The 57671-nt window shown below is 45.2% G+C and carries 43 protein-coding genes and 2 pseudogenes (1 of these 45 running past the window's edge); 26 read left to right on the plus strand and 19 right to left on the minus strand.

The genetic code is table 11. The features are described from left to right. Positions 1–283: 283 nt before the first annotated feature. Both AB4138_RS18505 and AB4138_RS18510 read right to left on the minus strand, forming a co-directional pair. Entirely contained in the window at positions 284–2113 is a 1830-nt protein-coding gene (locus tag AB4138_RS18505; protein WP_372307209.1) for an SUMF1/EgtB/PvdO family nonheme iron enzyme, read from the minus strand. Positions 2114–2357: 244 nt separating this feature from the next. Further along, a complete protein-coding gene (locus AB4138_RS18510) occupies positions 2358–3461 on the minus strand; it encodes a PEGA domain-containing protein (RefSeq protein ID WP_372307212.1) in 1104 nt (367 codons plus the stop codon). A 483-nt stretch (positions 3462–3944) separates the two neighbouring features. Between AB4138_RS18510 and AB4138_RS18515 the strand changes: the two genes are divergently transcribed. From AB4138_RS18515 to putP, 4 genes are all read left to right on the plus strand, one after another. Beyond that, the gene (locus tag AB4138_RS18515; RefSeq protein ID WP_017065150.1) at positions 3945–4769 is read left to right on the plus strand and encodes an AraC family transcriptional regulator; all 825 of its coding nucleotides are present in this window, start codon (positions 3945–3947) and stop codon (positions 4767–4769) included. A gap of 181 nt (positions 4770–4950) precedes the next feature. Then, entirely contained in the window at positions 4951–8088 is a 3138-nt protein-coding gene (gene putA / locus AB4138_RS18520) for a bifunctional proline dehydrogenase/L-glutamate gamma-semialdehyde dehydrogenase PutA (protein WP_372307214.1), read from the plus strand. 11 nt (positions 8089–8099) lie between these two features. After that, on the plus strand, positions 8100–8804 hold the full coding sequence (locus AB4138_RS18525; protein WP_372307217.1) for a 1-pyrroline-5-carboxylate dehydrogenase: 705 nt from the start codon (positions 8100–8102) through the stop codon (positions 8802–8804). A 149-nt stretch (positions 8805–8953) separates the two neighbouring features. Further along, the gene (gene putP, locus AB4138_RS18530) at positions 8954–10480 is read left to right on the plus strand and encodes a sodium/proline symporter PutP (RefSeq protein WP_372130904.1); all 1527 of its coding nucleotides are present in this window, start codon (positions 8954–8956) and stop codon (positions 10478–10480) included. 638 nt (positions 10481–11118) lie between these two features. Here the strand turns inward: putP and AB4138_RS18535 are convergent. Beyond that, positions 11119–11289, minus strand: a complete 171-nt coding sequence (locus AB4138_RS18535; protein ID WP_372058863.1) for a hypothetical protein — start codon at positions 11287–11289, stop codon at positions 11119–11121. 278 nt (positions 11290–11567) lie between these two features. Here AB4138_RS18535 and AB4138_RS18540 point away from each other — a divergent pair, with 278 nt between their 5' ends. Further along, the gene (locus tag AB4138_RS18540; protein WP_004732526.1) at positions 11568–12056 is read left to right on the plus strand and encodes an Lrp/AsnC family transcriptional regulator; all 489 of its coding nucleotides are present in this window, start codon (positions 11568–11570) and stop codon (positions 12054–12056) included. 108 nt (positions 12057–12164) lie between these two features. On the opposite strand, the gene AB4138_RS18545 is transcribed toward AB4138_RS18540, so the two are convergent. Then, positions 12165–12869 carry a hypothetical protein gene (locus AB4138_RS18545; RefSeq protein WP_017065155.1) on the minus strand — a complete coding sequence of 235 codons (705 nt, stop codon included), beginning with the start codon at positions 12867–12869 and terminating at the stop codon, positions 12165–12167. 286 nt (positions 12870–13155) lie between these two features. Beyond that, positions 13156–15006, minus strand: coding sequence for an ABC transporter ATP-binding protein (locus tag AB4138_RS18550; RefSeq protein WP_102393785.1), 1851 nt, complete (start codon positions 15004–15006; stop codon positions 13156–13158). A gap of 586 nt (positions 15007–15592) precedes the next feature. Here AB4138_RS18550 and AB4138_RS18555 point away from each other — a divergent pair. Further along, positions 15593–16567 (plus strand): arginine deiminase-related protein, encoded by a 975-nt coding sequence (locus AB4138_RS18555; protein ID WP_017061193.1) that lies wholly within the window; start codon positions 15593–15595, stop codon positions 16565–16567. A 133-nt stretch (positions 16568–16700) separates the two neighbouring features. On the opposite strand, the gene AB4138_RS18560 is transcribed toward AB4138_RS18555, so the two are convergent. The 7 genes from AB4138_RS18560 to AB4138_RS18590 form a co-directional block, all read right to left on the minus strand. Continuing rightward, positions 16701–17333, minus strand: a complete 633-nt coding sequence (locus AB4138_RS18560; protein ID WP_372307220.1) for an esterase/lipase family protein — start codon at positions 17331–17333, stop codon at positions 16701–16703. A 111-nt stretch (positions 17334–17444) separates the two neighbouring features. Beyond that, on the minus strand, positions 17445–18284 hold the full coding sequence (locus tag AB4138_RS18565) for an AraC family transcriptional regulator (RefSeq protein WP_017062012.1): 840 nt from the start codon (positions 18282–18284) through the stop codon (positions 17445–17447). Between the two features lie 152 nt (positions 18285–18436). After that, on the minus strand, positions 18437–19264 hold the full coding sequence (locus AB4138_RS18570; protein ID WP_065584472.1) for a GNAT family N-acetyltransferase: 828 nt from the start codon (positions 19262–19264) through the stop codon (positions 18437–18439). A 216-nt stretch (positions 19265–19480) separates the two neighbouring features. Then, positions 19481–20056 carry a mechanosensitive ion channel family protein gene (locus AB4138_RS18575; protein ID WP_372304495.1) on the minus strand — a complete coding sequence of 192 codons (576 nt, stop codon included), beginning with the start codon at positions 20054–20056 and terminating at the stop codon, positions 19481–19483. After that, positions 20056–20991: a CorA family divalent cation transporter gene (locus tag AB4138_RS18580; protein ID WP_108091433.1), complete on the minus strand. Its 936-nt coding sequence runs from the start codon at positions 20989–20991 to the stop codon at positions 20056–20058. The genes AB4138_RS18575 and AB4138_RS18580 overlap by 1 nt, the downstream gene beginning before the upstream one ends. 328 nt (positions 20992–21319) lie before the next feature. Then, a complete protein-coding gene (locus AB4138_RS18585; protein ID WP_372307223.1) occupies positions 21320–22942 on the minus strand; it encodes a phosphoethanolamine transferase in 1623 nt (540 codons plus the stop codon). A gap of 233 nt (positions 22943–23175) precedes the next feature. Beyond that, on the minus strand, positions 23176–23745 hold the full coding sequence (locus AB4138_RS18590; RefSeq protein WP_017070155.1) for a porin family protein: 570 nt from the start codon (positions 23743–23745) through the stop codon (positions 23176–23178). Positions 23746–23935: 190 nt separating this feature from the next. Between AB4138_RS18590 and AB4138_RS18595 the strand changes: the two are divergent. Next, positions 23936–24473, plus strand: a pseudogene (locus tag AB4138_RS18595) (hydrolase). A gap of 53 nt (positions 24474–24526) precedes the next feature. Beyond that, positions 24527–25060: an AAA family ATPase gene (locus AB4138_RS18600; RefSeq protein WP_016785429.1), complete on the plus strand. Its 534-nt coding sequence runs from the start codon at positions 24527–24529 to the stop codon at positions 25058–25060. 20 nt (positions 25061–25080) lie between these two features. Here the strand turns inward: AB4138_RS18600 and AB4138_RS18605 are convergent, their stop codons facing one another. Next, entirely contained in the window at positions 25081–25245 is a 165-nt protein-coding gene (locus AB4138_RS18605) for a hypothetical protein (protein ID WP_016785428.1), read from the minus strand. 112 nt (positions 25246–25357) lie between these two features. Continuing rightward, the gene (locus tag AB4138_RS18610) at positions 25358–27421 is read right to left on the minus strand and encodes an ATP-binding protein (RefSeq protein ID WP_136975820.1); all 2064 of its coding nucleotides are present in this window, start codon (positions 27419–27421) and stop codon (positions 25358–25360) included. A gap of 230 nt (positions 27422–27651) precedes the next feature. On the opposite strand from AB4138_RS18610, the gene AB4138_RS18615 reads away from it, so the two are divergent. From AB4138_RS18615 to lhgO, 4 genes are all read left to right on the plus strand, one after another. After that, on the plus strand, positions 27652–28992 hold the full coding sequence (locus AB4138_RS18615) for a sigma-54 dependent transcriptional regulator (protein WP_102321268.1): 1341 nt from the start codon (positions 27652–27654) through the stop codon (positions 28990–28992). A gap of 321 nt (positions 28993–29313) precedes the next feature. Continuing rightward, a complete protein-coding gene (locus tag AB4138_RS18620) occupies positions 29314–30327 on the plus strand; it encodes a TAXI family TRAP transporter solute-binding subunit (RefSeq protein WP_108117226.1) in 1014 nt (337 codons plus the stop codon). 184 nt (positions 30328–30511) lie between these two features. Further along, positions 30512–32689, plus strand: a complete 2178-nt coding sequence (locus AB4138_RS18625; RefSeq protein WP_372307226.1) for a TRAP transporter permease — start codon at positions 30512–30514, stop codon at positions 32687–32689. 26 nt (positions 32690–32715) lie between these two features. Further along, positions 32716–33930, plus strand: coding sequence for an L-2-hydroxyglutarate oxidase (lhgO, locus tag AB4138_RS18630; RefSeq protein ID WP_372129503.1), 1215 nt, complete (start codon positions 32716–32718; stop codon positions 33928–33930). A 143-nt stretch (positions 33931–34073) separates the two neighbouring features. Here the strand turns inward: lhgO and AB4138_RS18635 are convergent, their stop codons facing one another. The 5 genes from AB4138_RS18635 to AB4138_RS18655 all read right to left on the minus strand — a co-directional run bounded on the left by AB4138_RS18635 (position 34074) and on the right by AB4138_RS18655 (position 41161). Continuing rightward, positions 34074–35630 (minus strand): M28 family metallopeptidase, encoded by a 1557-nt coding sequence (locus tag AB4138_RS18635; RefSeq protein WP_372307230.1) that lies wholly within the window; start codon positions 35628–35630, stop codon positions 34074–34076. A 152-nt stretch (positions 35631–35782) separates the two neighbouring features. Further along, positions 35783–38152, minus strand: coding sequence for a M4 family metallopeptidase (locus AB4138_RS18640; RefSeq protein ID WP_372307233.1), 2370 nt, complete (start codon positions 38150–38152; stop codon positions 35783–35785). A 572-nt stretch (positions 38153–38724) separates the two neighbouring features. Further along, positions 38725–39000 (minus strand): hypothetical protein, encoded by a 276-nt coding sequence (locus tag AB4138_RS18645; RefSeq protein WP_017065177.1) that lies wholly within the window; start codon positions 38998–39000, stop codon positions 38725–38727. A 100-nt stretch (positions 39001–39100) separates the two neighbouring features. Beyond that, on the minus strand, positions 39101–40420 hold the full coding sequence (locus AB4138_RS18650; RefSeq protein ID WP_372307236.1) for a sensor histidine kinase: 1320 nt from the start codon (positions 40418–40420) through the stop codon (positions 39101–39103). Between the two features lie 36 nt (positions 40421–40456). After that, the gene (locus AB4138_RS18655; protein ID WP_372307239.1) at positions 40457–41161 is read right to left on the minus strand and encodes a response regulator; all 705 of its coding nucleotides are present in this window, start codon (positions 41159–41161) and stop codon (positions 40457–40459) included. Between the two features lie 288 nt (positions 41162–41449). Here AB4138_RS18655 and AB4138_RS18660 point away from each other — a divergent pair, with 288 nt between their 5' ends. From AB4138_RS18660 to AB4138_RS18725, 14 genes and pseudogenes are all read left to right on the plus strand, one after another. Further along, positions 41450–42547, plus strand: coding sequence for an alpha/beta hydrolase (locus AB4138_RS18660; RefSeq protein ID WP_372307242.1), 1098 nt, complete (start codon positions 41450–41452; stop codon positions 42545–42547). Between the two features lie 430 nt (positions 42548–42977). Continuing rightward, positions 42978–43580 (plus strand): transcriptional regulator BetI, encoded by a 603-nt coding sequence (gene betI, locus AB4138_RS18665; protein WP_048610022.1) that lies wholly within the window; start codon positions 42978–42980, stop codon positions 43578–43580. Positions 43581–43685: 105 nt separating this feature from the next. Next, positions 43686–45146, plus strand: a complete 1461-nt coding sequence (gene betB, locus AB4138_RS18670) for a betaine-aldehyde dehydrogenase (protein ID WP_372307245.1) — start codon at positions 43686–43688, stop codon at positions 45144–45146. A 72-nt stretch (positions 45147–45218) separates the two neighbouring features. Beyond that, positions 45219–46931 carry a choline dehydrogenase gene (gene betA / locus AB4138_RS18675; RefSeq protein ID WP_371725499.1) on the plus strand — a complete coding sequence of 571 codons (1713 nt, stop codon included), beginning with the start codon at positions 45219–45221 and terminating at the stop codon, positions 46929–46931. A 119-nt stretch (positions 46932–47050) separates the two neighbouring features. Further along, the gene (locus tag AB4138_RS18680) at positions 47051–48022 is read left to right on the plus strand and encodes a choline ABC transporter substrate-binding protein (RefSeq protein ID WP_171733156.1); all 972 of its coding nucleotides are present in this window, start codon (positions 47051–47053) and stop codon (positions 48020–48022) included. A gap of 95 nt (positions 48023–48117) precedes the next feature. Next, positions 48118–48960 carry a choline ABC transporter permease subunit gene (choW, locus tag AB4138_RS18685; protein ID WP_009845976.1) on the plus strand — a complete coding sequence of 281 codons (843 nt, stop codon included), beginning with the start codon at positions 48118–48120 and terminating at the stop codon, positions 48958–48960. Between the two features lie 2 nt (positions 48961–48962). Next, entirely contained in the window at positions 48963–50177 is a 1215-nt protein-coding gene (choV, locus tag AB4138_RS18690) for a choline ABC transporter ATP-binding protein (RefSeq protein ID WP_372307249.1), read from the plus strand. A gap of 362 nt (positions 50178–50539) precedes the next feature. Further along, entirely contained in the window at positions 50540–51022 is a 483-nt protein-coding gene (locus AB4138_RS18695) for a MarR family winged helix-turn-helix transcriptional regulator (protein WP_004732429.1), read from the plus strand. Between the two features lie 276 nt (positions 51023–51298). Then, positions 51299–52719, plus strand: a pseudogene (locus AB4138_RS18700) (coniferyl aldehyde dehydrogenase). A gap of 85 nt (positions 52720–52804) precedes the next feature. Next, the gene (locus tag AB4138_RS18705; RefSeq protein ID WP_136978631.1) at positions 52805–53248 is read left to right on the plus strand and encodes a hypothetical protein; all 444 of its coding nucleotides are present in this window, start codon (positions 52805–52807) and stop codon (positions 53246–53248) included. Between the two features lie 216 nt (positions 53249–53464). Next, positions 53465–54670, plus strand: a complete 1206-nt coding sequence (locus AB4138_RS18710; RefSeq protein ID WP_102496315.1) for an iron-containing alcohol dehydrogenase — start codon at positions 53465–53467, stop codon at positions 54668–54670. Between the two features lie 206 nt (positions 54671–54876). Further along, positions 54877–55308 carry a tetratricopeptide repeat protein gene (locus AB4138_RS18715; protein WP_372307252.1) on the plus strand — a complete coding sequence of 144 codons (432 nt, stop codon included), beginning with the start codon at positions 54877–54879 and terminating at the stop codon, positions 55306–55308. 108 nt (positions 55309–55416) lie between these two features. Next, entirely contained in the window at positions 55417–57162 is a 1746-nt protein-coding gene (locus AB4138_RS18720) for an arylsulfatase (protein WP_372307255.1), read from the plus strand. 117 nt (positions 57163–57279) lie between these two features. Then, a protein-coding gene (locus AB4138_RS18725; RefSeq protein ID WP_372307258.1) for an anaerobic sulfatase maturase crosses the window boundary here: on the plus strand, positions 57280–57671 show its beginning. Its footprint extends 856 nt past the window's final position; only the first 392 of its 1248 coding nucleotides appear in the window; its start codon is at positions 57280–57282; its stop codon lies off the right edge, out of view.

The following is a 57671-nucleotide window of genomic DNA, read 5'->3' on the forward strand; positions in this document are numbered from 1 at the left end:
CGCTAATCCGCGATGAACCAAAAAAAAGCCAGCCTGAAGAGGGGCTGGCTAAAGACAAGATATGCCTTGTCGACATGTAGAAGATTTTCAGTCTAATTTACGAGGGTCAGGTAAATTAAACTGAGGCATCAATTTGATACCCAGAGTGACTTACTACTCTATCGACGAATCTACTCCTAGGAGTGCTTATGCATAAGGGGGGAATTCCCCTATAAATGCTGCTCGATGTGATAATTGAGAACCTAGAGTAAATATTTGGGATTCTGAGCCTGTGATTGGGAGCCTACAGCTCTCGTACTACTCGGAATCCTAGATAGTTCGCTGCCGTTGAAGGCGGTACGTACAGTTCGTTAAACACTTTTGCTTCTTCAGGAGAGAAGCTCCACGCGCCACCTTTTGCTAGGCCTTTCTGAACGGTTGTCCATTCCCATACATTACCCACCATGTCGTAGAAGCCTGTTGGTGTTGGTTGGAATGACTTAACCGGAGATGTACTAACGTTTGACCATGGTGTACCCGCCCAGCCAGTGTTGGCTTTGCCTGAACGGAATTCATTGCCCCACCAGAAGTTGGTGTCTTGGCCAGCTCTTGCTGCAGCTTCCCACTCTTGTGGTGTTGGCAAGCGGTAAGTGAAGCCGGTGTTTTTAGATAACCAACGTGTATAAGCTTTGGCATCGTTTTGGCTAACACAAACTACCGGTGAGTTATTAGCTTGCTTAAAGCCTGGGTTCTGCCAGTCTTTATCTGAAACGGTTGTGATCTCTGCATTGACGAATGTATCGCAGGTGTTCATCAGCTCAGCGTCTGTCTGGTAGCCTGTGTTTTTTACGAATGCTTTGAAGTCTTGAACACGGGTTGGTGTTGCGGCTAATGCAAACGGCTGTTTGATCGTCACTTGTTGTGCGTTATTTTCACCCAGTAGGTAGCGACCCGAGCCGACAACAATCATTTCAGGGCTCTGAATGTCGTTACCCATCGGATCGGCAAACTTGGTGCCGACATTTAATGAATTCTGTTTCGCTTGCAATACGGCTCGTAGGTTGTGATCGCGGGCTATCTTCAGCTCTTGATGGAAAGAAAGGTAGCCTTCTTTTTCGATCGTGACCATGTGTTGGCCCGTCGGTAACATCACTTCAACCGGTGTACTGCCATAGTTCACGCCGTTGATAGAAACATTGTCGTTGTATTGATTTGAACGCACCACCAAGTTAACCCAAGCAACTTCTTTTTGCTGGTCGTTGGCTTGTTGCTCGCTTTGTGTGAAACAGTTTGATGACTGAATACTAAGCAGGCGACAAGGTGTGTTCTTATCTGGACGAGTTTCTAGGTTCGCCGCAATCACCGCTCGGTAACGGTTATCTTCAGAGAAGCCAGAGGATTTCACTTTGTGTTGCAGAACGTGAATGTTCAGCGAAGCAGACGCAAGGTGCTCTTTCACTGTTTTCGATTCAGTCGCGTTATCGATTAGGCTGTGTTGGAATTGTTTTACCGCTTTTTGAAGTGCCAAAGTCACCGTTTGGTCTGAACACTGCGCCAGTGTCATATCGCTGCTGCAACGGTTGGTAAAGCTAACAGTTTGCTCTTCCGTCTGAGTGATCTCGTATCTTAGTCGCTCTGCTCTTGCTCTTAGCTTGTCTTGGTTTAGGTTTGCGATTGAAGCTTCTGCCGCGGCTTTCTCGGCTTGGATAGCCTCAAGCTCCATCACCAAGCCTTGCTGCTTTTGCTCTGAGTCTGAAATCGCAAGTTTGCCTTCTTTTACGGTTTTCCAAGCGTCTTGGAAGCGTTTTTGAGCAAGCGAGATATCGAAATCGGGATCATCAATCATGCGCGTGTAATCTTGCTCTAGGCTGGCTTTTGCCTTTGCGAGTGTTTGCTCTGCTTGAGCTGATAACTCAGCTAGACGTGCCGTTTGCTGCGCCTGATTGTCGACTTCGTTTTGTTTGTCGGCTAATTTCTTTTCAACAGCCGTTAAGTCGGCATGCTTTTCAAAAAGTGAGCTTTCAATGTCGGTGACAGATGACGCGATCGCTGGTGGTGTTGCCTCAGCAAAAACAGCTGGCGTCATTAAGCATGGAGCAAGTGCAAATAATAGAGTAGGAAGACCTTGGCGCATGATGGGCTACTTCAATCGTAATTTAGGTTAATCGAATATTCTAAACGAGAACGCCATTTCGTCTGCAGCTACTGTTTATAACGATAAAACAAGGTTATAACGACCATACAAATTTGTAACGATCATACAGTTTATAACTATCAACAAAATGGCGAGTGTTCATTCAGCTTTGTGAAATAGGCACGGCTATCTGATATCGAGCTAAGCGTTTTGAATTGGCTCAGGCTCTATATACAAAGGGTGTTTAGCTTTCTTTGCTAGGAAGAAGCTTAACCCAAATCGTGTCGCTGCCGTTGATGGTAACTGTGCGGTTGTAAGACTCGTAACCTTGTTTTGAAATGGTTACTTGGTGACGACCACTTGGTAGCGCAACCTCAAGAGGGGTGCTGCCATACTTAATGCCGTTGATGGTTACTGAGTCGTTGTACTGATCAGAACGTACCGTCACGTTAGCCCACTGTTTGTCACTCTTCTTAACGACTGCTGCGTCACTGCCTGTTAAACAGTAGCGAGTCGAAACATTCAATAGGTTACATGCTGCAACTGCTTCAGGTTTTGCTTGAAGTTGAGCTTGCATCTGCATGAAGTAAGAGTTGTTACCAGAGAAGCCGCTCTTGATCGCTTGGCTGTCTTGAACATGGATATTCAGCTGAACACCTTGTAAGTTTTGCTTCGCAAGTGTGCTTTCTGTGAGCTGCTCAAGTAATTGGCTCTTGAACGTTTGCACGGCTTTTTGATTGGTCAGGTGTTTACCCTGTGCAGTACACTCACCAAGTGTCATTGTTGATGAACATGTGGTGGTATAGCTGGTTTCAAGCACCGCACTTTCACGCAGTTCTGTTGCGATACGTTTTACGCGAGCTTCAACTTTTGACTCTCTCAAGTTTGCCAGCTCATTATTCAGGCGAGCTTGCTTTTGCTTGATTTGAGAAAGGTGAATTTCGCTCTCGTTGATCGCTTGTTCGTTATCTAGCTGAGACGATTGATTCTCTTTAACCGCAGCCCAAGCGTCTTGGTAACTTTTCTGGAAAGAGACTAAATCTGTTTCTGGATCTTCAAGCAAGCGACTGTACTGTTTGTCGAGTACAGACTTGGCTCTGTTACGTTTTGTCTTAAGTTCTTCACCTTCGCGCAACAACTTGCTGTTCTTGTTTTGAAGTTGTTTTAGGTTTTCAGTCGCCGATACTTTGGTTGCTGAAATACGCTCAATATCTGAGTTTTTCTCTGTTAGCTTTGCATCGATAGCTGAAACGGGATCGACTTGATTCAGTTCTTCAGCGGATACCGATGCAGATACCCAAAGTGGGGATAGCGCAAGTAAAAGCGCTGAAATTCGAAAGTTAGTCATAGGTCCCTGCAACTTGTAGATTGAAAATTGGCTCGTTAATAAAGTGTCTACTTCCTAGTTGTGAGTCACTAGTTATTAGCAATTAACACAGTACCCGTCTTTATACCGTTTTATTGCTATCCAATCTACTCAAAAGCCAAGTTTCGGTACTTCGGATACACTTTTTACAGGCTTATAGCCAATTATTTGAGCTATATAAGAAAATTTATTCATTATGTTGGCGTGAAAAAGCATTTATTGACCACATGGTTTTTCGTGCTTGTGTGATTGCTTGTGAAGTCCCTAAACTCGCCGGAACGATTGGTTTTACAATGCCCGTAGTTTGTACACTCTTGATCATCCTTCCGGAGGCATGATCAAGATGATCGCGATAATGATCTTTTCATTCTCGCGAGCAAATAACTCTCATGAGCATTTACAAATTCATCTTATGCGCATTTAAGAGTATTATTCTTACTATGTTGACCCGAGTATTTTTCTGTCATGTCTAAACCTTTACCCTTTCCTAACCTAGACCTTTCTCCGCTAGGCCTTACTGGCCCTCGTCCTGCTGAGATCATCACTTTGCCATCGCATATGGATTGCCACGATCACCATTATTCTCAGGTGGTGATTGGTTTAAAAGGTCAGGCGGAATTTGAAGTGAGTGGTAAGGGGAATCTTGTTGGCCCAGGACAAGGTTGTGTGGTGACAGCGAGCTCTGATCATGCTTTCGGCGGAGTGGTTGGTCAGTCGGATATTCTCGTGCTCAACATGCCTATGCCAACCGATGATGACCCTCTGATGCTAGAGAAGATTAACCAGTTAGAATCATCGAACGTCTACTTCCAATTAGATGCGCAAATTCAAAAGCTTATCCATATGTTGGTGCAAGAGATGCAGGCCAGTCCTGATGATCTGTTATTAAGCCGTGCGTGCAATGATACGGTGATTGCATTGATGCAAAGGCACATCTCGGCATTTGAAACCTCAATCAAAGATTCACGCTTTGATCTTGAAGCGTTGGATCGCTACATAGAACAGCATTTAGCAAACAAGATCTCCGTCGCGCAGCTTGCGGGTAGTGTGTTCTTGGGTGAAAGCCAGTTCCATATGTTATTCAAAGAGCAAATGGGCATTACCCCTCACCAGTACGTTCTTGGCAAGCGCATCGACCGTTCTCGTCGTTTAATTGAACAAGGTAATCTAAGCCTTGGTCAGGTCGCTGAACTGGCTGGTTTCTCCGGTCAATCTTCCTTTACTCACACCTTTTCACGCCTTCAAGGCATGTCACCATCCCAATACAAAAAGAAAATTTCTGTTAAATAGTGAAACAAAACGGCATATTATTTTAAAGTTTCATATGTGACCTTGTGTTTGTTTTGTTAATAAAGCGAGTTTTTAGCAAAAAACTCGGAGTTTTTGACAAGTAATCCTTATATACTCTAAATACACTGCAGCCATTGTAGAGATCCCGAACTCTTTTCGGGTGTGAGATTAAGGAAAACGCATGTTTACAGCTACTGATGTGTTAAAGCCAGAATTCAATGAGCAGTCGCTTGCTGATCTTTGGACGCTTATCTCACCATTATATATGGTGGATGAAACCCAATGGCTAGAGCAACTTCTGCCGCTAGCTACCCCTTCTGAGTCTGAAAAGCAGCAAATTACAGACAAAACGACGTCGTTGATTGAGTCTATCCGTGCGGATAAAACATCTATTCAGATGATCGACGCCTTGTTGCTTGAATACAGCTTAGATACTCAAGAGGGCATCTTGCTAATGTGTCTGGCGGAAGCCTTGATGCGTATTCCTGATTCGGCAACCGCTGATGCGTTGATTCGCGACAAACTTAGCGTTGCGGATTGGAAATCTCACCTGAAGAATTCTGACTCGGTTTTTGTTAACGCATCAACTTGGGGCCTAATGCTAACAGGCAAGGTGGTTGGACTTTCATCTAAAGAGCAGAGTGCAGGTCAAGCGGTTAACCGTTTAGTGAACAAGCTTTCTGAGCCGGTGATTCGTAAAGCGATGCACCAAGCGATGAAGGTGATGGGTCACCAATTCGTTCTTGGTCGCAGCATTGCTGAAGCGCAGAAGAACGGTAAGTCTATGCGTGACAAAGGTTTTACCTACTCATACGACATGCTAGGTGAAGCGGCACTGACCACTGCTGACGCAAACAAATACTTCAAAGATTACCTAATGGCGATTGAAGCCGTAGGTCGAGACACATACGTCTCTTCAAAATCTAGCCCAGCACCGTCTGTTTCTATCAAGCTTTCTGCGCTTCACCCACGTTATGAAGTGGCGAATGAAGACCGCGTACTGACTGAGCTATGCGACACGCTAGAGCAGTTACTGCGCCGTGCGATTGAGCTTGATGTTGCGATCACGATTGATGCAGAAGAAGCGGATCGCCTAGAGCTTTCGCTTAAGTTATTCGAAAAACTGTATCGCAGCGAGCTAGTGAAAGGCTGGGGCAAGTTTGGTCTGGTTATTCAAGCGTATTCAAAGCGTGCGTTACCGGTTCTAGTTTGGCTAAACCGCCTAGCAAAAGAGCAGGGTGACTTAATCCCACTTCGCCTAGTTAAAGGTGCTTACTGGGATAGTGAGATCAAATGGTCACAACAAGCTGGTTTCGATAACTACCCTGTTTACACTCGCAAAGAAGCGACTGATGTAGCCTACCTAGCGTGTGCGCGTTATCTATTGAGCCCAAGCGTTCGTGGTAATATCTTCCCGCAGTTTGCGAGCCACAATGCTCATACGGTTTCTGCTATTGCCGTCATGACCGACCATAAAGACTTTGAATTCCAACGCTTACACGGCATGGGTGATTCTCTGTACAACCATGCGATGGAAGCTTACCAACAGTCGGTACGTATCTACGCACCGGTTGGCAGCCATAAAGATCTACTGCCATACCTAGTACGTCGCTTGCTAGAAAACGGCGCAAACAGCTCGTTTGTCCACCGTCTAGTTGATGCGCGTTGCCCTGTGGCAGAGCTGACTCAACACCCTGTCGATATGCTTCTGGCATTCGATACATTGCACAACACTAAGATTCCTCTGCCTCCAGCGGTATTCCCTGAGCGTAAGAACTCTTACGGTGTGAACATTGATATTGAAAGTGAAGCGCATCAGTTTGAAGAGCAGGTTAAGTCTTTCCTTAACAATCAATGGACTGCTGGCCCAGTGATCAACGGTGAATCTCTTGCCGAAAGCATGATCAAGGCTGATCAGAACGTTGAGCAAGTCACGGCACCTTACGATCGTCGTATTAACGTGGGTCAGGTGGCTTTCGCTAACCTTGATCATGTTTCCGCAGCGATCTCTGGCGCAGACGCGGCATTCGCTGATTGGAACGCAACTTCGGTTGAAACCAAAGCGGCTGCACTTGAGAAGCTGGCTGATCTGATGGAAGACAACCTTGCTGAATTGGTGGCGATTTGTCATCAAGAAGCGGGTAAGACGATTCACGATAGCGTTGATGAAGTGCGTGAAGCAGTCGACTTCTGTCGTTACTACGCCAAACAAGCGGACAACCTGCAAGGTTTCGAACTAAAAGGTTTTGACGGCCAAACTCGAATCGCTTCACGACAAGGTCGTGGTGTGTTCGTTTGTATCAGCCCTTGGAACTTCCCTCTCGCTATCTTCCTTGGCCAAATTACAGCGGCACTAGTCGCGGGTAACACGGTTGTGGCGAAACCTGCTGAGCAAACAAGCTTGATTGCAGCTCGCGCGGTGGAACTGATGAACCAAGTGGGTTTCCCTGCTGGCACTATTCAGTTGCTTCCAGGTCGTGGTGCTGAGATCGGCAGTGCGCTAACCAGCCACGATGCAATTGCGGGCGTTGCCTTTACGGGTTCAACACCAACTGCACAACGCATCAACGTGTCACTAGCAAGCCGTAACGCTAAGCCAGTTCCCTTTATCGCGGAAACCGGTGGCCAAAATGCAATGATCGTCGACAGTACGGCACTGCCTGAGCAGGTGGTTCGTGACGTGATTCGTTCTGCATTCGCTTCTGCAGGTCAACGTTGTTCTGCATTGCGTGTGCTTTATATCCAAGAAGACATTGCAGACCGCGTAATTGCACTGATTCACGGTGCAATGGACGAGCTAAGTGTTGGTATTCCACATCTACACAAAACGGATGTTGGTCCTGTTATCGATGAAAATGCGAAACAGAAGCTAATGGCGCACCTAAAAAACATGACCAATACCCAGAAGAAGGTGGCTCAACTTTCTCTAGGTACGGATTGTGAACATGGTGATTTTGTTCCACCAAGTGCTTTTGAAATTGATGACATCAGCTGTTTGAAAGAAGAACAGTTTGGCCCTGTGCTACACATTGTTCGCTTCAAGGCGAGTGAGTTAGCGCAAGTGGTAGACCAAATTAACCAAACCGGTTTTGGCTTGACCATGGGTATCCACAGCCGTAACGAAACAACTTACCGTTGGATCGAAAAACACGTTCGAGTGGGTAACTGCTACATCAACCGTGACCAAGTGGGTGCTGTTGTTGGGGTTCAACCATTCGGCGGTCAAGGCTTGTCGGGTACTGGCCCTAAAGCGGGTGGTCCTCACTACCTATATCGCTTTACTGATGTTCATTTTTCTCAATCACAAGACAAGGCATAAGGAGCAGTATCATGGTTCATCAAGTGACAGGTTTTTCTGATGCTTTGTTAGCGTGGGAACAATGGAATCTTACCGACTTTGATCATAAGAGTGCTCAGGTACTTTCATTCAAATCAGAGATCGAAAGTCAGTCTGCACCTTTGGCAGCAGTCGCGACTTATCATTTAGAGCAAGCATCTGCACTGCTTTCTGAACATCACCTTATGGCAGGCCCTACGGGCGAAACTAACGAGCTGTATGCTGCTGGTCGTGGTGTGGCATTAGTGATTGTTGATGATCGCGAAGAGAAAGTGCCCGCACTGCAAACCGCAACGGCAATGATTACTGCTGCCCTATTGGCAGGTAACAGCGTTCAATTGTGCAGTGATGACGTGCAGTTCAACACCTTAATTGCTGACGCCGCGAAACAAGCGAATCTGCCAACTAACTTGGTACAAGTTGCCTCGTATGATGCTGCTCAACAGCTGCTGTCTTGCGATGTACGAAGTGCGGGTTACGTGGGTAATTCACAAACGGCTCAAGCTATCAATTTACAACTTGCTAAGCGTGACGGTGCAATCGTCGGTTTAGTAGCTGAAACGGATCTAACGGCAATGAATGTTGCTAATGATCCACACCTATCGCTGCGCTTCATTACCGAGCGTACGCGAACTATAAATATAACAGCCGTGGGCGGTAACGCGACCTTGCTCGAACTTGGAAGCGAAGCTCACTAACCTTCAGTAATACTGGCTCTAAACACTTTTGGGTTTGTCCATTTTGGTTTTCTCCATCTTTGGATTGAGTTCATAGTGCTTTGGAGCCTGAATACCTAACTCAATGCACTTGCTTGCCTTTACGGTGAGTGCTTTGCATTGAATTAGGCATGGAAGGCTTTCTACAAAATGAGGACTATCAAATGATAGAAAACAGTTTTGCAATAACGACGACGTTCATTGCGTATCTAATTATGATGCTGGCAATCGGTGTTATTGCTTACAAACGTACATCTAACTCAACTGACTACTTCCTAGGTGGTCGTTCGTTAGGTCCATGGCCTGCTGCACTTTCTGCTGGTGCATCAGACATGAGTGGTTGGTTGCTACTTGGCCTACCAGGTTACGCTTACGCTGCTGGCTTTGAAGCATTCTGGCTTGCTGGTGGCCTGCTTGTGGGTACTTGGGCGAACTGGTTAATCAGTGCTAAGCGTCTGCGTACTTACAGTATTACAACTGAATCACTGACGTTGCCTGAGTTCCTATCTCGTCGCTTCAATGATAACTCTAAGCTGATCCAAACAATTTCTGCTTTCTTTATCCTTTTATTCTTCCTTTTCTACACAAGTTCAGGCTTGGTAGCGGGTGGTAAATTGTTTGAAACGGTATTTGGCCTAGATTACACAACAGCGGTAATTATCGGCACAGTATGTGTGGTTTCGTACACCCTGTTTGGTGGTTTCCTTGCGGTATCTTGGACTGACTTGGTTCAAGGTCTATTGATGTCTGCTGCGCTATTGATTGTACCAATCGCAGCAATGAACGGTGGCCTTGGCCAACTGTCTACTGACCTACACAACATCAACCCAGAGCTTCTAACGCTATGGAATGATGCGAAAGGCGAGCCACTTTCTGCTATCGCGATCATCTCGCTAGCGGCATGGGGTCTAGGTTACTTCGGTCAGCCACACATCCTTGCACGTTTCAAAGCAACACGTAGCAACAAAGACCTAACAACAGCGCGTCGTATCGCGGTGGTATGGTCTGCACTGTCTATGGTTGGTGCAATGCTAGTGGGTCTTGTTGGTCTAATCTACGTGACTAACTCTGGCGCTCCTAAGCTAGACGATGGCGAGAAGATCTTCATGCTTCTTGTGAACGCGATGTTCCACCCAGTAATCGCAGGTATCCTACTTGCTGCAATCCTAGCGGCAATCATGAGTACTGCGGATTCACAGCTATTGGTATCTTCATCTGCACTAGCAGAAGATCTTTACAAGCAAGTACTTAAGAAAGATGCGACGTCTGAAGAGATAGTTCGTGTAGGTCGTTTCGCGGTAATCCTAATCTCTCTTATTGCTCTTGTGCTAGCGATGACGCCAGACAGTTCAGTACTTGGCCTTGTGTCTTACGCATGGGCAGGTTTCGGTGCGGCATTTGGTCCAGCTATCGTATTGAGCCTGTACTGGTCTCGTATGAACCGTAACGGCGCTCTAGCGGGTATCGTTGTTGGTGGTGTTACGATTGTTCTTTGGAAGCAGTTCACGGGCGGTTGGTTCGATGTGTACGAAATCGTACCGGGAATCATCCTATCGACTCTTTCTATCGTTATCGTGAGTCTAATTACGGGCGAGCCTGAAGACGAAGTTAAGAAGCAACACGCTGAGTTCGAGAAGAACCTCGTTGAGCTAGACTAATTTACATTGTAAAAATACCAATGAATTAGCAAAAGACATGAACAATAGAGTCACTTCGGTGGCTCTATTTTTTTATGTGAGTACGACCTTTGTCTTATTTCAAATTAAGTTTATTCGAGGTTTTCTGATATTGAAATGGGGGTTTACAATGTAAATCGAAAGCGAAGGATCTTGAGCGAGAAATGAAAGGTCTGTCTTGTTGGTGGCGTGTGATGTCAAAAAATAAAACAGAAAAATGGCTATTTTTTGAACTTGGCGCTCACTTTTGTCATTAGCTCGGTGAATTGTGGAACCGAATTGGACATGATGTGTCAATTGTCAGTAACCACTAAAGACCTATAGGACAAAGGTATGCCTGATCTCTATTGCAAAGGATGTAAAAAAACAACACTACATAAGTCTATAATGAAACGTTGTGAATCAGAGCCCGAGACAGCTTCTGGCCGTATGATGCAATGGACGTCAAAACTATTTAGTGGAAACCTGTACTACGATATGGAAACTCAGCACTTCTGCCGCACGTGCAATTGTCGTTGCGAAACAGGAAGTACTGTACCCCAAATTGGTTTAGCTTAACTTACAGTAAGCGCTCACTAACTTAGATCAAAAAACCTCCGTTTTAGGAGGTTTTTGCGTTTCTATGCGGCTTTGAGTGCTAGCTCGGCAACAATGGCGTCGCCATCAATCTTCACATCCCAACCATAGTTTGAGTATTCACTTGCTAGTGCTTGAGCAACATCTTTTGATACCGTTACGTGTGTCCATGAACCAATACCGTAAGGTTTATATGCGAGTTCTTGCGTTTTCATAATAGAGTCATCCTTTCTCTTTGATAATTATATTATTCACTTTGGCCTATATCCTTTCTTTCGTTTCCGGCTCAACTTATTTGTTAATCGGGTCATTTCTATAATAATTTGTTAATAACCAGAGTTTGATTTATAAGGGTTCTTATCTATTTGTATGTGTTTATATCTGGCGTGAATATCATCCGTGCATTTAGTTTTTAAATGTGTGAGCGAGGTTTTCTTCGATTGCACTTGGTATGGAATATACTGAGCGGAATTTAGAATGTTTAAGGAATGTTATGTCTCAGCATCAGCTCGATCGTATCGATAAAGAGATACTAAGAATTCTGCATATGAAAGGGCGTTTACCTGTTGTTGAACTGGCAAAACAGGTCAACCTTACGACGTCACCTTGCTCTGATAGACTCAAGCGATTGGAGAAAGAGGGCTACATCACGGGCTATCATGCTGAGCTTTGTTCAGAAAAGCTGGGACTCGATGTTCAAGTCTTTATCCATATCCGTCTCGATCAGACTAGCTTTTCGATCTTCGACAAATTTGCCCAAGCCGTGGAAATGATGCCTGAGGTGGAAGAGTGCTACTCACTGTCGGGTGACTTTGACACCATGATCAAGGTTCGAGTGAAAGACATGAAGGCGTACCAAGCGTTTATGGCAACGAAGTTGGGCACCTTGCCTGGTGTGATTCAGACACGTAGTGAAGTGGTGATTGAAGAGCATAAAAAGGGCTTCGGCGTGAACCCTGAGTTGTTGGCAACTCTAAAATAGTGGCCTAATTTCGCTTACCAACGTGATTTAGATATAAAAAATGGAAGCAATAAGCTTCCATTTTTTGTTGAGCGTCAGATAAAGAGCAACCCGATAAACTTGTTCGCCTTAAAGCGTAATGGCCGCAGAGATTAAGCCAATCACACCACCGAATACACCGCCCCAAACGACCAACCAACCAAGGTGTTTCTTGATCATGGTCTGAACCATCTCTTTAACCAGCTTAGGTGTTAGTTCATTCAAGCGCTGATCGATGATCGCCTCAATGTTTTCTTTGATTTCATCCATCATCGCAGGCGATTCTAGCTCGTCTTTGATGGCATTTTTTACAGAATCACTCTTGCTGATTTCAATCACAGATTCTTGCATCTTCTCAACAAACGGCGCTTTCATTGGCTCTAGTGCTTCTGTGCCACCAAACATTGCCAACATACCGCCAAACTGAGAGTTCTCGATAACATGCACCAGTGAGTCGAATGCAGGGTTAAAGTCGATCTTCTGAATCACAGGCTCTAGATTGAGCGACTTTCCTGTCATCTCGCTGCTTAGGAAGCGGTCGATGTTACTTTCTGTAAAGAATTGCTCCATCATCAGTTGCTTGATGGCTGCCTTGAACTCTTCAAAGCGCGCTGGAATCACTCCAGAACCGTATAGGCCGGGTACTTTCTCGAACAACATGTGAATCGCAAGCCAGTTGGTGATGGCACCAGAAAAGGCGAATAGGCCTGCATAAAGCAAGTATTGGTTTGCTGTCGCATAGCCGCCAGCAAGCAGCGCTAACGCGATAACGTTAGTTAAGACACTTTTGTTCATGGTTGATCTCTAGAAAGAATATTGCGCGCATTTTAAGAAAAAAACGCCAAGAAAAAAACAAAAGGATCGATGAAGTTTATTGGACAGGTAGCAAAGAGCGCCAAATAGCAGGCATAAAAAAGGCTAGCCTCCCCCCGAAGTCTAGCCTTATTCCAGAACGCGCAAGCGAGGCGTCTTTGGTGTTAATGTCATTATATAATTACGACATAACATTCTGCCATGTGTAATTTACCGCTAATAAACAAATTGCTGTGAATCACATCGCACTTTTAAAATAGCACAAAAATTAAGCGTTTGTAGCTTGCTCAAGGTCATCGGCAATGAAGCCACCGGTTTGGTGATTCCATAGCTGCGCATAAATACCATTCTGGTTAATCAGCTCTTGGTGCGTGCCTTCTTCTACGATATTGCCGGCATCAAGCACGATCAGGCGATCCATCGCTGCGATGGTCGACAGGCGGTGTGCAATCGCAATAACCGTTTTGCCTTCCATTAGCTCAATCAAGCTCTCTTGAATCGCTGCCTCTACCTCAGAATCGAGTGCAGAAGTTGCTTCATCGAGAACCAATAGTGGTGCATTTTTCAAAAGAACACGTGAGATAGCGACACGTTGACGCTGACCACCAGAAAGCTTAACGCCACGTTCACCTACTTGAGCATCGTAACCAATGTTGCCAAACGGGTCGGTTAGCGTTTCGATAAACTCATGCGCGTGTGCTTGTTTAGTTGCCGCGTATACTTCTTCGTCTGATGCCTCTGGTCGACCGTAAAGAATGTTGTCTTTGATCGAACGGTGCAGCAGTGAGGTATCTTGGGTCACCATACCTATGTTGCTACGCAGAGAATCTTGAGTAACGCTCGAGATCTCTTGGTCATCAATCAGGATGCGACCACTTTCTACATCGTGGAAACGCAGTAGTAAGTTAACTAGGGTCGATTTACCTGCACCTGAACGGCCAACCAAACCCACTTTTTCACCCGGTTTGATGTTGAGGTTTAGGTTGTTGATCACCCCCTTATTCTCACCGTAGTTAAAGCTTACATTGTCGAAGTTGATACCGCCTTGTGGAACCTCCAGAGGCTTCGCGTCTTTCTTGTCTTCAATAGCAATAGGCTTAGACAGAGTTTTAATGCCGTCAATCACGGTACCAAGGTTCTCAAACAGACCACCAATTTCCCACATGATCCATTTCGACATGCCGTTAATACGCAGAGCCAAGCTGACCGCAATCGCGATTGCACCCACGGTGATTGCGCTATCTAGCCATAGGTAGATAGAGATACCCGCAATGCTGAACACCAATAGATAGTTAGCGAATTCCACGCAGATGTTGAAGCCGGTTACCAAGCGCATTTGGCGGTGCACAGTATCTAGGAAGCCTTCCATGCCTTCTTCGGCGTATTCGGTTTCTCTTTTACTGTGTGAGAACAATTTCACCGTCGCGATGTTGGTGTAGCTATCAACAATACGACCTGTCATCAGTGAACGAGCATCCGCTTGCTCTGAAGACACGTCTTTTAGCTTTGGCACGAAGTGCAGTTGAATACCGATGTAAACGAATAGCCAAATCAGCATCGGAGCCATCAAGCGCCAATCTGATTCAGCAAGCATGAACAGCATCGCCGTGAAGTAAACCGTCACGTAGACAAACACATCGACCATCTTGGTCACAGTTTCGCGCACTGCAAGCGAGGTTTGCATCACTTTGGTCGCGACACGTCCGGCGAAGTCATCTTGATAGAAGGACAGGCTTTGCTTCAAAAGGTAGCGGTGTGCTAACCAACGAATCGACATTGGGTAGTTGCCCAGCAAAGTTTGGTGAAGCAATAGCGAGTAAACACTGATCAAGATTGGCATCACAACCAACAGCAGAATACCGAGCCCCATCAATGTCGATTCGTTGTCTGCTAAGAAAGTGTCTGGGTTGCTTGTTGATAGCCAGTCGACCAATTGCCCCATGTAACCGAACAGCGCGACTTCGATGATCGCGATGGTCATGCTCATTAGGCCGAGCAAGATTAACGGTTTTTCAAAACCTCGAGTGTAATGGCGGCAGAATGCCAGTATTCCAGTAGGAGGTTGTATCGGCTCTCCCTTTGGAAAGGCTTCAGTAAAGCCTTCAAATTTCTTGTACATAGATTTCCCTTTATAAACTAGTGCATCTATAAGCGACTGCATCGTTGGTGCAGCTTTGTTTTTATGGTCTTGATTCGAAATTTAACTGTCTTAGTTTGAAATTATATAAGCGCCCATGGGTTCTTATCAGTATTAAGTCATTCGATGGATTTTGTTCTAGCGCCTATTTAGGCACTTGGCTTTAAAACACTAAAACTTTGTCTAAGCGATACAGGAAAGGTCCAAAGAGTGTCTTTCATGACGCTTATTTTAGATTGAATTAGACAGGAAAAGTTAAGCTTATTTCAAACGTAATTGATTGTTATGCAACGGTGATAATCCTAACGTTAAATGGATTGAATTGTAATCAAAACTCGTGATGGGCGAGAAAATGGAATCAGAATATTTATCCATAAAGTGACTTAACGAATATGCATACAGTTGGTTCTTTCTGATGTGCTGTTATCTTGCAGTAAAAATTACCGATTAATCTAAGATCTGCAGTAATTGTTTGGGATAAATATTCAAATCAATATTCTTTTCAGTGAATCTTGTCGTAACAAGTTGTTTACAATTCTGAAGTAAATAAAAGATAGGGACGGTTGAAATGTTAAACCTACACAAAAAATCACTTCATATCACTAATGTTCAAAACGCCAATTGCGTTGTTATGGTGCCACCAAAAGAGTTTAAATTTAACGAAGAAACAGCACGTGATAACGAATTTCAGCACAGAGTTAATCTGACCGAAGCTGAGGTGAAAGTAGAAACGATGGCCGAATTTAAAGCTATGGTCGCTTCGTTGCGTAAAGAAGGTGTGCAAGTTGTAGAGTTTGATTACCCAGAATTGGGCGTTGAAACTCCGGATGCTGTTTTCCCAAACAACTGGTTCAGTACCTGTAGTGATGGAAGCTTATTCACGTTCCCTATGGCGTGTGAAAACCGTCAGAATGAAGTTAAGCCAAATGCTCTTATTGAAGCGTTAGAAGCGTCGGGTCGCATTGTTAACCATAGCGAGTCTCTAGAGTCTTACATCGCGCAAGGTTCTTATCTAGAGAGCACGGGCGTGATGGTTATCGACCATATCAACAAGACCATCTACGCTGCGCTTTCTCAGCGTTGTGACCGCGAAGTGTTAGAAGATTATGCGAAGCGCATTGGTTATTCTCGCGTGGTCTCGTTCCAAACGGCATTACCGTCTGGCCAACCGATTTACCATACCAATGTGATGATGGCGATTGGCGATAACTTCTGCGTGATCTGTGATGAAGTGATTCCTGAGTTTGAACGCCGCTTTGTGGTGAAGTCGCTTGCTAAAGATAAGCAGGTTATCTCTATCTCAATTGATCAGATGAACCGTTTCTGTGGCAACATCCTGCAGCTTGAAACCGTGAATGGCGACAAGGTGATCGCGATGTCTCAATCGGCTTACGATGCGTTTTCTCCAGCCCAGTTAGCTCAGCTTTCGACGCATGGAAAACTGCTGCCATTTAACGTGAAAACGATTGAAGACATTGGCGGTGGTTCGGTGCGATGCATGTTGGGTGAGGTGTTTTTACCAACGCGAGTAAATCGTCTGTAACAAGCACTCACTTTCAGTAATGAATCTTTGAATACCACTCTTATCGCAGAGTGGTATTTTTGTTTTTGTCTTTCACATATAAGAGAACAGAGCTCGATACAGGAGTCAACGCGCAAAAGCTAATGGAAATAAGCTATGAAGCGTCCTTAAAAGCTCTGTGTTCGATGAACTGAGCCGACAGTGTTACGACTTCTTTGGAGTAGACAAGCGCCGTGTGGTTGAGCTTGAGGGCGCAGGTGTCTGTTGCGCCTCGCAGGTTCGCGTCTTCAAGCGTCACCGTGCCATCACCTGGGTTTCTGCCCAATACAATGCGCCCTACACCAGCGTCATAGGTGCCGGTAATCACGCCAATCGGCACATCAATATCATAATCACCCAAGCCATCACTTAAGATCATCTTGCTCGAGCCAAAGATAAAGCCAAGACCATGATTCGAAAGCGTTTTGGCTATGGTTGCCCCATTGTGCGGCGTACCTGCGGTAATAATGCAGGTGTCTGCAAAGTCGGGTTGGTAGAACTTAAAGTAGTGGCGAATCAGCAAGCCACCGAGTGAGTGACCAAAGAAATAGACCTCATCGTACTCATTAAAGCGAGCATTTACGAAGCGATTGAGGCGTTTGGCTGCAGAAGGGAAACGCAGCGAGTTGTAGGCAAACTTGTGCGTTGTAAAGCCGCGTTTTTTGAAGTTTCTATCCAGATATAGCATGATCAACGCAGGCATATATAGACCATGAATTAAAACTATATGTTTGTTTTTATTATTCATTTTTGTCCTCCGTCTGATGATGTCCCCAGTATATTTAGTCGCAATTCTAAACTCAACAAAACTTGCTGTGAATGGGACACAATAGACAGAGAGTGTCGTAGTGGCAGTTCGTTATTCTGACCTGACCCCGCCATAAACGTCTATAGTTAATCCCCCTTGTTTGGCATAAGTATTGGGTGTTAGGCCAATGGTTTTCTTGAGGTAACGAATTAGGTGCGGTTGGTCACTAAACCCAAATTGAAAGGCGACGTCCATCCAGTCGATGTCATCCAAATTTCTCTTATACAAGTATTCCAACATAGCTTCGAGTTTGTTCATCGATTGGCACTGTTTTAATGTCAGCCCTGTTACCTTGTTGAAGCTTCTCTCTAATGTTCTTTGCGAGCAAAACAGCTTGTCGCTAAGCTCTGCAATCGGCGTCGAATCAAGTACACCCAACACTTTGTGAGTGATTTCACTGTGTCTATCTGTTTTACCGGTCGATAACCATGGAAGTAGTAAATCATCCAGCTTCTGGCAACAAGCTTCAAAGTCGGTTTGAGCAAGCTTAATCAGTGACATCGTATCGACATCAGAGTTGTTTAGTAAATCTGCAAGGTCGATGGTATTGACGCGATCTAGGCTTGGGTGCGGGCAATCAGGGGTGACTAACGAATACAAAGCACCAACGTGGAACTTGATGCCCAAGTGAATAAACGGCTTCGAGTGATCAAGTTCAATGGCTTTGTGATGGGGCAGCAACAGGTGGCTGCCAACCCCTTGCTCGACTTGCTGCTCTATTGTGTAGTGATACGGCTGATCGCAGGGGGACAGGATTAAATGCGCTGAAGGGTCAGGGTTGAGTATCGGAAACTGATGAGTTTGGGCATCGGGCGTTTTCTCGATAAGCCAGTAGCAATCAATGAACTGAGCGATTTCAGGGGATTTTGGCGACTGTAACCAATTGATCATTCGAACTTCTATTTCTGATGAGTACTTTACCACTATATGTGGATATCGTTGTCTGTGACAGTTTTATCCATACTAAGTGCTTGCGCTTGGCATCTTAGCTTCACTTCACACTGAGTGCGCATGCTCAGTGCGAGGTAAAGCTGAGTTTTCAACTAGCGAAAATCAAACTGTAAGATGCGATGCTTTGATGACAAGCCAGCGCGTGTGATAGCTTTTTGCGCGCCAATATTGCTATTTTCTGTTGAACAGATAACTTCCAAATCTTGCTGGTTAGCGTGCTGCTTTAGAAAGTTAAGAACACGCGTTGCTAACCCTTTTCCGCGCTCTTGTTGAGCGACAATCATACCCAGGTCGGCAAACTGTGTTTGATGCTCATCGAACTTACGGCACTCACCGGCTGCGAGAACGCTGCCATTTTCCCAGTAGCCCCATAACTCTTGGCGGGCAATCAAATTGCCGTAGTAGCCGGTTAACCACTCTTTTGGCGCACCAATCGTTGATGAAGCAAATTCGACTAATTGATCGAGTTGTTCTTGCGTCGCGAGAGTCATCTCGATGTCTTCAATACGACCTGAATTACGACTAGAGTTAGCTTCTTGGTCTTGGCAATACATCAAGGAGTTCACCTTAAATGAATGGGTGTTATCCATGCATAGTGACAAGTATTGTGGTTCTGCCGTGCTTACGAATGCGCCTTTCACTTCACCAATCACAGAGCTGTTGTTTTCTACGATTAAGGTAAACAAGTCTTCTATATTGGTGTTGGCTGTTGGTGCTAGGTAGAATTGAAGTAAGTAACCTTCTCCGTTCAATACGCAATACCCCACAAGTTTGTCATCTTCGTAAAAGCCGTAATGGTCAGACATAGGTACAAAGCCAAAATGCCACATGCCATCGAGTGGAGCTGTAGATTCAGCAAAGTAAGCCGTTTTAAGTTCGCTTAAGTCGCTAAGTACTGAGATTTTTTTGATGTCTAACATCGCGTTAATTCCTGTTGTTTCGATTCGGTAGAGTGCGTGGTTGTCATCTTGTTCTCAGGTGCGTCAACGGACGATGAGATAAATTGATTAGCCAAGCCACGTTTCAATAGCAGCAATTGTAGGTGAGTACTCTAGATTGATATTGAATAAAAACGACAGTTTTGAAAGGCGTGTAAGTATTAACAGGAGAGCTTATGTTAATTGAAAGAGGGCGCATTACTTATCTGAGTCTTCAGCTTTGATGAGTTTTGTATCGACAGTTTCACTCTTTAACTCAGGATCAACTAATACCTTTATCACGCCTTTTTGTAGGATCAGGTTATTAGGGTAGGTGATAATGTTGCCCGAACTGTGTCGAAGAATAACATGGAACATGGTGATATCGATGATCACACCGCTGATGTCTTCGTCTTTCTCCGCGACTCTTACTCTGTCGCCAATGCGATAAGGGAATACGAAAAATATTAGTACACTGGCTGTGAGGTTACTTAGAATCGACCATTGCGCGAATAAAGCGACACCCAGCACCGCAAATATGGATGATAAAAACAGCGAAATATCACCAAAACCCAAGTTAAGAACAATCGTAAACACAGCGATGAAGAGTAGAAACAGAACGATATTGAAACACTTAATCACGAACTGCTTTCGCTTCAATTCGACGCGCTTATTTTCCGCTAATGTTTCTATCCAGTTTTTCCCCAAGCGTTTTATCACCCAATAAACAGTGATAAGAAGTAAACCTAAACCCACTTGTTTAAGCCACATATTGGATTGCAAAAACTCAACCATTAAATAAACCTCAATTTTTTCAAAATAATGACCTCTGCCGCTATGACCACGAGCAGCCCAACGCAAAATAGTGGGAATGCTATTGGGTTATCTGTTCCGGGTATCCCAGCGATATTGACCCCCAGTAAACCGGTGAAAAACCCAGCAGGGAGGAAAATACCTGCAATGATAGAAAATAGGTACGTATTTCTATTCATTTTTTCAGCTTGTTGCTGACTTAGGCTCGCTAAAAATACATTAATTTGTTCGATGTAAAACTCAACAGACTCATTAATTCTCAGGATGGTATCAAGGCTGTTCTTTATATGACTGTTGTGCTTACTCAATGGTGCAGGCAGGTCACTCATTAAATCCTCAAAAACGTATTTCTGTGGCTTCAAATAGCGCCTTAGTCTAAGTAGCCTTGAATGCAGAGCGTTAATGGTTCTTATGTCGATATTGGATGTAGATTCTAACTCGTCAATTAAGAGTTCGACGGGTACTAGGAAGGTTGAAATACTGTGGTTGATTCCACGTATCATGCCCAGTAATACATCAGGTAATGATGTCGGGCCTTGGTTTTGTTTGAGATCAGATATCAGATTACTGACCGCTTTTGAAGGAACTTTGCGTGTCGATATTAAAGTGCCTTTGTACCATAAGATGCGTAGGCTAAGCATGTCGTCAGGGTTAGCACCTTCGTTTAGATTAATACCTCGCAGAATCATCAAAAAACAGTCGTGGCCAAACTGTTCGAACCGAGGACGGGTGTCATCGGTGAGTAATGAATCGATGATGGCATTTGGAACCGTATTACTGTGGAGCCATTCTCTCAAACCGTCAGCATCTCTTTGGCAGTGATACCAAGTTGATTGCTCGAATGAGGCTGGGCTGGTGGTGTGTTCATGTGCCACACCCTCAGAAAATTGCCAGCTTGAAATTATGAAAGCGTCCATTCATTTGTCCTTAATGATATGACGTAAACATTGATATTGCGGCGCCATTCAGGTGCCGTATTGAACTGAGCTTAATCGTGGTAAGTTCAATGAGCGATGTGAGTGAGATAAAGTCTAATAAGACTAGTTGGTCTTTGGAGCACGCCGGACTCTTCCATTATTGTGTCTATTAAATGTAGCTCATTGTTTCATCGTTATAAATTAGCACTCTGGCTCCATGTTAGCGACGAAAAAAAAGAAAAGACCGAGGTCTTTTCTTTTTAGGAGAAGTTGAGGAGAGCTTGTTCAGGCAACTCGAGTTTTCCGATGGTTTACATAAGCAAAAGCACTACCGACACGCAGAAAAAATGTCTTGGTTCTCTCGATATTCTTTGGTTTGTACATCCATCAAGCCAAGTAAGGAGTCGAACAGATTATCTTGGGAGAAGCTCTGTTCTTTGCCTGCCTTTCTTAAGCAGGTCTGGTTTATCCCTTTCTGCTCGGCGAAACCATCAGACATCCATAGGATCATAGGCACATGGGTTTGCTCTTTCGGTGCCAATGAATAAGGCATGCCGTGTAAGTAGATGCCATTTTCTCCCAATGATTCTCCGTGATCGGAAATGTACATCAGCGCGACATTGTACTTATCGGTGAGTTTCTCTAGTTTCTGAATAGCCTGTGATAGAAAGAAATCTGTGTACAAGATGGTGTTGTCGTAGGTGTTGACCACTTGCTCTTTGGTGCAGTTTTCGATATCAGAACGTGGGCAGTCTGGCACAAACTTCTTATGATCTTCTGGGTATCGCTCAAAGTAAGTTGGGCCGTGAGATCCGGAGATATGATAGAAAATGATGCTATCTTGTTTAAGATCTTGAGTATCTTGTTCTAAGTTCTCTAGCATGGCTGTGTCATAGCACACATCTTTATTACACAGCGGGTCGCTGTCTTTGGCGACGAGAGTCATCTCTTTGATTCGATGTGCGACCGCCTTGTCTCCACCATCGTGCTCTCGCCAGATAGAGTGAATGCCCGCGCGGTTCATAATGTCGACCACGTTATCTTGGTTGTAGGCTTTGTCGCGATCGTAGTTGCTGCGGTTCATGTTAGAAAACATACACGGCACAGAAACCGCAGTGGCTGTTCCGCATGACTGAACATCAGAGAAAAAGATCGGATTATAGGGTTTGGTATGAGCATTGGTTTCTTTCTCATAGCCATAATATTGGTAGTTATATACACGTGCTGTTTCACCAAGAACAAACACCAATAAGGTCGGTTTGGTTGCCGCTTTTGCTTGTGGCTTGAGTTGAGCATCTAATCCCAATTCTTGATAGGGGATGGGCTGTTTGATGTAGGTGTTATTGATGTATTTGACTGTTGATGCTACGTATTCGGTCGGAATGATCATCTTTTTAAGATGAGAGTTATTACGACCAATCGACACATAATCTTTGTAAAACAACCCGGCAATGATGGCAATGACGATCAACGAAGAGAGCAATCCAATCGCCTTCCCAATAGCAAAATCTTTCCAAGATTCTCTTTCAAGATCCGTAAATAAAAGCAGCAGTGACGGGACTCCTCCCATCAGAACAAACCATAAAATAGAATAGCTGCTTAGGTAGCTAGCAGCCTCTCCGCTGTTGGTTTCGAAGACGTTTTCTATCATTCCATAGTCTACAAAAATGCCGTAGTTGAACATGCTGTAGCTGACTAAGGTTGAGGTGATCAGCAATAAGATGAAAAACGGCTTAGAGAAAATAGGCCAGTTGAAGACTTGGAAGATTAAATTAAAGGCAGCAAGGAAGAAGATAGGAATGGAGATAAGAAACGCAACGCTTTCAGACTTCGATGCCTGAACAATACTAAACAGTTCTTGGGAGAGAGGTAGATTGACGACAAGCAGATAATACACGGCCAACACAAAAGGCAGCTTGTTTATCGACATGTTAAAGCTTGGTAGATTCATAGGTCTTGTTTTCCTGCGTCTCTTATCCCTTTATTTTAGTCTCGCTACCAAGAAAGCTCTAATATCAACGCATAAAGCTCAGTAAGTAATGGTGAGCGATAAACCGGCTAAAGTGAAATGACGCGATAGTGCGTGTAGAAACAAAAAATTCACTTTACTGAGTGACCTTCATGACAAGGTGGAACAGCAAAGTGAATTAGTATGTTCAGCTTATTCTATGTGGTTCAATCACATTAGAAGTTGTAAGAACCACCGAAGCTAATGCTGTTGAAGGCAAGTGTTTTGTCTTCTTTCTTAAAGCCGTAGTCGTTCTCAACACTCACTGCGTCTGCTTGTGAGATTAGGCGTAGTGTTAGATGTTCGATTGGCGTGTATTCAACACCAACACCAAAGTGGAAACCGGTACCGCTGTCATCATCGTAACCAGCGCTCTTATTTGCGTGTAGGTCAACAGAGCTTAAACCAGCCAATACGAACGGACGAATCGTGTTGTCGAACGTGTAACCTAGGTTTGCTGATACAGAAACAGACGTTGGAGACATTTTTTCTGTACCTTTTTTGTAGTCTGCGTAGTCGTTGTAGCCAAGCTCAACACCTACGATACGGTTGAACTGGTAGCCGCCGTATAGGTTGTAACCCATGCCGTCTGAGTCTAGGTTGCCTTGACCGTCTGTATCAGAATCTTGGTACACACCAAGACCGCCACCGATGTACGCACCACCGTCAGTGCCTGCTGCTAATGCAGGAAGAGAAACCGCGCCGATTAAACCCAGTGCTAATGCTGATTTCGCGAATTTGTTCATTGTTCTTACTCACTCTTTAATGTCATGCAGTATCAATTATTTTTGTTGTCGGCCTTTCGACCGTTGGTGAGCATTATTCCGTAGTCTTATACGTATTACTGTATGGCTTTGTAAGCTAAATCGTTACATAGTAGATAAAATGCTCATCCGGTTGCTTAGTGAGTTAGGCTGCCAAAAACAAGGAATACACATGCTAATGAAACAAAATACATGTTTGGTGGTTGTGGACGTGCAAGGTAAGCTTGCACGCCTTGTTGATGAGAGTGAGACACTTATTTCTAACTGTGGAAAGTTGATTAAGGGCGCACAGGTTTTGGGTCTGCCAATTATTCGTTTGGAGCAGAATCCAGAGAAGCTAGGTGCGACGGTTGATGAACTCAATGACCTTTTGAGTGATGCTAAACCAATACCTAAATTCACGTTTAACGCGTGTGATGAGCCCAAGTTTGTTGAGGCGGTTCAAACCAAGGATGTAGAGACTTGGTTGGTGTGGGATTGAGGCTCATATTTGTGTTTATCAAACCGCATTGGGTTTGTTGGAGCTTGGGTACAGGGTTCAGGTAGTTGGCGACTGTATTGGTTCACGGACAGCATTGAATAAGAAGTTGGCTATCAGCCGATTACAGGACGCTGGTGTCCAAATTACGGGATTAGAAATGAGCTTATACGAGCTAGTGAAAGATTGCCGCGCACCAGAATTTAAGCTCATTCTATCCTTGATTCGTTAACTTGGGTTTCGTTTAGGTCCGATTCGTTAACTTTCCATTTTGAAGAGGTTTATTTGAACAATCTAATCGTATTTACCGGAGGGCCGGGATCTGGAAAAACCTCAGTCATCGATGCTTTGAAAAGTCTGGGCTATCGCTGCGCACCAGAAGTTGGACGTAAAGTGATTCAGCAACAAGTCGAGCAACAAGGTAGAGCCTTGCCGTGGTTAGATAAAGTGACTTTTCGTGACGAAATGGTGCGAGAGGAGTTAGCGAATTACCAAGCGTTTGAGGAAAGTGAGCAACTCGTTTTCTTTGATAGAAGCATCGTAGATTCATACGGTTACAGCTTGTTAGAAACGTTGCCTATTTCAGAGTCTTTGCTGAATAACTGTAATGAACTGGAATACAACAGCAAGGTATTTATCTTCCCGCCATGGGATTCGATTTTCATCAATGACCAAGAGCGCAAGCAAGATTTTGATGAAGCGATCGCCACCTATGAAAAGATGGTGACAGCCTATAATCAGTTTGGTTATCAGCTGGTGGAAGTGCCTAAGCTATCTGTTGAGGTACGAGTCGAGTTTATCTTAGCCTCGGTTGGTTAGATTAATCGAAACAGTCGGTGTTACGGCTCTTGAGAGGCGATTGTCGAACCGCCACCGATACCGACAGCAATGATTTGTCTGGTGTTATGTAGCCAGCTGGCTGCGGTTTCAACGTCTTGCCCTTTGAACAGAGTGCGGTTGATGTCTAGGTTCTTGCTTGATTGTTTCGTTGATACTTTAGTCACTGTTTGCTCAACCGGTTCATGCGTCAGACACGAATACCTACCAAGATGTACTCTCTTAATAAGCTAAAATATATACGAGTCAATTATCGTAATTTTTGAGTCTTATTAGTAACTACTCACTATCTATATTCTTCAGCGTTAATGTGAATGTCATGCCTTGGTCTGGGTTGTTCTTTGCTATCAAGGTGCCTTGCATATCCCGTACATTGTTGGCTGTAATAGCTAACCCCAGCCCCAAACCTTCGCCCATTTTTTTGTTGGTATGAAACGGTTCGAAAATGGTTTCGAGTTGGTCTTCTGATACACCGCAGCCATTATCTTGCACCTTGATGATCACACGTTGTTGATCGGTATGTGCACTGATAACAATGGTCGCGGGTGTTTGATTCTGAGTAGCATCGATGGCGTTTCTAAGCAGGTTACCAAGCACTTGGCGAAGTCGTGCTTCTTCTCCCATTACCATCGAAATATTGGAAGCGATACGCACACGAATATCGACGCTGTCTAGCTCGGTTTGATGAATACGCAGGGTTTCTTGCAGTGCGTCTGTTAGGGAAACAGGATAAGGTTTCTCAAGCCTTTGAAAGGCGAATGACTTCAGCTGGCTAGTCATGTTAGCCATTCGGTCGATTAGGCTCATCACCAGATCCATGTTCGCTTTCAGCATCTTAGTCTCGCCTCTTTCCATCAGCAACTGGTTACTCGAAAGTAGGGTTTTTAGGCCAGTAAGCGGCTGATTGAGTTCATGAGTAATCGCACTCGACATCCGCCCTAGTGCAGCCAGTTTGCTAGATTCGACAAGTTCTTGCTGCGCATCTTTTAGATCTTGAGTTCGCTCTTCGACCCGCAGTTGTAGCGTTTTATTGGCGTTTTGCACCGCAATTTCGGCTTTCTTACGTTTGCTGATATCGATTACGGTACACAGGTAGTAAGTCGTCGCATGCCAAGGAAAGGCGCTAATAGAGAACAAGACTGGGAAGTAGCTGCCATCGCTGCGTCTTGCCATGGTTTCGACGCTAGTTATCTCGGCCAGCTCTTGATGCTGCTCTAAGTTTTTGAGCAGTTGCAAGGTGGTTGAATTCGGGTTACCTGCCTCAAATAACTGCCACGCCTTGATGTTATTGATCATTGAATCAGATAGTGAAAAGTAGTTCTTCGCCATCAGGTTGATATCGTGAATGCGTCCGTGTTTATCGATCAGTATTAACCCAACATGGGTTTTATTGATCATCCCAGACAGTCGTTTCTCAGACTCTTCGATAAGCTTTTGGATTCTCAGATTGCTGAGCTTTTTCTGGCGTCTTTGGTAAAGAATAACCAACAGTAACAGAATGAAAAGACAGCCAACCGCCACACTCCAGCTGATCCAGTTCGTGGTCTGGTTGAGGCTGGTTAATGGCGTTAGGTAGGTTAAACGCCAATTCAGATCGTCTAACTTGATGGACTGAATTAGGTAATCTTTATCTTGCAATCGCCACACGCGAATATGGGTTTGGTCATACAGCTCACGTTTTGTCGCTGTGGGCTGAGAATTGAAGGTGTCATTGAACCAATCGGCACTCAACCTGTTGTCACTGGAGAGAAAGAACTGATCGCGAGGGTTCTGAAACAGTATCGCCTCACCATCGGCAAACCATTGATCGGTTAACAATGACAAATCGATTTGCACCGCGACAATGCCAACCACATCAGAGGCTCGATATACGGGTGCCGCTATGAAGTAATCGGGTGTCACGCCTTTGTTTTTTGTCACCACTGAAATCGCACCACCTTGTTGGTGGATCTTCGAAACAATTGTACTGGCGTTCTTATTGCTCAGTTTGCTTCTTTCAACACTCGATACCAACAAGTCCCCTTCGCCAGAAAGCAGATACCAGCCCTTGGTGTTGGCGGCTTTATCCAATTGAATCAGCTGCTTCTTAATGCGTTTTTCTAGGCGGGCTTCACCATCAATGAAGCGCACACTGGTTTCATCATTGGTTACTAGGTAGGGCAGATAATAGAAACGCTTAAGGGTTCGCCTTGCTTCGGCAATGTAGCCAAGGAAGCGCTGTTCGGCATAGCGTTGGGCTTGTTCAAGCTTCCACTGGCTGATGCCATTCTTGGTGGTGACCTGCACCAAACCAATCAATAAACAGGTACACAGGAATAACCAATATCGATTGTTATTCATCATTGCTGATCAAATCCCTTTAAAATTAGTGGCTTGCCTCTTTGAGCTAGTGGTTTGACAAGGTTATATGTTTGCTTTTTAAGCGAATGGAGAGTGAGACAAATCGAAGCTAACAAACATTATTAAACTGTTAAAGGAGTGTTATTCAAAGTGGGAGCTAGCTCCTTTTCGTCTGAGGTTTTTTTACATACCGTGGACGATATTAATCAGATGTAGAGTGGCGGAACCAAACTATGCAGCGTATTGCTTTAATTGAAGATGACGCGATTGTGCGTCAAGCAACCAGCCAATGGTTGCAGCTGGCTGGCTTCGATGTCACCGCATTTGAAGTAGGACAAGATGCGTTAAACGCCGTAGAGCAGGGTGATTTTCAAACCATTATCACCGATGTTCGTTTACCTGATATTGATGGTGTTGATCTGCTAGGGCGTTTCAAAGGTCTTGTGCCAGATGTGCCTGTTATTTTGATTACTGGGCATGGTGATGTCGATATGGCGGTGAAAGCCTTACAGCAAGGTGCCTATGACTTCATTGAGAAGCCATTCGACCCAGAGCGTCTGTCTCAAACGGTATCGGAAGCGGTAGATAAACATCAAAGTGGCCAAGACAGAAACAGTCGTCAGAACTATCTGGATAACCTTAAGGGCATTGAACAGGTGCTGATCGGTCGCAGTAAAGTGATGTGTGAACTGCGCGAGCAAATCCAGAAAGTCGCTTCCATAGACACCAACGTGATCATCTATGGTGAAACGGGTTGTGGTAAAGAGCTGGTCGCCTCTTGCTTACATGAATTCAGCCAACGTAAAACCCATCCGTTTGTTCCGCTCAACTGTGGCGCAATCCCAGAAAATCTCTTTGAAAGCGAGCTGTTTGGACACGAAGCCGGAGCGTTTACTGGTGCGGCCAAACGACGCATTGGTAAGCTGGAATTTGCCGACAAAGGCACAGTGTTCCTTGATGAAATAGAGAGTATGCCGCTGTCGATGCAGGTAAAAGTGCTGCGCACCTTGCAAGATAATGTCGTCGAACGCGTGGGGGGGAATCAGCAACAACATGTTGATCTACGAGTGGTCTCTGCCTCGAAAAGCGATCTACTGAATCACCCCGACTTTCGCCAAGATCTATTCTATCGTTTGAATGTTGCCCAGCTGCATTTGCCTCCACTCAGTGAGCGTGAAGAAGATGCCTTACTTTTGTTTGAACACTTCACCCAAGAAGCCAATTCCGAAACACGTATAGCCAGTGAGGCTGATCGCTATGCACTGCTCTCGTATGCGTGGCCGGGCAATGTGCGTGAACTGCGTAATGTTGCGATTCGTTTTGCATTGGATGAAAGCTTGACCGTTGGGGATATTTTGGCGTGTCGTCCCAATTCTGTCACAGAGTCCACAACGGCGGGCATCCCTTTGGCGGTTCAAGTACAGAGCTTTGAAAGGAAAGTGATTCATGATGCCTTAGTTCGTTATAAAGGGCGTATCAATGACGTGATGCAAGATTTGGATTTACCTCGTCGAACATTGAACCAAAAGATGGTGCGTTATGGGTTAAATCGAAGTGACTATGTTGACCCTTAGAGAGCGGCTTCATCGCAGTGCTTGTTGATTTTTAATGAGCAATAAATGGCTCATTGCATATTTATTAATTTACATACATTGATCACACAACTGCAACATGGTGTGACTTGCTTCCCGATCTACAGGTGTTAATTCCGGTAGCCGATAAGCCAAAAATGGCTTACTTAATAACAGGGGAATAAGCAAAAAACGGCTTATTTTAAATAGGTTTTAAAATAAAAGTAAATTAAAACAAATGGTTAAAAACTGGCATTGTGCTTGCTATCTAGTGATTGTTGTTAACAAAAATATAACGTGAATAACCCTACATGGAGAGTAACAATGAAATACAACAAGCTAGTTAAAACTTTAGCGATAGCAATGGCTTCTCTTGGCCTTATCAGTCATGCGTCAGCTGAAGAAGATCGCAGCTATATTTTAGCGACGGCCTCAACGGGTGGTACTTACTATCCGGTAGGTGTGGCCTTAGCGACATTGAGTAAAGTTAAGCTTGCGCCTAAGCAGCACTTTTCTTTAGCGGCTATCAGCTCTGCGGGCTCGGGTGAGAACGTAAAGTTGTTGAACGAGAACGAAGCTCAGTTCGCTATTCTACAAGGTTTGTATGGTGCTTGGGCTTGGCAGGGTTTGGGGCCATATGAGAAATCTGGCAGACAAACTCAACTGCGTTCAGTTTCCATGTTATGGCAAAACGTAGAACACTTTATTGTGCGTTCAGATCTAGCAAAAACAGGTACGGTAAGCGATCTAGAGAACCTAAACGGTAAGAAATTCTCTATCGGTAAGAAGAACTCTGGGACTGAAAACTCAGGTCGTCAAATCATGCAAGGCTTATCCGTGGACCCAGAACAATTTAAACTCGCCTTTATGGGTTATGGTGGCAGTGCGAGCGCATTACAAAATGGCACAATTGATGGTATGAACACGCCTGCTGGTGTTCCTGTTGGTGCGGTGACGCAAGCCTTTGCAGCACTGGGTGAAGATATTCAAATCTTGTCGTTTACCGATGCACAAATCAAACAAGCGAATGGTGATTACAATATTTGGACCAAGTATGAGATCCCAGCAAACACTTATCCAGGTGTCGATAAACCAATTACTACGATTGCCCAACCTAACTTCCTAGCGGTTCGTGAAGACATTTCTGAAGAAGATGTGTATCAACTGACCAAAGCTATCTATGAAAACCTACCTTTCCTACAAGGTATCCATAAAGCAACCAAAGCAATGGCACTTGAGAAAGGGATCGCAGGTCTGCCTGTTCCTCTTCACCCAGGCGCTGCACGTTATTATCGAGAGATGGGCATCGAGATCCCTTCTGAGTTGATCGTTAACTAGCTTATCTTTTGTCAGGTAACTATTGGTTCGTGAGCTAATGATTTGTCGCGAACTAGCTGTTTGTCATCAACTAACCCCTTCGTGACTTAATTGCTTGGTGCACGTTCGCTCAAGAATGTGTTCGTGCACCTCCTCACTTTATGGATTTTCTCTTCGTGTTTGCTGCGGAGAGCAGGAGTTTTCTATGAGCGATTCGCTGCAGCAGGAACTGAAAAAATTTGAACTGCCGACCCGAACGGATTTTCCGTGGGTGGGCAAAGCAATAACGACAATGGGAGTGCTCCTCTCGTTGTTACACATTTGGTTTAACACCTTATCTACCTTGCCTGAGCTTTGGATCTCGGCGACCCACTTCGCTGGCTTTGCGATCATTTGTGCACTCTGGTATCCCGCTCATATCTCGCTGAAAAATAGCAAGATAGCGCTGGCTGTCGACATCGGAATTGCCTTGGCGGCTCTGGCTTGTCTTATCTATATCCCCTTCGCAGAAGACGCCCTTTATGACCGAGGCGTAAAATTTATCGCCAGTGATTGGTTTTTCTCTATCTTGGCGATTGCCATCGTCATCGAGCTGATTAGACGCACTATGGGCTGGTTCATTCCAGTGCTTATCTTAGTGTGTTTAAGCTATGTAGTGCTTTGGGGACAATGGACCAGCGGTATTTTTCATTTTCCGGGTTTAAGCCTTGAGACGTTACTTTATCGAAGCTTTTATTCATCAGAAGGGATGTTTGGTTCGATCTCAAGAATCAGTTGGACCTTCGTGTTCATGTTCATCTTATTTGGCGCATTTTTAGTTCGATCTGGTGTCGGCGACTACATTATTGATGTATCCCGTGCCGCGGCGGGCAAAGTGATTGGTGGCCCTGGTTTCATTGCCGTTATTGGCTCCGGCTTGATGGGCTCAGTCTCCGGGTCGAGCGTAGCAAACACAGTATCGACGGGCGTGATCAGTATTCCCTTGATGCAAAAGGCAGGTTTCCCTTCGCGCTTCGCGGCAGGTGTTGAAGCGGCTGCATCTACTGGCGGGCAGCTGATGCCACCTGTGATGGGTGCGGGCGCGTTCATCATGGCCTCTTACACGCAAATTCCTTATGTCGATATTATTGCGGTTTCCTTCGTTCCTGCGCTTATCTACTTTTTGTCTGTGGCATTCTTCGTGCGCATCGAAGCAAAACGCAGTGGTGTGCAAAAGGTGACTTCTGGCTGTGAGCCTCTATTGAAAGTATTGCTGTCGGGTTGGCACAACCTGATCCCATTAGCGGTGTTAGTGACTCTGTTGGTGAAGGGCTTTACGCCGACTTACGCTGCGGGCATCTCGATTCTGTCTGTCGTGGTGGCTTCATGGTTCTCTAAAAATCACAAAATGGGTCCAAAGGCGATCATCGAAGCGCTTTCTCAAGGCGCAAAAAACATGGCGACCACGGCTGTGTTGCTAGTGGGCATTGGTCTGGTGATCAACGTGATCAGCACGACTGGTATTGGTAACACCTTCTCGTTGATGATCAATAGCTGGGCGAACGGCGATTTGTTGGTGATGATCGCCTTAATTGCACTGGCGTCTTTGATTCTGGGCATGGGGTTACCAGTAACCGCGGCTTATATCGTGTTGGGTACTCTGTCTGCACCAGCTTTGTATAAACTGATTGCTGAAAGTCAGTTGCTCGACCTGTTGGTTTCGGGACAGTTACCGGAACAGGCGAAAGCTATCTTCATGTTGGCTGCGCCAGATAAGCTTGATTTGCTGAACGCGCCAATGGCACTTGAAACAGCCAAAGAGATGATTGCGTTAGTCCCTGCTGATTTTGTGGAAACTCTGCTTGAACAGAGCCTTGGCTTAGAAGCGATCAGCCTTGCACTGCTTTCTGCCCACTTGATCATTTTCTGGCTATCGCAAGACAGCAACGTGACTCCGCCTGTTTGTTTAACTGCATTTGCGGCTGCAACCATTGCTAAAACACCCCCGATGAGAACGGGATTAATGGCATGGAAGATAGCCAAAGGCTTGTATTTAGTACCATTGTTGATTGCCTACACTAACTTGGTAAGTTGGGATGTGATCTCCGTGTTAGTCACGGGTGGCTTTGCTGTTATTGGTACTTACGCGTTTATCGCGGCGATTGAAGGTTATCTAGAGAGCGAAGTTAATATTATTACTCGAGTAGCGTTGGTTGCGGTAGGTATAGCTCTAGTATGGCCTGATGTTTCAGTCGTGATCCGTTTGGTATGTGTTGCCATTTTTGTTGGCATATTTATCTACAGCGGTCGTAAATACGATGCTAATCAAGTGAAAATGGAATCAGAAAGTGAGGAAAAAAAGTTACCTCAAATCGGGTCTAACACTGTCGCGTCTTCCCTATAATTAAAAGGATTGAATGTAGGAATATTATGAACTCAATATACGACTATATTATCGTTGGTGGCGGCATTGTTGGCGTGTCGACGGCTTGGCAATTACAGCAAGCTCACCTTGATAAAAGTATCCTTTTAGTCGAGAAGGAACGTGGTTTCGCGCAGCACCAAACTGGCCATAATAGCGGGGTGATTCATGCTGGTGTTTACTACGCTCCGGGCAGTTTAAAGGCGGATTTTTGTAAACGCGGCGTAGAGCGCACCATCGCCTTTTGTAGCCAACACGATATCCCCGTCGAAAACTGCGGTAAGTTGTTGGTCGCGACCAATGAGCAAGAAGTGGAGCGAATGAATGCGCTCTATCAGCGTTGCCACGATAACGATATTGATGTTGATTTGTTGGATCAAGCTCAGCTCAAACTTGCCGAGCCAAATATCACGGGTTTGGGTGCGATTTATGTCAAAACCACCAGTATCGTCGACTACAAAAAAGTCACCGAAGTGATGGCTCAAGAGTTTGTTGAGGCGGGTGGTAAGCTCAGCCTTGGTACGGAAGTGATCATGGCCGATGAGCAAGAAGATGAAGTGCAGTTAACGTGCAAAGTAGATGGTCAGACTCTTCAACTGAACAGTCGATTCTTGATTACGTGTTCTGGCTTGATGGCCGATAGAATGACCAAGATGTTAGACATCGAAACCGACTTCCAAATCGTGCCTTATCGCGGTGAGTATTATCAGTTAGACGCTAAGCACAACCAAGTGGTGAATCATCTTATCTATCCGATCCCTGACCCAGAACTGCCTTTCTTGGGCGTGCATTTAACACGCATGATTGATGGCTCCGTAACAGTAGGGCCAAATGCAGTTCAAGGCTGGAAGCGAGAAGGTTATGGCAAGCTTAACTTTAGCTTCAAGGACACTTGGCAGATGCTGAGCTTTGTGGGTTTTTGGAAAGTGACTGCGAATCACTTGAAAACGGGTTTGGTCGAGTTTAAGAACTCGTGGTGGAAACCGGGATATCTAAAGCTAGTGAACAAATATTGCCCGAGTATTACGGTTGATGATTTTAAGCCTTATCCTGCTGGGATTCGTGCTCAAGCGGTACTGAAGGATGGCACCTTGGTCCATGATTTCCTGTTTGCCGAAAGCCCAAGAAGCTTACATGTATGTAACGCGCCATCACCGGCTGCGACCTCTGCAATGCCGATTGGTGAGTACATCTGTGGCAAGGTAATGAAAAAGACGGCTTGATGATAACTAAAGGTTATTAAGTTGAGATGCTCTCCGAAGACAATAAAAAATCCGCAAGCTCCAATCTATTTATGATCGTGGGCTTGCGGATTTTTAGTTTTAGCCGTGTTTGCTAGGTTTAATTGTTAGTCAATTAACCAACCTTAAAGCCAATCAGGAACGAAGTTAGCGACGATGGTGACATCGTTAAAGTTACGATAACCACGCACCATGATGTTGAATTCCCCCGCAGGCTTGTTCAATACACACTGTTCGTTGCTGCTGTTCTGGTATGGACGGCAATCGTAGCTCGCTTTCGATACGGTACCATTGTGTTTCACGTAAAGATCGGCATCGCCACTACGAGGGCCTGTTAATGTTACCGTTAACTGACCTGCACTTTCCGTCGTAAATGTGAAGAACTGCTCTTCACCATACCCTGCAGTAAGTCCTTCAACAGGCTCGTCATTTTGCAGCTCTTTAGGGCCTGCAACTGGCGAATCAAGGCTGGTTTCGACAAGGTAAGCAATGGCCAGTTTGGCGAACTTGGTCGCATGTGTCGCTGTTGGATCGGAGTTCTCAAGCGTGTCGTGCTGAGTATGAATATTTGGGTTGTAGTCATTGAACATGCTCTCGAATGGCATGGCTGCTGGGTAGCCAACATTGTGCCAAGAGGCGTGGTCAGAACAGGCATAGCCACAATCATCAAAACCGTAACTGATGTCGCTCGCGTAAGTGTCGATTAGCTCGCTTAAGTAGGCGGTGAGGTTGCTGTCGGTGTAGTCCGTGATGAAGGTGATATCGTGCGCAGAACCGTTGTAGTTGGTCATGTCTAATTGCAATACGGACAAAACGTTGGCTTGCTCATCTCTTAAAGCGTTGGCGACATCTTGTGAGCCACGTAGCCCTACTTCTTCAGCAGCATAACCATAGAACTTAATGGTTTTGTCTGGTTGAATGCCACTGGCGATCATCAGGCGAAGCGACTCTGTTACCGTTGCAATGCCAGACGCATCATCATCGGCTCCCGGTGAGATGGTGCCTTCGCTTGTCCAAGATCCAACGGTTGAATCAAGGTGTCCACCAACCACGACGATCTCTTCAGGGTATTTAGCGCCAAGCAATGTCACTTCAACGGATTTTTGCGGATACTCGGCATGCGTGATCTGGCGTGCAGACGCATACGGCACATCTTTAATCTCGGTTTCCCAACGTTCTAAAAGCCAATCTGAAGCAGCGACACCAGTAGAAGTAGTATAAAAACGGTTGGTGAAGTTGGTTAGATTTTCAATGGTCGTGACCATGTTGTTCGGCTCGACCTGAGCGAGTAGATCGTTCACCGTATCTTGATGGCTGATCACCGGCTTTTCGAAGGTGCTCATTGTCAGTGGCATTGCTGCGGCTTTGAGTGCGCTTGCTTTGTCTTCGTGCACCATGTAGCCACCACAACGGTGAGTTTCTTCGTGCATGTGGCTGGAGAGCTTCGCCAGCTCTTTCTGATTGATTTTCGCGACGATGGAATGCTTGTTTCCGGTCACGCTTGGATAAACCGTTGCGCCATGCTGAGCCATTATATGCTGTGCGTCAGCATCGGTGGTGATCCAAACCTCTTCGTTCGCTGGTGGTGTGATACCTAGGGATGCGTAAGCCGCAGTACTGTTGATTAGGGTTAACGATCCCCCGAGCACAGCTAAAGCTAGCATGCTTTTTTGAATAGCCATTTGTCGTCCTTTTTATGGTGAGTATTGTTATGTTGATGGGTTCGATTTTTGTGTAATGCGTAGGTTTTTCATGTAGACGTTTCATTCGCTAAATAGCTCATTAGCCAAATAGCGAAAAGGGCTCCTATAAGGAGCCCTGCATCTACTTTCGATTATTGAGTTTTAATGAAACGGTAATGCTTGGTTTCTGAACAGATATCGCTTGAGGTACACACTTGGTACTCCACATCTACTGTTCCGTTATGACGGAACTTGTCGACGTATGAGTTGAAGTCTGTTGCACCAACATTCTTGCCATTGCGCTTAATCACGAAGTAGTCGTTGGTGTCGTAATCCCATGCCAGCTTAACGCGAGCTTTGCCGTTCGGGTTTTTGTTACCAAACTTCAGTTTTAGTGGGAAGCCTTCCGCAGAGCCACCTTCAATCGTGATCGACTTGCTTGTTGATGTTGCAACGCCTGCATCGTCAGTCACGGTTAGCGTTACCACGTAGTCACCAGCTTCAGCGTAGGTATAACGAGTCACTTCACCTGTTTGCGTGTTGCCATCGCCTAGGTTCCATTGGTAAGAGACGATCTGGCCATCGCTGTCCGAACTTGTGCTACGCAGCTCTACTTCTTTGCCTACGACCGTGTGTTCGAAAGAAGAGACGGGCGGCACGTTAGCGCTGCCTGATTCGTACGACGCTTTCAGATTTGCACCTGCGTAATCTGAGTAACCCAGAATGTTCACCGTGTAGCGACCAGCTGTTGGGTTTTCAATTACACATACTTCATCGGTTACGCTTTCACTCTTACAGATATTCTCTTGAGAGCTTGGCGCATAATCTAGACCAACATACATATCCGGATCACCAGTAGACACAGCAAGATCAATCGTTAGCTTGTCTTGGCCTGCTGGTACTTCGATATCGAAGTAAGTTTTTGAGCCGGTTTCACCAGCAACCGCAGCTTCAACACCGTTTTCAAGGCGTTGATATTCCGGTTCTGGCGGCAGTGGTGGCTCTGCACATGGGGTAACACCCACCAGACCGAACGCAGAAACAACGTCATCGGCATTGTAGCCAAGGTCGGTTGCTGAGTTTTTCACGCCACATGCACCTTGCCAGAAGTCACTGTTTTCAGACCAGTAGATCTGGTTGGCTAGCACGAACAGTTCGAACGCTTTTTTGGTGTCCCAACCTTGTGTGGTTGCAAGATGGTAGAACGCCTTGTTGAACACGCCAGAGCTGTAGTGCACGTTTAAGCCATCGTAGTACTCGGATGCGTTGTTGATTGAAGAGCCATCGCGTGATGGATCGTCCATGTAACGCAGCGCACCTTCGCCTTTAAAGATATTGCGTCCGACCATCCAGTCGTTGGTGCCTTTCATATAGTATTCTGCGGCTTCACCGGCCATGTCAGAGAAGGCTTCGTTCATACCGCCCGATTGGTTTGCGTAGATCAAACCTGAGTTTTGCTCAGTGAAACCGTGGCTCACTTCATGGGCTGATACATCTAGGCTAACAAGCGGGTAAAAGAAGCTCTCCCCATCACCAAAGGTCATGGCTCTGCCGTCCCAAAATGCATTCTCGTAGTTTTCACCGTAGTGAACACGCATCATGAGCTTGAAGGAGAGTGGCGCTGTGTCGAACCAGTTTTTATACATATCGAACACGATGTTGCCAAAGTAATGGGCATCGTTGAGTGGTGAGAATGCGCCGTTCACGGCTTTATATTCGTTACGAGGACATTCATAGCTGTAAGTGGTGTCGCCGTCGGTCGCGCCATTAAGGTCAACGGTAACGACATTTTCAGACTCCATTACACACTCTGTGCCCACTTCTTGAACATCAAGGTAGTGGTAGTCGGTGCCGTATTCGTACATGCCGGTTTTTTCGTTGCCGCCAGGGCCAGTACCGATCTGAGCATGGGCAATACCTTCCCAGCGGTCGATGACTTCGCCTGTGTGCGCATCTAGCATGGTGAACGGTCGAGTCGGCTGTTCACTGCCTTCTACTAGGTAAGAGACAACGTACACTAGTCGTGTTTTATCTACGCTTTGCTGTCCGATGCCTTGCTTCACAGAGCCTTGATAGATAAATAGCTGATGTTGAACGTTGTCTAGAGATTTGCTGGTTAAGCCTTGAGTCTTTAGATCTTTACTTGCGAGTTCAACCGCTTGAGCGCTGTTGATTGATGGCTTAACAAAAGATCGCTCTAAGGTCGTTGTTTTAAGGTAGCGACCTTGAACGGACTTAAGTGCGCCACCTTGGACACTTTGGGTGGCATTTAGGTAATGTCCCCATACCGGTGTTCCCCAGATGTTCTGCTGGATCTTAACTTTATAGATACCACGCTTTTTCAGGTTTACTTCTTTCACCATCTTGAAGCTAGAGGCGTTACTGACTCCTAACTGAGCGTTTAACCCAGAGAAGCTAGTAAAGTTGATCGGTTGATCGATTTGAACGGATTCACTTGCATGCACTGACAAAGACATAGCACTGGCTATAGCAACGGCAACTAAACGTTTTCTTATTTTCATTGTTGTTTTCTCTTTCCATGTAAAATCCAAGAAAACGTAACAAATTAATCACAGCGAATTTACATCATTCGATCTGATTAATTAGTAGCATGGCAATGATCTCTTTTATTCATGCAACTTATATTTCTCGTATTTACAGATAGTTATCATTTCTGTTTATTTTTGAACGCACCTATATGTTTATTTATAAAATCGTGACACTTTTATTAAGTGTTTATTTCTCTTGGAAATTAAGATTTTCGAGTAAATTGATCTGTGCCTCAATTAACGGATTCTGGGTTGATAGAAGGATCAACGATTTGAAAGTGTCACTTTAAACAGAAGGCCATTTAGCGAATTTAGGGGCAATTTTGATAAGAAATCGAAGACTTTTCGGCTTATTTTTCGAATTGTTAGTTAAAAGAGGGAAGGGGAATCGGGCACTTGTTTGGCACAGAGCACAAAATCTGCTGGATGAAAAAAGCCAGCGACGGGTCACTGGCTTAGATTAACTTAGTTTGTGCAGGCTACTGAATATAGGTAGGCAACTGCGACACTTAATTATGGTACGTGGCTAACGTCACTATAGCGAATTACTGCTTTTTACCGCCAACTTGTACGTAGTCGATACCGATAATACGGTTGATGATACCCAGAACAGAGCTCGTATCAGAGTTTGTTGAGCGAATCGTATCAACCGTTGCACCTTCAGGTACTAATTCCATTGCGCGGTCTTGAGTGTTACCTGGCACTTGGAAACCGACAATGTTGAAGCTTTCTGCGTGCGCTGTGTACACTTCTTCGTTGTGGCTGATACCAGAACAACCCGCTAGAGAAACAATGCCTAAAACAACTAATAACTTTTTCATACAAACACCTTAAGAAAGATTGGAATTTAGATTCAATAGGTTCATTGGGAGACAGCATCTCCCGACCGATGTTGAACATTATTCCAGAGGTGTTTTGTAGTTACTGTATGGGTTTGTCAGTTGAATCATTACATAGCTGAATGGTTATGGTGAATACCGCCCCCTTTAAGGTTTGGCTCTGACCAACCTCTACGGTCGCGCTATGTTGAGCACAGATCTTTTCGACGATAGAAAGCCCTAAACCATGGCCGCTCTTGGCCTTGTTACGCGCTTTGTCGCCAACGTAAAAGGGTTCGAACAGGCGAGCTTGATGTTCTTGTGCCACGCCATCACCATCATCATGTACCGCGATCTGTAGCTTATCTTGATGCACGCTTGCTTCAATCGACACTTGCGAACGTGCGAATTTCATTGCGTTACGCACTAGGTTATCTAGTGCTCGGTTAAATAGCGTTTCATCCGCCATTATTGAGCTAGGTTGCTCTGGTAGCGATAGGTCGATGTTGAGCTGAGTGTCTTTGTTCCAACGCGCCATTGCGTGGTCGAGAAAGTCTCGAATCTCTAATGGCTTTTTTAAGTTTTCTAGGTCAGTGCTATCGAGTTTGGCGTAATACAATAGTTCATCGACCATCTTTTCCATCTCTTCCGTGTCTTCGACAATACTCTCAATCGTGCTTTCTTGCTCTGCGTTTAGCTGGGTGTCTTTCAACATTTCAGCTTGCCACTGAATACGGAATATTGGCGTGCGCAGTTCATGAGCGACAGCATTAGTGAGTGAGCGATTACTTTCTACCAAGCGATGAATTCGGTCGGCCATTAGGTTGAAGGATTTGTTCAGTGAACCAATCGCAATACCACTTGAAGTCTCGGCTCGTGTCGAGAGATCGCCCTCCGCAAAACGCAGAGTGGCAGCCTCAAGCTTTTTAACTCGGCGGAAGATAATAAATAGATGACATAACCCATATAAGATAAAGCTCGCTAAAAAGAACAACCAAATGAGGTCATCCTCCAACTCAATTTTTTGCCTAACGAACGCTTCACTGTTGGGAAGGTAGTGATAGGTATTGTCGCTGCTTGCTAAGCGAAACCATAGGTCACGCTCATCATCGTGAAAGATAAAGGTATTCGGATTGGTACTGAAGAACTCTGAAACGGGGCTGGGTATTTCATCGTCTGGGCTGAATGTAACCAATTTATTTCGTGTGGTTTCTACAAACTGGTTTATCGCTTGATGAGCCGCTTCAAGGCCTTGATTTTTAGCGATGTTCTCGATCAATTGCTGGTGGGCAGCCGCTTCGTAATCTTCCAGTACGTATTCGTAGTCGGTATTGAGCTGATAGACGCTAATCTCGTAGGCTACAAGGCCGGCCATAAAGCAAACTAACAGCCCTATTAAGGACTCCAAAAAGATACGTCGCATAATCGCTCTCTTTTATTACGCTCGTATTGAGCGAGGTTAACGCCAGGCGGTCGAAACAAATAAGTAACCCTTCCCGCGAATGGTCTGAATTTTCTCTGCTGGAGTGTGGTCGTCGCCAAGAATCTTTCTTAGGCGCACTATTTTATTATCAATCGTTCGATCGATTCCGTCGTACTCAATACCACGCAGCGTTTGTGTCAAATAGTCACGTGATAGCGGAGTATCAGGGTTACTTGCTAATAACCACAATAGGTCAAACTCGCTGTCAGTTAGTGATAAAACGGCACCTGAAAGTTCACACTTCTTATAGGTGTTTTTCAGAACCAGTTGATCAAACTGAAGGGTGTCTGAGTCATCGACTGAAGCCGTATTGGCCTCTTGGCGGCGTAATAGCGAACGAACTCTGGCCAGCAGAACTCTTGGTTTGATTGGCTTGGTGACATAGTCATCAGCGCCTGTCTCTAAGCCTGCAACGTGGTCGAAATCATCATCACTGGCGGTGAGCATTAAAATCTTACCTTTAAAGAGCGTGCGCGTCTGTCGGCATATTGTCAGTCCATCGGTTACAGGGAGCATTAAATCCAACAACACGATATCAGGCTGTTCGGCAAGGATGGTTTGCGCGGCATCACTGCCATCGTCCAACACCGTGACATCAAAATCTTGCGCGACGAAGTAGTCCTGCAACATTTTCTGAAGTTTCAAATCGTCTTCCACGATGATCATTTTAGGTTTTGTCATTCCATTATCAGCCTTGTCGTGCGTTTCACTTATTGAGATTAGGTGAGCGAGTCTTCGTCGTGATGAACCATTACGATTATACGCTATTGCATATAAGTTCAGATGCTTCGCCAAATACCTAAAGCGAATGATTAAACACTTTATAAGTTAGTTCAATGATGAATTGGCATTTATAGGAAAATAAAAAACATCGTTCAAATAGGCTCGACATTCTCATACATTTCCACGACAGATAAATTCAGCGCTAAACAATAGAATTTTCTCATCAAAAATTTTGGGAATAACGGTATGAACGACTATAGAAATGCATTACTGGCGTTACCTTTGATTCTGTTAGCGGGCTGTAATTCAAGCTCTAACTCAGGTAAAGCTGCCACCAAAGTGCAAGCAAAACCTCAAGCGGATTACGTATTTTCATCAGCGAAACTGGGTGAGTTGTATAAAGAGCGACAAGAGGTCCAAGAATCCATAAAACTTGATTACAACGGTGTGCAGTATGAAATCGTTCTGTTTGCGGAAGATATTAGTGATAAGCAAAAAGTGGTTAGGCTTGCGGATAGTTTAGGTCAAAGTGTGGATCTGTACCTCCCTGATGCAGGATTTGATAGCTGCGGTATCTACACAGAGATCAAGGGTTTGGACGTGTTTGATTGTGGTGCGGCTCAACGCTCAATCGGCAATGACACCACGTTAATTAACACGACGACGAATACTCATAAGCCCGTCGAGCTTGAGTATCACAATGAACTGGTTCAATACGTGACTAGCCTTGGGTCTACCATTCTGAGTAACACTAAAAGTGGGAACAAGGTAACGATAACCACCTCGTTTGCTTTCAACGCTTTTTACCGTGATGTGCTCAACGAGACTGGCGCTGTTGATCGCATTACTTCCACTCTAGGCGCATCAACCTATTCTCAGCTTTTTGATATCGTGAAATTGTATCAAGGCAGTGAGATGACGTTGAAGTTTACCAACCATATTGGTGGCAGCGCTGACGATGATATCAATATGTACACCGGGCGCATGATCCACAGTAACAACATGACGACGATCGTAACGCCTACGGGCTCGGTGTTCTCTGGCGGCACGGATCTTTTCGCTGCGGGTAACCCACGAGTTTTGCAACGAGCAGATACCTCCAAAGCTATTGAGCTTAATAAACAGGTTGGTGTGCATAGTTGGGCTGAGGATGATAAAACAGCCAAAGATTTCCCATACACGAACGAAAGTCATCGCAAGCAAGCGACCTACTTTAAAAAGGTAATGGGAGATACAGGAATCGATTTCTATATCTTCACTTTAGATTCTGCTCCGGCTTCTGGCGAACACTGGGTGACTAAGGCTGAGTCAGATAAATACGGTTTCATCACACGCATTGAGTAGCTTAGGCTTGCAATAACATTAGAAACGACTGAGAAGGTTGGTGATGACGCTGTTGTCGCCAACCTTTTTTGTTCATTTTTTGATTCGTTACCTGTGTTGATTGTGGATTTCCTTGTCTTAAATTTCAGTATGAAAATTCCTTGATACTTCCTTTCCACTCCCTCCCCAAAAAGTTTCTACAAGGACTCTCATTGATTGATTCTTGAACTTTCTAAGCAAAAACATTTGACCAATAACTATCACACCTCAAATCTTTAATTGTTTTCGTTAGTGCTCTAAATGATATTTAAGCTGTTGTTCTATAATGATTTTTGTTGTTTTGAATGCTGCATTGTTACGAGTTTGTTTTAAATAATAATTTGAACCCTAACTAAATTTCTGTCATTTTATATTTAACTGAACGTTCAATATAAAATAAAAGGACTGAGAAATGCCGAAGGTTGGGATGCCTGATATACGTAAACCACAGCTTGTTCAAGCCACCATGACGGTGATTGATCGAGTGGGTTTGCATGCCGCGAGTATTGCGTTGATCAGCAAAGAAGCGGGAGTCTCCACTGGCATTATTAATCACTATTTTGGTGGAAAGCATGGGCTGCTCGAAGAGACCATGCGTGAAATCCTTCGTCAACTTTCCAATACCATCACCACGTCACTAAAAGCACTTCCTGTTGATGCTCACCAACAGAGAATTAACGCGATCATCGATGGTAACTTCGAAGGTTACCAAGCTGAAAATAAGGTCGCGAAGGCGTGGTTGGCATTTTGGTCATATTCAATGCATGACGAGCAGCTGAAAAGACTGCAACGTGTGAATGAAAAACGTTTGATTTCACACTTACGTCTTGAGTTGAAGGGTATTTTGAATCATGAACAAGCGGATCTCGTTGCTCACGGGATTGCGTCTCTGATTGATGGTTTGTGGCTGAGAGGCACACTAAACCCAGATGGTATCGATGCTCAAAAGGCGCGTGCCATCATCAATGATTATCTAGATAAACAACTGACGTTCTACTCGTGCAGTACCAAATAGAACGCAGTGTTAGAACTAGAACAGCACTAGAACGACCAATACTTACACCCAAAATTCAAACTAGACCAGTAGAGTCTAATAACAATAATTAAGTCAGAATCTCAAATGGAAATGAACTCGTTATACATCGATGGCGCAGCGGTTAAAGCAACCTCTGGTGAAACCTTTGATAGCATTAACCCTGCCAACGGTGAACCTATCGCGACCTTAGGCCAAGCATCTTCAGCAGATGTCGACAGTGCTATTGAATCTGCGAAACGCGGGTTTGCGGTATGGTCTGCAATGACCGCTGTGGAACGCAGCCGCATTCTGTTGAAGGCAGTGGAAATACTTAGAGCTCGAAATGATGACCTTGCAAACCTTGAGGTTGTTGATACGGGCAAGCCGCTGCAAGAAGCAATTGAAGTGGACGTGGCGTCTGGCGCTGATGTTATTGAATACTTTGCTGGCTTGGCTCCAACGCTACAAGGCGACCAACAGCCGCTGAGTGAATCTCAATTTTTCTACACACGCCGCGAACCGCTAGGTATCTGTGCGGGCATCGGCGCGTGGAACTACCCTATCCAAATTGCGATGTGGAAATCGGCTCCAGCACTCGCTGCGGGTAATGCGATGATTTTCAAGCCTTCAGAAGAGACGCCGCTCACAGCTCTAAAGCTTGCAGAGATCTTTACTGAAGCTGGTCTTCCTGATGGCGTGTTTAACGTGGTTCAGGGCGATTACCGAGTAGGTCAAATGCTAACGGCGCACCCAGATATCGCGAAAGTGTCGTTCACAGGTGAAACCGGTACCGGTAAAGCGGTAATGTCGGATAGCGCTAAGACACTGAAATCAGTCACCATGGAACTTGGCGGCAAGTCACCAATGATCGTGTTTGATGATGCGAAATTGGATGATGCAGTTTCGGCTTCGATGGTCGCAAACTTCTACACTCAAGGCGAAGTGTGTACTAACGGTACCCGTGTTTATGTACACAAAAATATCTACAACGCATTCATCGATCAACTTAAAACACGCACTGAGAAGCTGATCATTGGTAACCCAATGGACATGGAGACTCAGATCGGCGCGTTGATTTCTAAAGAACACCTTTCAAAAGTCCTTGAAGCAATTGAGCTAGCAAAACAGTCGGGTGCAACCCTGCTGACGGGCGGCTATCAAGTGACAGATAACGGCCTCGAAAACGGCAACTTTGTTATCCCAACCGTGTTTGTGGATTGCGAAGACAACATGCCTCACGTTCAGCAAGAGATCTTCGGCCCTGTGATGTCAGTGTTGAAGTTTACGGACGAAGACGATGTGATTCGCCGCGCTAACGACACCAAATATGGCCTAGCGGCTGGCGTGTTCACGCAAAACCTTTCTCGTGCTCACCGCGTGATCCATCAAATGCAGGCTGGTATTTGTTGGGTTAATACGTGGGGTGACTCACCTGCAGAAATGCCGGTTGGTGGTTACAAGCTTTCGGGTATTGGCCGTGAAAATGGACCAGAAACCCTACTTCACTATACGCAGACTAAGAGCATTCTTATTGAACTTGGCGACTACGCCAGCCCTTATGCCTAACGCGTAACACTCAATTTTATGGGTTAGCTTAACAGAGCTAGCCCTACTGACTCATCTCAGGGAAATCAAAACATGGAACAACGCTACGATTATATTATCGTCGGCGCGGGTTCGGCCGGCTGTGTGTTAGCGGATAGGCTAACGGAAAGCGGTGAACATAGCGTTTTATTACTGGAAGCGGGTGGTACGGATAAGAGCATTTTTATCCAGATGCCAACCGCGCTTTCTTACCCAATGAATACTGAAAAGTACGCTTGGCAATTTGAAACAGAGAAAGAACCGGGCCTTGATGGACGTGAACTGCACTGCCCACGTGGCAAAGTGTTAGGCGGTAGTTCATCAATCAATGGCATGGTTTACGTGCGTGGTCATGCTTGTGACTTCGACCAATGGGAAGAAGAGGGCGCTGCGGGTTGGAACTACCAAGCATGCTTACCTTATTTCCGCCGTGCTGAATCATGGAACAAAGGCGGTGATGAATACCGTGGAGACAATGGCCCTGTCGGCACTTGTAATGGTAACGATATGGAGCTTAACCCGCTTTACCAAGCATTCATCGATGCAGGTAAAGACGCTGGTTACCCAGAAACCAACGATTACAACGGCTACCAGCAAGAAGGCTTCGGCACTATGCATATGACGGTAGACAAGGGTGTTAGAGCCTCAACCTCTAACGCTTATTTACGTCGAGCATTGAAGCGTTCAAACCTGACCTTGAAGAAAGGTATCGTGGCGCGTCGTTTCTTACTTGAAGCACAAGACTTAGAAGGTCAATCAGGCTTGAAAGCGGTTGGTGTCGAGTTTGAAAAGTCAGGAAATACCCAGGTGGCTGTGGCGAACAAAGAAGTGATCTCTTCTGCGGGTTCTATCGGTTCTGTTCAACTGCTGCAGCTTTCTGGTATCGGCCCGAAAGCGGTGCTTGAAAAGGCTGGCGTTGAAGTTAAACACGAACTAAGCGGTGTCGGTGAAAACCTTCAAGATCACCTAGAAGTGTACTTCCAATATCACTGCAACGAACCGATCACACTCAACAGCAAGCTTGGCTTGGTGAGCAAAGGCATGATTGGCGCGGAATGGATTCTGACTCGCAAAGGTCTGGGTGCTACTAACCACTTTGAATCGTGTGCGTTCATTCGCTCTCGTAAAGGATTGAAGTGGCCAAACATTCAATATCACTTCCTGCCAGCAGCGATGCGTTACGACGGACAAGCGGCCTTTGATGGTCACGGTTTCCAAGTACACGTTGGGCCTAATAAGCCAGAAAGTCGCGGTACGGTTGCGATCACTTCTGCTGATCCGCATGCCAAGCCAGAGATCATTTTCAACTACATCTCGACTGAGCAAGACCGCCAAGATTGGCGCGATTGTATTCGTCTAACGCGTGAGATTTTGTCTCAACCAGCAATGGATGCTTACCGAGGTGAAGAGATTCAGCCGGGTCTAAGTGTGACTTCCGATGAAGCAATCGACGAATGGGTTAAACAGAACGTGGAAAGTGCGTACCACCCTTCATGTGGCTGCAAAATGGGCGCTGATGATGATCCAATGGCAGTGCTTGATGAAGAGTGTCGCGTTCGCGGCATTGATAATCTGCGCGTTGTTGACTCATCTGTTTTCCCTGTTATTCCGAACGGAAACTTGAACGCCCCGACCATTATGGTGGCTGAGCGTGCTTCCGATTTGATTTTGGGTAAGCCAATGCTCAAAGAGCAGGACGTTCCAGTGTGGATTGCACCTGAATGGCAAGAGAAGCAAAGAATCAATAAACCAGTAAGAGAAGCGTAAGCCTCTGTTATTGAGATAAAAATAATAAAAAGTAACAACCAAAATTAGTCAAAAGTCAGCAAAACTGCCCTGATTAGTATGAGTTAGGGCAGAAAAAGGAAAGATAAAAAGGAATCATTATGACGACTCAACATAAACAAACCGCTACAAAAAAGGTATTAGCAACATTAGCCATCAGTTCATTTGCATTTGGTGCTAACGCTTCTATTGAACCACAGCAATGTGAAAACGTCCGCTTCGCTGATGTAGGCTGGACTGACATTACCGCAACAACCGCCGTTACTTCTGAACTATTAAAAGGCCTTGGTTACAAAACCAAAACCGACCTACTTTCAGTACCGGTGACATACTCTTCAATGGCGAACGGCGATATTGACGTATTCCTAGGCAACTGGATGCCAACCATGGAAGGCGATATTGCTAAGTACCGTGAAGAGGGCACGGTTGAAACCGTTCGTGCCAACCTTGAAGGCGCAAAATACACGCTAGCCGTACCAAAATACGTGTACGACTCAGGTGTAAAAAGCTTCGCCGACCTAGCAAAACACGCCGACAAATTTAAAGACCGCATCTACGGCATCGAGCCGGGTAACGACGGTAACCGCTTAATCCAATCAATGATTGATTCTGACGCGTTTGGCTTGAAAGATTTCAGCCTAGTGGAATCAAGTGAAGCGGGCATGGTGTCTCAAGTATCACGTGCAGCACGTCGTAGCCAATGGATTGTTTACCTTGGTTGGGCTCCGCACCCAATGAACAGCAATGTTGAAATGGAATACCTATCAGGTGGTGACGACTTCTTTGGCCCTAACTACGGTGGCGCGAATGTTTACACTAACGTTCGTTCAAACTACCTGTCTGAGTGTGCAAATGTCGGTCAACTTCTACAAAACCTAGAATTCACTCTAGAGATGGAAAACCAGTTGATGGAAGAGATTCTTAACCAAAAAGTGAAGCCAGAAAAAGCGGCTCAACAATGGTTGAACAAGAACCCTCAACAAGTTGAAGCTTGGTTAGACAACGTAAAAACGCATAAAGGTGAATCAGCGACTCAAGCCGTTACTGAATACTTAAAGCAAGTTAAAGCTTAGTTCTACCTATCTCAACAGCTACATAAATAATAAAGGTGGGCTTGCCAATTTATCGATTGGTTTGAAGTAGCCCACCCATAATAAAAGGCAATATTGTGAATTTTATTACGGAAAACAAAATCCCTGTCGGACAATGGATGGAAGCGGGTGTTGATTGGCTAACAATCAATGCAGCAGGATTCTTTGACGCTATTTCGATTTTTCTAGAAACCGTCATTATGTTTTTAGTCGATGTATTTAAGTGGATGCCGCCTGCACTGCCAATCGTGATGACTGCTGCGATTGCATGGTACTTACACCGTAAACCTTCGCTAGTGATCTTTGTGGTCGCAGCGCTGCTGACTATTCTTAACCTCGGCTATTGGCAAGAAATGCTGGAAACCTTTGTTCTCGTCTTTGCGGCGACAACGATTTCCGTATTAATTGGCGTACCGGTTGGCATCATGGCTGCTCACCGTCCTTGGCTCTATACAGTTTTGCGTCCAATCCTTGATTTGATGCAGACAGTCCCAACTTTCGTTTATCTGATTCCAACTCTGGTTCTATTCGGCTTGGGTATTGTTCCTGGCTTAATCTCTACCATTATTTTCGCGATAGCTGCACCGATTCGTTTAACCTACTTAGGCGTCACTAAAGTGCCTGAAGAGTTGATTGAAGCGGGTAAAGCGTTTGGTGCCAGCCGCATGAAATTGCTGATGAAGGTCGAATTACCGGCGGCTCTACCAAGCATCATGGCGGGTGTAACCCAATGTATTATGTTGTCGCTTTCGATGGTGGTTATCGCCGCTCTTGTCGGTGCTGACGGACTTGGTAAACCTGTTGTTCGTGCATTGAACACAGTGAACATCTCACAAGGTTTTGAAGCTGGATTAGCGATTGTATTAGTCGCAATCATCCTTGACCGCTTGTGCAAAACACCAAACCAGAAGGAAGCTTAATCATGTCTAACTCTCAGGAAAAAAAGACAATGGACGCGATTACCATTAAGAATCTCGATGTTGTGTTTGGTAATAAATCGAAACAAGCGCTTGAGCGACTCGACCAAGGTAAAACTCGCCAAGAGATCATTGATGAGACTGGCCAAGTGGTTGGCGTAGATAATGTGTCGCTGACCGTTGAAGAAGGCGAGATTTGTGTGCTGATGGGGTTGTCTGGTTCTGGTAAATCATCTTTGCTTCGCGCAGTTAACGGCCTGAATGAGATCAGCCGTGGCTCATTGGCGATCAAAGATGGAGACAAGCAGGTTGATTTAGGTGAACAGTGCGACGAAGCGACCTTGCGTCATCTTCGTACTCACCGCGTTTCTATGGTGTTCCAAAAATTTGCCCTAATGCCTTGGTTAAACGTGTTAGATAACGTGGCGTTTGGTCTAGAAATGCAAAGCGTAGCCAAAGATGTTCGTCGTGCTAAAGCGCGTGAACAACTTGAAATGGTGGGTTTGGCAGAGTGGGAAACCAAGTATCCGCATGAGCTTTCTGGCGGTATGCAGCAACGTGTTGGTCTAGCGCGTGCCTTTGCGATGGATACAGACATTCTTCTTATGGATGAACCGTTTTCAGCGCTTGATCCGCTGATTCGTGCGCAGTTGCAAGATGAGCTAATTTTATTGCAAAACAAGCTTAACAAAACGATTTTGTTCGTGAGTCATGATTTAGACGAAGCGCTGAAGATTGGTAATAACATTGCGATCATGGAGTCAGGCAAACTGATTCAACACGGTAAGCCTGAAGAGATCGTACTGACGCCAAAAACCGAATACGTAAAAGACTTCGTTGCTCACACCAATCCATTGAATGTGCTTAAAGGTCGTTCTTTAATGCAGCCTCTTGATTCACTGACGCAAGAGAATGAAAGCTGGAAGATCTGCGATTCTAAAGATCTCTGGATTGAACAGAATGAAGGTGCTTTATCGGTGAAAGGTGAATCTACCTTGGCGCTTGTTGAGTGGAGCGAGTCTGACGACCTAACCGCGATTAACGCGTCTAGTGTGGTAGTGACAAGCCCGGAGATTGGTATGCGTGATGCGATTAAGCTTAAGCAGATCAGTAACCACCCAATTCTGTTGGTTGAAAATAATCAATTGGTAGGGATTTTGGATAACAGCGAGTTTTACAACGCGCTAACGGGTAACTTTCAGATGAATACCGCTGCGTAAAATTTCGTTTTTCAGCTTAGCTATTGAGGCTGGTTTTTTATTGGGTGGAGAGGATTAAATCTCTCTACCTCTATGATTATTAAAATATATTATTCTTTGAGTTTGTATTCTCTGGTTCATTATTTTTGTCTTCATTGAAGCTTTCATTCCCCCTTCATTAAGCAAAAGTGCCGTACCACGCAAGTTTAGTGGTATAGAAAAGATTGAGAATAGTATGAACATCAGTACAATGCGGAAAAATCAATGAAGTAATTTATCAATTTACAGTGTAATTCGAGCGCGCGTGACGTAATCACTCGAGACATTTCATCGCTTCGACGCTGTAAAACCATTCACAGTATATTAGTACAAAGGTCTGCATCTTGGACAAACATGACGAAATCCTGGTCGCCATTCGCCAAATTATTCGCGCTATCGATTTACACTCGAAGAAGCTGAGTAAAGAGTATGGTTTGACTGGCCCTCAATTAATCTTAATGAGAGCAATCCAAGAAATGGGTAATGTGACGATCAAAGAATTGTCTAATCAGACCAATGTAAGCCAAGCAACGACGACGACGATCATCGACCGTCTTGAGTTAAATGGCTATGTACAACGAGTACGCAGTTCATCGGACCGCCGCAAAGTACACGCGAACCTGACTGAAAAAGGTCAAGAGTTGCTAAACAATGCGCCACCGCCGCTGCAAGATAACTTCGTGAAAAAATTCCAAAACCTAGAGACGTGGGAGCAAAGCTTACTGCTTTCTTCGATGCAGCGTGTATCAGCAATGATGAACGCAGAAGACATCGACGCCGCTCCAGTGCTTCAGCTTGAAGGCATTGCAAACGTAGCCAAAAGCTAACGTTAGTTTTAAATTATTTATTTAAAACAAAAACTTAAAGAGTTATTAAATGGTCGCATTAAGCGGCCATTTTTGATCTCACCATGTGAGATTTCTCGTTATACCGCCTGTTCGTTACACCCTCCTATTTTAAATCGCCCTGGGTTTTGACCCTACGTTGTAACCACCCTATTTATTTGTATTCAAAAATGCATTGACGATTCTCTGACAATAAAAGTATAGACCGACCGGTCTGCTTTGTATTATTGTGTGCTCATCTTAACCACGAGGTGATGTATGAAATACGAATTGACGCCAACACAAATGACCATGACGTTGAACAACATGCAGGGAGCTTTTGCACAGAACCCGATGCCAGCGGTATCGGTGAGAATTGAGCAGTTGCTTGCACTTAAATCTGCGCTTATCGATTACACAGATCGTTTGTGTTCAGCCGTGAGTGAGGACTATGGTCACCGCAGTCGACAAGACACTTTGATGACCGACATATTGCCTTGCATCGGAAATATTGATCACAGCATTGAGTGTTTACCTCATTGGTCGACATCTTCGATTCGTCATTCCGGCCCTTTGCTTTCAACCTCTCGTGTTGAAGTGGTTTATCAACCCAAAGGCGTTGTCGGGATCATTGCTCCGTGGAACTTCCCGATCATGTTATCCGTCGGCCCGCTTATTTCGGCGTTGGCAGCGGGCAATCGCGCCATGATCAAGATGAGTGAATTTACCCCAGCGACGAACCAAGTATTAAGAGCGCTATTGGCGGAAGTCTTCCAATCCGATGAGGTGTGCTTGGTTGAAGGTGAGGTAGAAATCGCAGCCGCATTTTCGGCGTTGCCGTTTGATCATCTTCTGTTTACGGGGTCAACCCAAGTGGGTCGCCAAGTGATGAGGTCAGCGGCTGACACGCTAACTCCAGTCACGCTAGAGCTAGGTGGTAAGTCACCAGTTATCGTTGCAGAAGACATGCCAATTGATATCGCGGTTGAGCGAATCATTTATGGTAAGAGCCTTAATAACGGGCAGGTGTGTGTGGCTCCTGACTATGTATTGCTACCTGAAGGGAAAGTTGAATCTTTCATTCAAGAGTATAAAAAACAGTACCAATTGCTGTTCGATGAAGGGGTGTATTCCGAGAGTTTGACGTCCCTAATCAATCCTCGTCAATGCGACCGCATAGTTGGTTTGTTGAATGAAGAACGACAAGCTGGAACTCGAACAGTGGCCTGCCATGACGAAGCGATGGACTTAGATTGCCAACGACTGGTGACACATCTGATTGTTGAACCAAGCCTGTCATCCAAGGTGATGAACGAAGAGATTTTCGGCCCACTATTACCCTTGATTACGTATAGCAATATCGAAGAGGCGTTCCAAGTCATCAATAGCAAACCAAGGCCGTTAGCGCTCTATCTAATGAGCTTTGATTTGAGCTTACAAGCTCAGGTTAAACACCAAGTTCATTCCGGTGGAATGTGTATCAATGACTGTGTTTTTCATTTAGCGGTTGATGACGCGCCGTTTGGTGGCATTGGTGAATCAGGGCAGGGCAGGGCAATTATCACGGTAAAGAAGGTTTCCTTACTTTCTCCCATGCCAAAACAGTCTTGGAAACGGGCTTAGATCATCGAGTTAAGCATCTGTTTTCAAAAGAAGACAACGAATTAAAGACCGCAGTGATGAGCATGCTTGGCAAGTAAATCATTTCTGTCATTACCCAATTTATCTACAAGAAGTTATTTATAAGAAATTATTTTTACGACGTTATTTTAAGAGGTTATTTTTATGTTGGAACGATTTTTTGAACGAACGATGAAAGCGTATTTGATGGTTACAGGATTCTTAACCGCAACCGCTTTCTCTACTTTCCTTGCGCCTGATTGGAGTATGCAAACGCTGTTCTCGTACAACGATACCATGATGGAAAACAAAGAGTACTTGCTGGGGACTTATCAACACTGGGGTGTGATGGTTGGCTGTATTGGTGTGTTGTTGATGTTCTCGGCGAAGTACAAATCGCTGCGCACCTCGACGATGATTTACAGCGCATTTGAGAAGTCGATGTTTGTTGGCATCTTCTTATACAACGTGTGTATCAACGATTATGAGTGGTTCTATGGCTGGAGCGGCGTGTTTGCGCTCGATGGTTTTGTGACCGTTTATTCTTTGGTTTATCTGTACTACTACCTCACTAGAGATAAGAGTAAGGTCCCAGCTCACCTTCGTTAATCGTTAACCGTTTGTGACTTACTCAGGGTGAGTCAATAACACTTCTATAATGATCAATAGCTTACTTATGATTACAGCCCGCATTTTCGGGCTTTTTTCGTTTTGGGGCAATGATCCATAAAGATCTTAATTGACATATCTTTGACATTAACGCTCTAGACCGACCGGTTTGTATTGGTTATTGTTTAGTCATCAACTAGAAATGAGGTAAATACCATGACAACCAATAATTTTAACTTTCAACTTAAAACCATTGTTCATGCTCAAGAGAATGGCATTGAAAATATCCCTTCTCTTTTTGGTCGCTTAGGTGCGCAAAGAGTCGTGCTCTTTTCTGATAAAGGCTTGGAGTCTCTTGGTTTTGTTGAGCAGTTCTCGGCGTTGTTTGTAAACGAAAAGGTGAACCAGCCAGGCAATGAACAAGCGGTTCAGCTTGTTGGTGTGTACACCGATATCGCGCCAGACGCGACTTGCGACAACATCAACGCTGCAATTGAGTTTGCAAACAGCGTCAATGCTGATGCGATCTTGTCTGTTGGCGGCGGCAGCGTGATTGATGCTTCTAAAGGTGTGAAATACGCATTCCATAAGCAGATAGATGATATCCGTACGGTGATTGCGGGCGGCGGTCATATGGATGTGTGGCCAAACAATGAAGACATTCGAGTGCCACACATTGCGGTTCCGACAACGGCTGGCACGGGCGCAGAAGCCTCTCCGATTGCTGTTTTTTACAACGAACATGAAAACATTAAGGCAAGCCTAGTCGCATCGGGATTGGAAGCCGATATCGCGATCCTTGATCCAACGGTGACCACTAAGCTGCCAGCTCACCTTACTCGTTCTACCGCCATGGATGCGTTAACACACGCTGTTGAAGCGATTGTCTCGCCGATGAGTAATGCATTCACTGACGCTTACGGCATTCAGGCAGCAAAACTGATTATTGAAAACTTACCCTTGGCATTGAAAGAGCCAGAAAACCTAACCGCACGTGGCAATCTTCTTCAAGCAAGCACCATGGCGATCTCTGCATTTTATTCGTCTTTGGGCGGTATTCCGATTCACAACTGTGCTCATGCCTTTGGTGCGATTAGCCACATTCCACATGGCGATGCCAACACGGTGCTGATGCCGGTTGTGATTGAAGCGCTGCCTGAATTCTATATGCCGAATGCGGCGAAGTTAGCTCAAGCTTTCTCTGTCGACACTGCGGGAACCGATGAGATGGTTTACCAGAGAGTGTTGGACTTCTTAAACAACTTCCAAACCCGTGTCGGTGCGATGAAGCGTTTCAGCAGCTGGGACTTTGATGAGCAAGAGAAGAGCAACATTGCAGATGCGATTGAAAAAGACATCTGTTTTCAGTTCTACCCAATCTCGAAACAGACGATTGAAACCATCATAGAGAAAGCGATTTAAGTGCTTGCCTTAATCGACTGAATTCTTTGACCATTTAATTCAGTCGATGATTCTCTCCCTGATTCACTCACAACTATTACTCGAGAGCCAATTATGAAAATTGAAAACGTATTGCTATCAAGCTTGTGCATCATCGCGCCATTCTTACTTTTCACCTAACTCATTCAACAGGGACGTCGTGACCTTTATTCCCGAGGAGGAAATAAATGCTCAATAAACGTCTAACTACCGTGATTTTGGCGGGTGTTTTGGTTGTTCTGTTTTTTGCCAAGGCCAGCTTTGGAAGTGAGAGCTTTGAGAATGAAGCAACCATGGATCAATCGCAGCAGCATCAAGATGTTGTGCAATTGTTGGATGAGGCTTACCAAGGGCAATTGGATGCCCAGCTCTCTGTCGCTTACTTATATCTGAGCGGAGATGGCGTAGAACAGAATGATGAAAAAGCCGCGGAGTGGTTCGTCACCGCAGCCAATAACGGTAGCCCTGAAGCTCAAACACAGCTTGGGTTGATGTATATCTCTGGAAGTGGCGTTCAAGCCAGCCAAGCGGAAGCTGTCATCTGGATCGGCATGGCAGCAGCTCAAGAGTATGACCCTGCGCTCGACTTATTACATTGGATGTCGCAAGCCGCGCATTAATTCAGATTCTAACCAAAGTTAGTCACAGAAAAGGTTAATCACAGAGAAAGTTACTCGCAGAAAAGTTAATTACTGAAAAAGTTAATCACAGAAATTGGAGAACGTCTTATGCAGACATTCAAGAAATCTTTAGTCTTCACTGCAATGGCCGCGGCAAGCAGTGCTGCTCTGGCCGCAGAATCAGAAAAACCGAATATTGTTGTCATTGTTGGCGATGATGTGGGCTTTGCCGATACTCAGCCTTATGGCTCAGAAGCCAATACACCAAACCTAATGGCGCTGGCTGAAGAGGGGGTTAAGTTTACTAACTTTCACGCGTCACCAACCTCATCGGTAACGCGCTCTATGATGTTAACCGGAGCAAATAGCCACGAGGTTGGGCTAGGCACCTTCGACTATGCTGTCTATCCGGGTGCGATTGGCAAGCCGGGTTATGAAGGTTACCTCACCAAGAAAGGGGTTACGGTCGCAACGCTGCTTAAAGAGAGTGGCTATAACACTTACCTCTCTGGTAAATGGCACTTGGGGCACGAGGATGGCTTCTTACCTGACGATCGAGGTTTTGAAGAGAGTTACGGTATATTAGCGGGCGGCTCTAATCACTTTAATCGAGATATGATGTTCCCGGCCAAAAATGCCGCGACAGCGGATGCGCTGCAAAAAGGGGATATTCCCGGCGTCGAAGTTGAGCCAACTTACCGCAACGGTGAAGTGGTTGAGGATAATTACAAAGGCGAGTACTCAGACCAAGTTTACACCAACGAGATCATCAAGATGATCGACAGAAAGAAAGACGACGGCAAGCCTTTCTTTGCCTACGTCCCATTCACCGGTATTCATCTACCACTGCAAGCGCCTGAGTCTGCTTATCAAGATAAAGTCGATTACTACGTTGAACATGGTTGGGACTCGGTTCGAGAAGATCGTTTCCAACGCATGAAAGAGATGGGCGTGATTCCAAAAGACGCCGATATTTCAGGTCGTAACGCATTAAGCCGCCCTTGGGACTCGCTCTCTGAAAAAGAACAAAAGTGGCACGGCAAGAAAATGGCTGTCGCGATGGGCATGATGGAAATGCAGGACCAACAAGTCGGTCAGATAGTCGATTACCTGAAAGAAATCGGGGAATACGATAATACTTACATCATGTACCTAGCGGATAACGGCCCAGAAGCGGCGGATATTACCGGTGAAAATATCAGTGATTTGATCCGAACGTGGACTGCTCATCATTTCGACAACTCGACGGAAAACCTAGGGAAAGCCAACTCCAGCGTTTCATTGGGTCCTGAGTGGGCAAGAGCTTCAACCGGTGGCCTATCTTGGTACAAAGCTTACACAGCAGAGGGCGGTATCCGTGTGCCATTTATCGTTAAGCCAGCCAAAGCGCTTTTAGAAGGTGAAGATGCGTTACAGCCGGGAACTCAAACAGATGACTTATCCCAAGTGAAAGACATTGCAGCCACGATTCTTGAAATTGCAGAGGTAGAGCATCCAGGAACGGAATATCAAGGTCGAGAAGTGGCGCCGATGAGTGGTGTGAGCTTGTTGCCTTACTTCAAAGGTGAAACGGCAGAGGTGCACAGTGCCGATAATGCGATTCCATTTGAATTGTTTGGTAGCGGAATTCTGCTTAAAGGTGATCATAAGATCATCCGAATTTCTACGGGAATGGGCGGTGACAGTGAGTGGCACTTATACAACACCAAGAAAGATCCAGCTGAGCAACATGACTTGAGAAACCAAATGCCAGATCTGTTCCTTGAAATGGTCGCTGAATATCAAGAATACGAAAAAGCGCAAAATATCGTCCCGGTTGACGAAGCGTGGAACCCGTTTGAAAACGTGAAATAGAGGAAAAACCACTCGGCCAACCTAATGCCATCAAGCTTGGTTGGCCGATGAACACCGTGTAAAGGAATTACGAATTGTTTTAGCTAATACAATAACTTTTACATCGAGGCACTCTTCATGACGACATTATCGCTATCAAATTTGAGTTCAGTTCCGCAGTTCAATGGCAAAGCACACAGCAAACTTCAGGCGTTAGCAAAACCGATTTGGGCGGTGTGTAATATCAGTTGCACCTACTGTTATTATTTAGAAAAACAACAGCTGCTTGATTACCCAAAAGGCTCTCAATATACGATGGATGAAGTTCTGTTAGAGCGTTATATCAAGCAATATATAGAAGGGCAGAATACGCCTGAAATCATCTTTTCTTGGCATGGTGGAGAACCTACTTTGTTGGGGATTGAATATTTTCAAAAGGTCGTCGCCCTGCAGAAAAAATATTGCCCTAACCACAGTAAGATCAGCAACGACCTTCAAACCAACGGCACGTTACTGAATGATGCGTGGTG

Source organism: Vibrio sp. 10N.286.52.C3 (assembly GCF_041468865.1).
Taxonomy (GTDB): domain Bacteria; phylum Pseudomonadota; class Gammaproteobacteria; order Enterobacterales; family Vibrionaceae; genus Vibrio; species Vibrio crassostreae_C.

Coding starts and splice junctions, on each gene's coding strand:
- AB4138_RS18505 (WP_372307209.1), bottom strand. CDS start 2,113: ATGCGCCAAGGTCTTCCTACTCTATTATTTGCACTTGCTCCATGCTTA.
- AB4138_RS18510 (WP_372307212.1), bottom strand. CDS start 3,461: ATGACTAACTTTCGAATTTCAGCGCTTTTACTTGCGCTATCCCCACTT.
- AB4138_RS18515 (WP_017065150.1), top strand. CDS start 3,945: ATGTCTAAACCTTTACCCTTTCCTAACCTAGACCTTTCTCCGCTAGGC.
- putA (WP_372307214.1), top strand. CDS start 4,951: ATGTTTACAGCTACTGATGTGTTAAAGCCAGAATTCAATGAGCAGTCG.
- AB4138_RS18525 (WP_372307217.1), top strand. CDS start 8,100: ATGGTTCATCAAGTGACAGGTTTTTCTGATGCTTTGTTAGCGTGGGAA.
- putP (WP_372130904.1), top strand. CDS start 8,954: ATGGAAGGCTTTCTACAAAATGAGGACTATCAAATGATAGAAAACAGT.
- AB4138_RS18535 (WP_372058863.1), bottom strand. CDS start 11,289: ATGAAAACGCAAGAACTCGCATATAAACCTTACGGTATTGGTTCATGG.
- AB4138_RS18540 (WP_004732526.1), top strand. CDS start 11,568: ATGTCTCAGCATCAGCTCGATCGTATCGATAAAGAGATACTAAGAATT.
- AB4138_RS18545 (WP_017065155.1), bottom strand. CDS start 12,869: ATGAACAAAAGTGTCTTAACTAACGTTATCGCGTTAGCGCTGCTTGCT.
- AB4138_RS18550 (WP_102393785.1), bottom strand. CDS start 15,006: ATGTACAAGAAATTTGAAGGCTTTACTGAAGCCTTTCCAAAGGGAGAG.
- AB4138_RS18555 (WP_017061193.1), top strand. CDS start 15,593: ATGTTAAACCTACACAAAAAATCACTTCATATCACTAATGTTCAAAAC.
- AB4138_RS18560 (WP_372307220.1), bottom strand. CDS start 17,333: ATGAATAATAAAAACAAACATATAGTTTTAATTCATGGTCTATATATG.
- AB4138_RS18565 (WP_017062012.1), bottom strand. CDS start 18,284: ATGATCAATTGGTTACAGTCGCCAAAATCCCCTGAAATCGCTCAGTTC.
- AB4138_RS18570 (WP_065584472.1), bottom strand. CDS start 19,264: ATGTTAGACATCAAAAAAATCTCAGTACTTAGCGACTTAAGCGAACTT.
- AB4138_RS18575 (WP_372304495.1), bottom strand. CDS start 20,056: ATGGTTGAGTTTTTGCAATCCAATATGTGGCTTAAACAAGTGGGTTTA.
- AB4138_RS18580 (WP_108091433.1), bottom strand. CDS start 20,991: ATGGACGCTTTCATAATTTCAAGCTGGCAATTTTCTGAGGGTGTGGCA.
- AB4138_RS18585 (WP_372307223.1), bottom strand. CDS start 22,942: ATGAATCTACCAAGCTTTAACATGTCGATAAACAAGCTGCCTTTTGTG.
- AB4138_RS18590 (WP_017070155.1), bottom strand. CDS start 23,745: ATGAACAAATTCGCGAAATCAGCATTAGCACTGGGTTTAATCGGCGCG.
- AB4138_RS18610 (WP_136975820.1), bottom strand. CDS start 27,421: ATGATGAATAACAATCGATATTGGTTATTCCTGTGTACCTGTTTATTG.
- AB4138_RS18615 (WP_102321268.1), top strand. CDS start 27,652: ATGCAGCGTATTGCTTTAATTGAAGATGACGCGATTGTGCGTCAAGCA.
- AB4138_RS18620 (WP_108117226.1), top strand. CDS start 29,314: ATGAAATACAACAAGCTAGTTAAAACTTTAGCGATAGCAATGGCTTCT.
- AB4138_RS18625 (WP_372307226.1), top strand. CDS start 30,512: ATGAGCGATTCGCTGCAGCAGGAACTGAAAAAATTTGAACTGCCGACC.
- lhgO (WP_372129503.1), top strand. CDS start 32,716: ATGAACTCAATATACGACTATATTATCGTTGGTGGCGGCATTGTTGGC.
- AB4138_RS18635 (WP_372307230.1), bottom strand. CDS start 35,630: ATGGCTATTCAAAAAAGCATGCTAGCTTTAGCTGTGCTCGGGGGATCG.
- AB4138_RS18640 (WP_372307233.1), bottom strand. CDS start 38,152: ATGAAAATAAGAAAACGTTTAGTTGCCGTTGCTATAGCCAGTGCTATG.
- AB4138_RS18645 (WP_017065177.1), bottom strand. CDS start 39,000: ATGAAAAAGTTATTAGTTGTTTTAGGCATTGTTTCTCTAGCGGGTTGT.
- AB4138_RS18650 (WP_372307236.1), bottom strand. CDS start 40,420: ATGCGACGTATCTTTTTGGAGTCCTTAATAGGGCTGTTAGTTTGCTTT.
- AB4138_RS18655 (WP_372307239.1), bottom strand. CDS start 41,161: ATGACAAAACCTAAAATGATCATCGTGGAAGACGATTTGAAACTTCAG.
- AB4138_RS18660 (WP_372307242.1), top strand. CDS start 41,450: ATGAACGACTATAGAAATGCATTACTGGCGTTACCTTTGATTCTGTTA.
- betI (WP_048610022.1), top strand. CDS start 42,978: ATGCCGAAGGTTGGGATGCCTGATATACGTAAACCACAGCTTGTTCAA.
- betB (WP_372307245.1), top strand. CDS start 43,686: ATGGAAATGAACTCGTTATACATCGATGGCGCAGCGGTTAAAGCAACC.
- betA (WP_371725499.1), top strand. CDS start 45,219: ATGGAACAACGCTACGATTATATTATCGTCGGCGCGGGTTCGGCCGGC.
- AB4138_RS18680 (WP_171733156.1), top strand. CDS start 47,051: ATGACGACTCAACATAAACAAACCGCTACAAAAAAGGTATTAGCAACA.
- choV (WP_372307249.1), top strand. CDS start 48,963: ATGTCTAACTCTCAGGAAAAAAAGACAATGGACGCGATTACCATTAAG.
- AB4138_RS18705 (WP_136978631.1), top strand. CDS start 52,805: ATGTTGGAACGATTTTTTGAACGAACGATGAAAGCGTATTTGATGGTT.
- AB4138_RS18710 (WP_102496315.1), top strand. CDS start 53,465: ATGACAACCAATAATTTTAACTTTCAACTTAAAACCATTGTTCATGCT.
- AB4138_RS18715 (WP_372307252.1), top strand. CDS start 54,877: ATGCTCAATAAACGTCTAACTACCGTGATTTTGGCGGGTGTTTTGGTT.
- AB4138_RS18720 (WP_372307255.1), top strand. CDS start 55,417: ATGCAGACATTCAAGAAATCTTTAGTCTTCACTGCAATGGCCGCGGCA.